At 38.2% G+C, this 54,446-nt stretch carries 46 protein-coding genes, 1 pseudogene, 2 riboswitches and 1 other annotated feature; of the genes and pseudogenes, 19 read left to right on the top strand and 28 right to left on the bottom strand.

All coding sequences use genetic code 11. The annotated features are described in order from the left end of the window. The coding region (locus C9J34_RS22310) for a hypothetical protein (protein ID WP_238600576.1) at positions 1-188 on the top strand (188 nt) is incomplete at its 5' end. 293 nt (positions 189-481) lie between these two features. Here the strand turns inward: C9J34_RS22310 and C9J34_RS05470 are convergent. From C9J34_RS05470 to C9J34_RS05505, 8 genes are all read right to left on the bottom strand, one after another. Further along, positions 482-913 carry an SRPBCC family protein gene (locus C9J34_RS05470; RefSeq protein WP_107838859.1) on the bottom strand — a complete coding sequence of 144 codons (432 nt, stop codon included), beginning with the start codon at positions 911-913 and terminating at the stop codon, positions 482-484. Positions 914-953: 40 nt separating this feature from the next. Continuing rightward, on the bottom strand, positions 954-3,110 hold the full coding sequence (locus tag C9J34_RS05475) for a bifunctional diguanylate cyclase/phosphodiesterase (RefSeq protein ID WP_107838860.1): 2,157 nt from the start codon (positions 3,108-3,110) through the stop codon (positions 954-956). Positions 3,111-3,296: 186 nt separating this feature from the next. Then, positions 3,297-5,459: a bifunctional diguanylate cyclase/phosphodiesterase gene (locus C9J34_RS05480; RefSeq protein WP_107838861.1), complete on the bottom strand. Its 2,163-nt coding sequence runs from the start codon at positions 5,457-5,459 to the stop codon at positions 3,297-3,299. Between the two features lie 180 nt (positions 5,460-5,639). Further along, positions 5,640-6,767 (bottom strand): carboxynorspermidine decarboxylase, encoded by a 1,128-nt coding sequence (gene nspC / locus C9J34_RS05485; RefSeq protein WP_107838862.1) that lies wholly within the window; start codon positions 6,765-6,767, stop codon positions 5,640-5,642. Continuing rightward, positions 6,767-7,966 carry a saccharopine dehydrogenase family protein gene (locus tag C9J34_RS05490; RefSeq protein WP_107838863.1) on the bottom strand — a complete coding sequence of 400 codons (1,200 nt, stop codon included), beginning with the start codon at positions 7,964-7,966 and terminating at the stop codon, positions 6,767-6,769. Before C9J34_RS05490 ends, nspC begins: the two co-directional genes overlap by 1 nt. A gap of 1 nt (position 7,967) precedes the next feature. Beyond that, positions 7,968-8,834 (bottom strand): polyamine aminopropyltransferase, encoded by an 867-nt coding sequence (speE, locus tag C9J34_RS05495; protein ID WP_107838864.1) that lies wholly within the window; start codon positions 8,832-8,834, stop codon positions 7,968-7,970. A gap of 1 nt (position 8,835) precedes the next feature. After that, a complete protein-coding gene (locus C9J34_RS05500) occupies positions 8,836-10,296 on the bottom strand; it encodes an aminotransferase class I/II-fold pyridoxal phosphate-dependent enzyme (RefSeq protein WP_107838865.1) in 1,461 nt (486 codons plus the stop codon). Positions 10,297-11,579: 1,283 nt separating this feature from the next. Next, positions 11,580-12,740: an MFS transporter gene (locus C9J34_RS05505; RefSeq protein ID WP_107838866.1), complete on the bottom strand. Its 1,161-nt coding sequence runs from the start codon at positions 12,738-12,740 to the stop codon at positions 11,580-11,582. Positions 12,741-12,854: 114 nt separating this feature from the next. Between C9J34_RS05505 and C9J34_RS05510 the strand changes: the two genes are divergently transcribed. Together C9J34_RS05510 and C9J34_RS05515 are read left to right on the top strand one after the other, a co-directional pair. Then, complete coding sequence (locus C9J34_RS05510; protein WP_107838867.1) at positions 12,855-13,244, top strand: winged helix-turn-helix transcriptional regulator; 390 nt, start codon at positions 12,855-12,857, stop codon at positions 13,242-13,244. Positions 13,245-13,496: 252 nt separating this feature from the next. Further along, a complete protein-coding gene (locus C9J34_RS05515; RefSeq protein WP_107838868.1) occupies positions 13,497-14,033 on the top strand; it encodes an NAD(P)H-dependent oxidoreductase in 537 nt (178 codons plus the stop codon). 281 nt (positions 14,034-14,314) lie between these two features. Here the strand turns inward: C9J34_RS05515 and C9J34_RS05520 are convergent, their stop codons facing one another. The 4 genes and pseudogenes from C9J34_RS05520 to C9J34_RS05535 all read right to left on the bottom strand — a co-directional run bounded on the left by C9J34_RS05520 (position 14,315) and on the right by C9J34_RS05535 (position 17,932). After that, a complete protein-coding gene (locus tag C9J34_RS05520; RefSeq protein WP_107838869.1) occupies positions 14,315-15,109 on the bottom strand; it encodes a phosphotransferase family protein in 795 nt (264 codons plus the stop codon). Positions 15,110-15,196: 87 nt separating this feature from the next. After that, positions 15,197-15,385 (bottom strand): hypothetical protein, encoded by a 189-nt coding sequence (locus C9J34_RS05525; RefSeq protein WP_107838870.1) that lies wholly within the window; start codon positions 15,383-15,385, stop codon positions 15,197-15,199. 13 nt (positions 15,386-15,398) lie between these two features. Next, a complete protein-coding gene (locus C9J34_RS05530) occupies positions 15,399-16,583 on the bottom strand; it encodes a class I SAM-dependent rRNA methyltransferase (RefSeq protein ID WP_107838871.1) in 1,185 nt (394 codons plus the stop codon). Positions 16,584-16,803: 220 nt separating this feature from the next. Then, positions 16,804-17,932: pseudogene (locus C9J34_RS05535) on the bottom strand (RNA-guided endonuclease TnpB family protein). Between the two features lie 880 nt (positions 17,933-18,812). Here C9J34_RS05535 and C9J34_RS05545 point away from each other — a divergent pair. Continuing rightward, the gene (locus tag C9J34_RS05545; protein ID WP_107838873.1) at positions 18,813-19,160 is read left to right on the top strand and encodes a hypothetical protein; all 348 of its coding nucleotides are present in this window, start codon (positions 18,813-18,815) and stop codon (positions 19,158-19,160) included. A 64-nt stretch (positions 19,161-19,224) separates the two neighbouring features. Here C9J34_RS05545 and leuS read toward each other — a convergent pair whose 3' ends face one another. Next, a complete protein-coding gene (gene leuS / locus C9J34_RS05550; protein WP_107838874.1) occupies positions 19,225-21,639 on the bottom strand; it encodes a leucine--tRNA ligase in 2,415 nt (804 codons plus the stop codon). 98 nt (positions 21,640-21,737) lie between these two features. Then, positions 21,738-21,946 (bottom strand) — a binding site (T-box leader). A 260-nt stretch (positions 21,947-22,206) separates the two neighbouring features. Here leuS and C9J34_RS05555 point away from each other — a divergent pair. After that, entirely contained in the window at positions 22,207-22,791 is a 585-nt protein-coding gene (locus C9J34_RS05555; protein ID WP_107838875.1) for a transposase, read from the top strand. 42 nt (positions 22,792-22,833) lie between these two features. On the opposite strand, the gene C9J34_RS05560 is transcribed toward C9J34_RS05555, so the two are convergent. Then, positions 22,834-24,006 (bottom strand): MDR family MFS transporter, encoded by a 1,173-nt coding sequence (locus tag C9J34_RS05560; protein WP_107838876.1) that lies wholly within the window; start codon positions 24,004-24,006, stop codon positions 22,834-22,836. A 443-nt stretch (positions 24,007-24,449) separates the two neighbouring features. Here C9J34_RS05560 and mnmL point away from each other — a divergent pair, with 443 nt between their 5' ends. Next, positions 24,450-25,394 carry a tRNA modification radical SAM protein MnmL/YtqA gene (mnmL, locus tag C9J34_RS05570; protein ID WP_107838878.1) on the top strand — a complete coding sequence of 315 codons (945 nt, stop codon included), beginning with the start codon at positions 24,450-24,452 and terminating at the stop codon, positions 25,392-25,394. Beyond that, positions 25,391-25,987, top strand: coding sequence for a tRNA 5-(aminomethyl)-2-thiouridylate-methyltransferase MnmM (gene mnmM, locus C9J34_RS05575; RefSeq protein ID WP_107838879.1), 597 nt, complete (start codon positions 25,391-25,393; stop codon positions 25,985-25,987). Before mnmL ends, mnmM begins: the two co-directional genes overlap by 4 nt. A 125-nt stretch (positions 25,988-26,112) precedes the next feature. On the opposite strand, the gene cydS is transcribed toward mnmM, so the two are convergent. The 3 genes from cydS to C9J34_RS05585 are packed head-to-tail and all read right to left on the bottom strand — an operon-like array spanning position 26,113 to position 28,592. Then, positions 26,113-26,217 (bottom strand): cytochrome bd oxidase small subunit CydS family protein, encoded by a 105-nt coding sequence (gene cydS, locus C9J34_RS22810; RefSeq protein ID WP_411830082.1) that lies wholly within the window; start codon positions 26,215-26,217, stop codon positions 26,113-26,115. 12 nt (positions 26,218-26,229) lie between these two features. After that, the gene (locus C9J34_RS05580) at positions 26,230-27,258 is read right to left on the bottom strand and encodes a cytochrome d ubiquinol oxidase subunit II (protein ID WP_107838880.1); all 1,029 of its coding nucleotides are present in this window, start codon (positions 27,256-27,258) and stop codon (positions 26,230-26,232) included. Next, positions 27,249-28,592 carry a cytochrome ubiquinol oxidase subunit I gene (locus C9J34_RS05585; protein WP_107838881.1) on the bottom strand — a complete coding sequence of 448 codons (1,344 nt, stop codon included), beginning with the start codon at positions 28,590-28,592 and terminating at the stop codon, positions 27,249-27,251. The genes C9J34_RS05580 and C9J34_RS05585 overlap by 10 nt, the downstream gene beginning before the upstream one ends. A 313-nt stretch (positions 28,593-28,905) precedes the next feature. Here C9J34_RS05585 and cydD point away from each other — a divergent pair, with 313 nt between their 5' ends. The 3 genes from cydD (at position 28,906) to C9J34_RS05600 (ending at position 33,498) form a co-directional block, all read left to right on the top strand. Then, positions 28,906-30,543 (top strand): thiol reductant ABC exporter subunit CydD, encoded by a 1,638-nt coding sequence (cydD, locus tag C9J34_RS05590; protein ID WP_107838882.1) that lies wholly within the window; start codon positions 28,906-28,908, stop codon positions 30,541-30,543. Further along, positions 30,531-32,165, top strand: a complete 1,635-nt coding sequence (gene cydC, locus C9J34_RS05595; RefSeq protein WP_107838883.1) for a thiol reductant ABC exporter subunit CydC — start codon at positions 30,531-30,533, stop codon at positions 32,163-32,165. Before cydD ends, cydC begins: the two co-directional genes overlap by 13 nt. Before the next feature lie 20 nt (positions 32,166-32,185). After that, positions 32,186-32,285, top strand: a riboswitch (purine riboswitch). Between the two features lie 40 nt (positions 32,286-32,325). Further along, positions 32,326-33,498, top strand: a complete 1,173-nt coding sequence (locus C9J34_RS05600) for an MFS transporter (protein ID WP_107838884.1) — start codon at positions 32,326-32,328, stop codon at positions 33,496-33,498. Positions 33,499-33,562: 64 nt separating this feature from the next. On the opposite strand, the gene C9J34_RS05605 is transcribed toward C9J34_RS05600, so the two are convergent. Beyond that, positions 33,563-35,101 carry an alanine/glycine:cation symporter family protein gene (locus C9J34_RS05605; RefSeq protein ID WP_107838885.1) on the bottom strand — a complete coding sequence of 513 codons (1,539 nt, stop codon included), beginning with the start codon at positions 35,099-35,101 and terminating at the stop codon, positions 33,563-33,565. A gap of 324 nt (positions 35,102-35,425) precedes the next feature. After that, complete coding sequence (locus tag C9J34_RS05610; protein ID WP_107838886.1) at positions 35,426-36,226, bottom strand: alpha/beta hydrolase; 801 nt, start codon at positions 36,224-36,226, stop codon at positions 35,426-35,428. Between the two features lie 157 nt (positions 36,227-36,383). Here C9J34_RS05610 and C9J34_RS05615 point away from each other — a divergent pair, with 157 nt between their 5' ends. After that, positions 36,384-36,902 carry a gamma carbonic anhydrase gene (locus C9J34_RS05615; RefSeq protein WP_107838887.1) on the top strand — a complete coding sequence of 173 codons (519 nt, stop codon included), beginning with the start codon at positions 36,384-36,386 and terminating at the stop codon, positions 36,900-36,902. A 127-nt stretch (positions 36,903-37,029) separates the two neighbouring features. On the opposite strand, the gene metK is transcribed toward C9J34_RS05615, so the two are convergent. Then, positions 37,030-38,235: a methionine adenosyltransferase gene (gene metK, locus C9J34_RS05620; protein ID WP_107838888.1), complete on the bottom strand. Its 1,206-nt coding sequence runs from the start codon at positions 38,233-38,235 to the stop codon at positions 37,030-37,032. Between the two features lie 194 nt (positions 38,236-38,429). Continuing rightward, positions 38,430-38,547, bottom strand: a riboswitch (SAM riboswitch). A 606-nt stretch (positions 38,548-39,153) separates the two neighbouring features. Here metK and pckA point away from each other — a divergent pair. The 5 genes from pckA (at position 39,154) to C9J34_RS05645 (ending at position 45,112) form a co-directional block, all read left to right on the top strand. Continuing rightward, positions 39,154-40,740 carry a phosphoenolpyruvate carboxykinase (ATP) gene (gene pckA / locus C9J34_RS05625; RefSeq protein WP_107838889.1) on the top strand — a complete coding sequence of 529 codons (1,587 nt, stop codon included), beginning with the start codon at positions 39,154-39,156 and terminating at the stop codon, positions 40,738-40,740. A gap of 123 nt (positions 40,741-40,863) precedes the next feature. Further along, on the top strand, positions 40,864-42,417 hold the full coding sequence (locus C9J34_RS05630) for a spore germination protein (RefSeq protein ID WP_238600577.1): 1,554 nt from the start codon (positions 40,864-40,866) through the stop codon (positions 42,415-42,417). Positions 42,418-42,565: 148 nt separating this feature from the next. Further along, entirely contained in the window at positions 42,566-43,762 is a 1,197-nt protein-coding gene (locus C9J34_RS05635; protein WP_107838891.1) for a Ger(x)C family spore germination protein, read from the top strand. Positions 43,763-43,768: 6 nt separating this feature from the next. After that, positions 43,769-44,005 (top strand): hypothetical protein, encoded by a 237-nt coding sequence (locus C9J34_RS05640; protein ID WP_107838892.1) that lies wholly within the window; start codon positions 43,769-43,771, stop codon positions 44,003-44,005. Positions 44,006-44,020: 15 nt separating this feature from the next. Beyond that, a complete protein-coding gene (locus C9J34_RS05645; protein ID WP_107838893.1) occupies positions 44,021-45,112 on the top strand; it encodes a GerAB/ArcD/ProY family transporter in 1,092 nt (363 codons plus the stop codon). Here the strand turns inward: C9J34_RS05645 and C9J34_RS05650 are convergent. The 3 genes from C9J34_RS05650 to C9J34_RS05660 form a co-directional block, all read right to left on the bottom strand. After that, entirely contained in the window at positions 45,104-45,889 is a 786-nt protein-coding gene (locus tag C9J34_RS05650; RefSeq protein WP_107838903.1) for an alpha/beta hydrolase family protein, read from the bottom strand. The genes C9J34_RS05645 and C9J34_RS05650 overlap by 9 nt on opposite strands. Continuing rightward, positions 45,867-46,340 carry an NUDIX domain-containing protein gene (locus tag C9J34_RS05655; protein ID WP_107838894.1) on the bottom strand — a complete coding sequence of 158 codons (474 nt, stop codon included), beginning with the start codon at positions 46,338-46,340 and terminating at the stop codon, positions 45,867-45,869. The genes C9J34_RS05650 and C9J34_RS05655 overlap by 23 nt, the downstream gene beginning before the upstream one ends. Before the next feature lie 100 nt (positions 46,341-46,440). Beyond that, the gene (locus C9J34_RS05660) at positions 46,441-46,755 is read right to left on the bottom strand and encodes a transposase (protein ID WP_107838895.1); all 315 of its coding nucleotides are present in this window, start codon (positions 46,753-46,755) and stop codon (positions 46,441-46,443) included. A gap of 109 nt (positions 46,756-46,864) precedes the next feature. Here C9J34_RS05660 and C9J34_RS21840 point away from each other — a divergent pair, with 109 nt between their 5' ends. From C9J34_RS21840 to C9J34_RS05670, 3 genes are all read left to right on the top strand, one after another. Beyond that, entirely contained in the window at positions 46,865-47,017 is a 153-nt protein-coding gene (locus C9J34_RS21840) for a hypothetical protein (RefSeq protein WP_193768899.1), read from the top strand. Beyond that, entirely contained in the window at positions 47,014-47,247 is a 234-nt protein-coding gene (gene yidD, locus C9J34_RS05665; protein WP_107838896.1) for a membrane protein insertion efficiency factor YidD, read from the top strand. The genes C9J34_RS21840 and yidD overlap by 4 nt, the downstream gene beginning before the upstream one ends. A gap of 91 nt (positions 47,248-47,338) precedes the next feature. Next, the gene (locus tag C9J34_RS05670; protein WP_107838897.1) at positions 47,339-48,310 is read left to right on the top strand and encodes a metal ABC transporter solute-binding protein, Zn/Mn family; all 972 of its coding nucleotides are present in this window, start codon (positions 47,339-47,341) and stop codon (positions 48,308-48,310) included. Between the two features lie 150 nt (positions 48,311-48,460). On the opposite strand, the gene C9J34_RS05675 is transcribed toward C9J34_RS05670, so the two are convergent. The 5 genes from C9J34_RS05675 to C9J34_RS05695 all read right to left on the bottom strand — a co-directional run bounded on the left by C9J34_RS05675 (position 48,461) and on the right by C9J34_RS05695 (position 54,284). Further along, positions 48,461-49,891 (bottom strand): o-succinylbenzoate--CoA ligase, encoded by a 1,431-nt coding sequence (locus C9J34_RS05675; protein WP_107838898.1) that lies wholly within the window; start codon positions 49,889-49,891, stop codon positions 48,461-48,463. Positions 49,892-49,959: 68 nt separating this feature from the next. Next, a complete protein-coding gene (locus C9J34_RS05680) occupies positions 49,960-50,346 on the bottom strand; it encodes a hypothetical protein (protein WP_107838899.1) in 387 nt (128 codons plus the stop codon). A gap of 56 nt (positions 50,347-50,402) precedes the next feature. Next, entirely contained in the window at positions 50,403-51,788 is a 1,386-nt protein-coding gene (locus C9J34_RS05685) for a sensor histidine kinase (RefSeq protein ID WP_107838900.1), read from the bottom strand. After that, the gene (locus C9J34_RS05690) at positions 51,785-52,450 is read right to left on the bottom strand and encodes a response regulator transcription factor (RefSeq protein ID WP_107838901.1); all 666 of its coding nucleotides are present in this window, start codon (positions 52,448-52,450) and stop codon (positions 51,785-51,787) included. The genes C9J34_RS05685 and C9J34_RS05690 overlap by 4 nt, the downstream gene beginning before the upstream one ends. 145 nt (positions 52,451-52,595) lie before the next feature. After that, positions 52,596-54,284, bottom strand: a complete 1,689-nt coding sequence (locus C9J34_RS05695) for a methyl-accepting chemotaxis protein (protein ID WP_107838902.1) — start codon at positions 54,282-54,284, stop codon at positions 52,596-52,598. Between the last annotated feature and the right edge of the window lie 162 nt (positions 54,285-54,446).

Consider the following 54,446-nt stretch of genomic DNA (forward strand, 5'->3'; position numbering starts at 1 on the left):
AGAGAATACCTAAGAATTCGTTGATTTCCGTTGCGGGTGGACGCTTTCCGCGGGAGTCGCCACCCTCCACTTCAATCAACGAGTGTGTGCCTAATAAAGTGAACCTTCAATCAGTAGGTTTTGCTCCATCCCCACTGATTGGTAGTAAAGGAACACAAGCGTTTTTACAGGCTGTTAATCCGGGATAAAAAGCGTTTCTCCCTAAAAACACGCCAATTAATAGACAATATTTACATAATCAACACGCCTGAAATTTCAATACAATGAGGTACTCTAATACACAAGTTATGTTGTTGCTACTGACGCTTACATTACATTTTGTTAAAGTGGAGAGGTATAAGGGTCTAGAAAGTCGAAAATGCCTCTGAACAAAGGGGTATTCGTTTTAAAAGGAAGATACTTTTCCGTCATTTCAACAAAACAGCAAAGAGTGCCTGAAAAGTGGCACGTTAGACCACTTTTCAGACACCCCCCTCGTAACTTATTTAATTTGTCGTGCAATCTTTTCTGTTAAGCGCGTTGTTACTTTTGGTAACACCATTTTAATAACTGGCGTTAATACAGCGCCTGACAAACCACCCGCATTTACTTCAATAATACCTGTCATTGTCGTTTTGCCTGCCGATTCTTCCGCTGTGAATTTGCCGCTACCTGTGAATTTATCCGTTAGCCCTTCTAGCTCAAACTTAATGTTAGAAGGCTCATTAAATTCTACTATGTTTAGCTCCATTTTCACTGTCTTTTTCAGGCCTTTAAAATTACCTTCGAATGTCCAAATTGATTTTTGCTCATCGATTTGCTCATGTTCCTTGTAAGCTGGAACCATTGTTGCCCAATGCTCAATTTTACTAACATAATTCCACACTGTGTCAACAGACACCGGAATCGTTACTGCATGTGATGCTACTGCCATTTATTTCACTACTTTCTTTTGTTTATTACTACCTATGCCATTATATAGTTTGTGGCTTTATTTTTGCTAGTAATTGTTGTGCCTTTTTTTCGATTTCCTCAAACTGCTCTTCTAGCATCGCTGGACGTAAAGGTTTACTAATTAAAAAGCCTTGAATTGAATCACATTGAGCTTGCTCTAAATAAGCTAGTTGGCGCTCTGTTTCAATTCCTTCTGCCACCACGCTTAGCTTCAAGTGCTTGGCCATTGATAAAATTAGTAAAACAATCGCATCCTCTTCCTCACTTTTATCAATATTCCACACAAAGCTTCGATCAATTTTCAAGCAATCAACAGGGAAATCCTTTAAATAGGAAAGGGACGAATAGCCCGTTCCAAAATCATCTACCGCAATTGTAATCCCTTGCTCCTGTAGCTTTTGAATAACCGCCATAATCGAGCCAGTATTGATTGTCATGCTTTCTGTAATTTCCAATTGTAAATAGCTCGTATCAAGCTCTGTTTCATCTAAAATTTCTTGGACACTTTCCACAAAATTATCTTGTAACAGTTGCCCCAACGATAAATTAACGGCAACTTTCAAAAAGCGATTCTGTGCTTGCCATTCCCTTGCTTGTCTACATGCTTCCTTTAATACCCATTGTCCGATTGGTACAATCAGCCCTGACTCCTCTGCCAAAGGGATAAATTCCGCTGGTGAGATAAAACCTCTTTTTCCATGCTGCCATCTGACTAACGCCTCGACAGAATATATGCTACCTGTTTGTAAATTAAATTGTGGCTGATACTCAATATACAGCTCATTTCTTTCAATCGCTTGACGCAAATCATGTTCTAGTAAAATGCGGTTTGAGCGAGATTCTGACATTTCTCCCTCATAAAATAAGACATTTCCACTGTCATTACGTGCCTCATACATAGCAAATTGTGCATATTTCAGCAATTCCTCCGCCTTTTCAGCATCTTTCGGGTATTGTGCAACTCCAACATTAAAATGACTATTTAATGAAAAATGCTGAATTTGAAATGGTTCATCCATGATATCTTGCAGATTTTGAATCATTCTACATACATGCCAATCATCAAGATCTTCAATAACTATAGCAAAAAGTTCCTCTCGCAATAAATAAACCGAATATTGTGAAGGTACTATTTGAACAATTTTTTGAGCTACTGTTTGCTTAAAAATATCAGCATAATTTGAACCAAGCGTTGAGCGAATCATTAATAACCTGTCTATTTCTAAAACGATTACCGTTTTCACACGCTTGTCTACTGTTAAAGAGCGATTTAATTGCTCCTTAAAATAGCGCTCATTTGGGAGTTCTGTTAGCTCATCATAATAAGCTAATTTATGAGCGATTCGCTCCGATTTTTCTAAAGAATCTTTCGCCTCCAAAATTTCTCGATAAGGCTTTTCTATACCCGAATAATAAATCGTTTGAACAATCAGATAATATCCAGCAAGTTGAAATGTATGCCCAACAAAATTATTAATACTGAATTTATCTGGAAACATTATAAATAAAACATCGCTAATTAATAAACAAATCGACGCAAAAATATAATATAAATTCTTCTTCTTTGTTCCCTTTTTCAATACAACGATCATAAAAACGACTTGTAGTATCATGGCTATCCCATGTAAAGAGAGCTTTAACGAAGTAGCTCCTTGCATATCCATTAACATTGGCAATGCCGATGTATAAACAAGGAAAATAAAGCATCCTAACATCGCTGTTGCCAGTATCGCTATACTCATCATATAGCGAGCATTAACACGCTTTAGCGGTATAAAAAAGAATAAACTTAAGCCAATCGGTAATATGAATCGTGTAAACATATAAAACCAAATTGTTCGAGACATATCACTTTCATAAAAGAAAAAGGGCATACCTGGATAAGAAATTGTATGTAAAATTTCAATAACTGCTATACAAGCAAAAATTGTAACTAAAAACACGAGGCGATTTGTTACACTATAACGCATAACTGTCATAACATGAATAACAATAGATATAGAAGCAGCAATCATCATCATCTCTAAAATAAGATGGACAATCACATAATTATCCATACCAAAAATACCATATAAATAATCATCAGCTAACAATGAAACTACTACGATTATAATAAAAATTGTGATTAGGCGAATAGGGTGTTTTATATATATAAATTTATCTACTTCTTTTCCCATAGTCTCATCCCTTTGCAGTCATTTCCTTTAAATGGCTATCTACAGGTTATTTTAACACAATTCTATTACTTTATTCCCTATCCAACAAAAAATAATCGTTATTTGTGACAAATAATGATTAACTAAAAAACTCAAAATTTAAACACTCTCAGCAGTATCTGAAAGTGTTTTAAATAGTTAAAATATTTATTTAGCTTCATCATATACTTTTTCTAATAATCGTTGCGCGTTATTTTCAATTTCATCGAATTTCCCTTCTAATACTTTAGCAGGGAGTGGTTTACTAATTAAAAAACCTTGAATTGTCTCACAAGCACCTTTTGCTAAATAAGATAGCTGTTTTTCTGTTTCAATGCCTTCCGCTACAACACTCAGCTTCAAGTGCTTAGCCATCGACAATATCATGAGCACTAATGCATCCTCTTCCGTACTGCGATCAATATTCCATATGAAACTACGGTCTATTTTTAAACAATTTAGTGGGAAATCCTTCAAATAGGATAGCGATGAATAACCTGTCCCAAAATCATCTACGGCTATTGTCACACCATGCTCTTGCAATTTTTGAATGACCGCTGTAACAGATTCGATATTCATCGTCATACTTTCCGTTATTTCTAATTGTAAGTAATATGCATCTAACTCCGTTTCATCTAATACACCCAATATATATTCTACTAAATTATCCTGCAATAACTGCCCTAATGATATATTCACAGCAACTTTTATAAAGCGCCCTTGAGAATGCCACTTTTTTGCTTGCATACAGGCTTCTTTCAACACCCATTGCCCTATCGGTATAATGAGTCCCGTTTCTTCAGCAATCGGTATGAATTCTGCCGGCGAAACAAGGCCTAGCTTACTATGTCGCCATCTTACTAATGCTTCAACAGACTGAATTTCCCTTGTTGGTAAGTGGAGCTGTGGCTGATATTCTAATAGTAATTCATTTCTATCAATTGCTTGACGTAAATCGTTTTCAAGTACTAGTTTTGTTGAACGCTTTTCTGACATAGAAGGCTCATAAAACAGCGCACTTTTGGCATGCTTCCTTGCTTCATACATCGCAAATTCAGCATATTTAAATAATGTCTTACTATCCTTAGCATCCTTTGGATATTGTGCAATTCCTACATTAAAATGGCTCATTAATGAAAAGTGCTGAATGGGAAAGGGCTTTTGCATTGTATTTTGTAAGCTATCGACAACTTTTAAAATAGCTTCATCTCCCAAATCATCCAACATCAAAATTGCAAAACGATCTTCTCGCAGTAAATAAATATTATATTTATTTGGTAGCGTATGGCGTATTCTATCTGCCACACTGCATTTTAAACTATCTGCATAATGTGAACCTAGTGTAGATTGAATCATCGACAAACGATCTACTTCTAAAATAACTACCGTTTTAATTTCTTCATTTTTATTAAATTTACCTAGCTGCTCCATAAAGAAGCGCTCGTTTGGTAGCTCTGTAAGCTCATCATAATAAGCCATTTTATGCATGGCTTGCTCCGATTCTTCTAACGATTTTTTTGCCTTTGAAATTTCTTTATACGGCTTTTCAATAGCAGAATAATAAATTCCCTGTACAAACATATAAAACGCTGTCAAATGGAAAATATGCCCTAAAAAATTACCAACATTATAAATGTCTACAAAGGAGATAAATAATATATCGCTCAAAATTAAACAAATTGATGCGAATAAATAATGCAAATTTTTGTCTCTTTTTTCACTTCGCACAATAATGACAATTAAAATAAGTTGTAAAAACGCTGCCGTTGCCTGCAAGCTATTTTTTAAGATAGTTGGTCCTTGCTCATCTACAAGTGGCGGCAAAATTTTTATCGGCGCATAAACAACATAAACAACAGCGGATAAAACAACCATAACAGCCGCTCCAAACAGCATTGCAAAACTTATTTTCACAGTTTTGAGTGATACTAAAAAAATAAACACAAGCCCTGCTGGCAACAATACTCTTATAAACATATATAACCAAACGGCTCGGTATGCATCGCTTTCATATACTAGAAAGGGCATCCCTTCATAAGATAATGTATGCAAAACTTCAATAACAGTAATTGAACCAAAGAGTGCAATTAAATAGACAGCTCTGTTTGTTAAATTATAACGAGTACTCGTTAGCACTTGCATGACAATTGAAACAGTTGCTGCAACAATAAACATTTCCACTATGAGATGAACCATAATATAATTATGTTCACCGAAGAGAGCATACAAAGGATTTTGTAATACGAGTGCCATAACTAATGCTGTCATAATAATGACAAAAAGTCTGATTGGGTGTTTAATATAAGAAAATTTATCATCCATTTTCCCCATAAATTACCCCCTTCTTTAATCTATGTAACTATTTTAACTCTTGCAGTTATCTTAACACATCTAACATGCATGCGTTACTTTTTATGAGGATTTAACGACGATTAATATCAAGGTAAATCTGTATTGCAAACGGCAAAACCCTGAAAATTTTATGTGAAAAATTTTCAGGGTTTTTTTAAATTAAGAAAGTCGTCCTTTGAAATCCTCATAGCTAAATTGCTTTTGAATTCGACATTCGCCGTTCGTATCTTGAAGAATAATCGCAGGCAATGCCATACCATTAAATGTATTGTTTTTGACCATCGAATAAATGGCCATATCTTCAAATACGAGGCGGTCACCTACTGCTAGTGGCTGTTCAAATGAATAATCACCAATCACATCCCCAGCTAAACAAGTCGGGCCACCTAAACGATACGCATAAGGTTTTTCACCAACAACGCCCGAATTTTGTAACGGTGGACGGTAGGGCATTTCAAGTACATCTGGCATATGACAAGATGCAGATGTATCTAAAATCGCTAATTCCATACCGTTTTCCAATGTTTCCAAAACAGTTGTCACTAAGAAGCCTGCTCTGTAGGCAATTGCTTCTCCTGGCTCTAAATACACTTCAAGCCCGTATTTCTCCTGTATACGTGTAATACAAGATTCAAGTAACTCGATATTATAACCGTCACGTGTGATATGGTGTCCACCACCGAAATTAATCCATTTCATTTGTGGCAGCCATTGACCGAATTTTTCTTCCACTGCTTCAAGTGTAACCGCTAATGCATCCGAATCTTGCTCACATAATGTGTGGAAGTGAATGCCATCAATTTTGTCTAAAAGCTCTGGCTTAAAATGCTTTAATGTCACACCAAAGCGACAGCCGCGCGCACAAGGGTCATAAATTTCCTGCCCCTCCTGCGTTGAGCACTCAGGATTAATGCGTAAACCAACACTTTTACCTGCTGCATGCACTTTTGCACTATATTTCTCTACCTGTGCAAAGGAGTTGAAGACGATATGATCACAAAGCTCAATAATTTCGTCAATTTCATCTTCGCGATACGCTGGTGAAAAGACATGGTTTTCCTTGTTCATTTCCTCACGTCCAAGCCTTGCCTCATACAAGCCACTTGCCGCCGTACCACTCAAATACTTGCCGATTAACGGATATAATGAAAACATCGAAAATGCTTTTTGTGCCAAAATAATTTTACAACCTGTTCGTTCCATAACACCGTGTAAAATTTTTAAATTCTTTTCAATCAACACTTCATCTACAACATAGCTTGGTGTTGGTACTTGTTCGAATTTCATTAGTCAACCAACTCCGGATTGAAGCTTTCTTTCCAAGGTAAGCCCCATTTATTTAATGCGTCCATGTATGGATCTGGGTTGAATTCTTCTACATTATAAACGCCTGGCTTGTTCCACTCACCATTGACAACTAACATTGCACCAATCATTGCAGGCACGCCTGTCGTGTAAGAAACCGCTTGTGAACCCACCTCTGCATAGCAAGCTTCATGGTCACAAATATTATATACATAGTACGTTTTATCTTGACCATCTTTTTTACCACGGAAAATACAGCCGATATTTGTTTTCCCTTTTGTACGTGGTCCTAATGATGCTGGGTCTGGTAATACCGCTTTTAAAAATTGTAGTGGAATAATTTCCTTGCCTTCAAACATGATTGGCTCGATTGAAGTCATACCTACATTTTCTAAGCATTGTAAATGTGTTAAATAGCTTTGACCAAATGTCATGAAGAAGCGAATTTGCTTTAAGCCTGGTACATTTTTCGCTAATGATTCAAGCTCTTCATGGTATAGCAAGTACATATCTTTTTCGCCAACTTCTTCAAAGTTGTATACGCGTTTGATTTCCATCGGCTTTGTTTCGATCCACTCGCCCTCTTTCCAGTAACGACCATTCGCTGATACTTCACGAATGTTAATTTCTGGGTTAAAGTTTGTTGCGAATGGGTAGCCATGATCGCCACCATTGCAGTCTAAAATGTCGATATACTCGATTTCATCGAAATGATGCTTTAATGCGTGTGCTGTGAATACACCTGTTACGCCTGGGTCAAAGCCTGAGCCTAAAAGTGCTGTAATGCCAGCTTCTTTAAAGCGCTCATGGTATTCCCATTGCCATTTGTATTCAAATTTCGCCGTATCTTCTGGCTCATAGTTTGCTGTATCCATGTAATGTGTTTTCGTTGCTAAACATGCGTCCATAATTGTTAAATCTTGGTATGGCAATGCAAGGTTCATCACGATATCAGGCTTCACTTCGTTAATTAAAGCGATTAGCTCTTCAACATTGTCAGCATCCACTTGTGCCGTTGTAATTTTTGTGCCTTGGCCGTCTAATTTTGCTTTTAAGTCATCACATTTTGATTTTGTACGGCTTGCGATGCAAATTTCTTCAAATACCTCGCTGTTTTGTACACATTTATGAACTGCTACAGACGCTACGCCGCCTGCTCCGATAATTAATGCTTTTGCCATTTTATTTGTCTCCTTTATGTTCAACTTCTGTTAATAATTTTTGTACGTAATTCGGTAAATAGAATGCACCTTTATGCAAATTCGAATTATAATACTTTGTTGGAATATTATTCGACTTCCAAACGCTTGCACTCATATCCTTTACTGGATGATATTTTTTGGATGCAAAGCCGAACAACCAATGCCCTGACGGATATGTCGGGATATGCGCTTGGTATACGCGGCTAATTGGGAAGCATTCGATAATGCGCTGATGTGCGCGCTGCATTGCTGCAACATCTTCATCATAGAATGGGCTTTCATGCTGATTGACCATAATGCCATCTTCTTTTAGTGCTTTATAGCAACTACCATAAAATTCCCTTGTGAATAATCCTTCACCAGGACCAAAGGGGTCTGTCGAATCAACGATAATAATATCGTATTCATTTTCACAAAAGCGCACATGTTTTAAGCCATCCTCGATATGGATATGCACACGTGGGTCATCTAGCTTGCTCGCCGTTTGTGGCAAGTATTTTTTCGCTGCCTCAATAACCATTTCATCAATTTCAACTAAATCGATATGCTCAACTGCTTGATATTGCACAAGTTCACGCACAACACCGCCATCGCCAGCTCCGATAATTAACACCTTTTTCGGATTTGGATGTACAGCCATCGGTACATGTGTAATCATTTCGTGATAAATAAATTCGTCCTTCTCTGTTAGCATCATAAAACCATCTAATGTGAGAAAACGTCCGAATTCCTCTGATTCAAATACATCAATTCGCTGAAATTCGCTTTGTGCGCTATACAGCTGCTTATCTACTTTAATTGACAGTCGTACATTGGGCGTATGCCCTTCGCTAAACCATAAATCCATCCTATCGCACCTCCGTTAACACGTTGAGTCGTGCAATTTCCACATCTTCAGGACCGATAATTGTACAGTCCTTTTCTTTCGCATATTCGATATATTCGACAATTTCCTGGGTAATTTTTTCCCCTGGTGCTAAAATCGGGATACCCGGCGGATAGCACATAACAAATTCGCTACAAACACGACCAATTGTTTCACGTAGTGGTAACAGCTCTTTCTCTGCATAAAACGCATATTGTGGCGTTGTTATCACTTGTGGATCGATATACTCCTGCGTAATTAACCCTGCCTTATCCGCTTTGTAACGGCGGCGAATTTCAGCTAATGCACTTACTAAACGCTCCACATCACGCTCGCGGTCACCAACGGAAACATATGCTAAAATATTGCCGATGTCACCAAACTCAATTTGAATATCGTATTCATCGCGCAAAATATCATATACTTCGATACCAGCTAAACCAATATCCAAGGTGTGCACCGATAGCTTTGTTGCATCAAAATCATAAATGCTATCGCCATTAATTAACTCATTTGAATAGGCATAATAATCACCAATTTTATTAATTTCATCGCGTGCATATTGTGATAGCTGCATGACATGCTTGAAAATCTCCTTGCCGTTTAACGCTAAATTACGACGTGATAAATCTAAACTAGATAATAATAAATAAGAGCCGCTTGTCGTTTGCGTTAAGTTAACAATTTGACGTGCATAACCAACATTAATTGCTGGTCCCATTAATAAAAACGAGCTTTGTGTTAAGCTACCGCCTGATTTATGCATGCTGACAGCTGCCATATCTGCCCCTGCCGCCATACCAGTAATTGGCATATTTTCACCAAAATAAAAATGAGTGCCATGTGCTTCATCAACCAAGACTAGCATCCCATGCTCATGCGCCAGATTAACGATGCCTTGTAAGTCAGAGCAAATACCATAGTATGTTGGGTTATTTACTAAAATGGCCTTTGCTTCTGGATTTTCTTTAATTGCTTTTTCCACTTGTGAAATTTTCATCCCTAGCGAAATACCTAGTCTATAATCCATATCTGGATTCACATAGACCGGCTCAGCCCCACATACAACTAAGGCATTAATTACACTACGATGCACATTGCGTGGCAAAATAATTTTATCGCCACGTTTACATGCAGTTAACACCATCGATTGTACAGCCGATGTTGTACCGTTTACCATAAAAAACGCATGTGCTGCACCAAAAGCCTCGGCTGCTAACTCCTCGGCATCTTTAATCACGGACACAGGATGACATAAATTATCAAGAGGCTTCATCGAATTCACATCGATTCCAACACATTTCTCACCTAAAAACGCTGTCAATTCAGGGTTCCCACGCCCTCGTTTATGCCCCGGTACATCAAATGGTACGATGCGCTTACTTTTAAAGTCTTGTAGCGCTTCATAAATCGGTGCATTATGTTGCGACAATCGCGTATTCATCCATCTCTCACCTCTTCACTCAATCAATTAGCCTCGACTAACTCTTGTCTAGATTTTTTCGAGTTAGCTCATAGTAGAAGTTAACCTAAAAGCGTCACGACATGCGCCAACGATTAACCGACCTGTACCGTTCAGGTTTCCTCTGTGACATGCACCAAAGGCTTTAGACCAACACGATGTTGGTCACTCAATCGTGACCTTCTTAGACTGAGCTCTACTTTCTCAATGTGTGTCCAAACACCCACTGAATTCTGATAAATAAGTGCTTATCCATTCATTGCCCAAGAAAAAAAAGCAAGTGAATAGTATACGCACCATCACTTGCTTTTGTATGTATTGTTATGAAAAGTTCCTTTGTAAAAAATCCCATTTCTAACGGGCACAAATAGACCCGTAGCACTGCTAAGAGGAAAGTCTTTTCAATATTCATACATAACCGAATAGGGTTTTTTAGAGTCTATATAGCAAATAATTACTTTTACTACTCTTATTGACCGTTTCACAAGTTGATGTGCATTTCTACACTGGTTGTAAAGTAACCAACTTATAAAATTTGAGCTTCTAACTCAATCAATAAAGCAACTTGACGTTGCCAGTCGGCAGTTGACCCGGCTGTCCGTATGGCCTTAACTTTCCTCAGCAAATGAAGCTTACCGAAAGTGGTCAAAAGTATTTGCTGGAAAGACTCTTTCTTGAATATTGGCTTTCCAATTTAACAACTCGTTCAGTTTAACAATGCATGTTTTATTTGTCAATTGTATGAAGCAGATTTTTTTGAAGAAAGCGAGAAAAATACGATATAATTATTATTATATCAAGCCTTCAAATAATTGTTACAATTTGATTGCGGAGACCATGAGGAGACAAATCATGAACAAAAATTACAACTTTCTTCAACAATTTGGTATTCAAACAGCTAGTATAAAAAACGGAAACGAAGGTTTAGAATCCATTATACTAAGTGGTTACCACAGATAAATAGAAAAAATATCGCAATTGAAATTCCTAAAGAAATTGTTTTTAACAATAATAATGACCAAAATGTTAGCACAGCCGCACTCTATGAACAGGAATGTCAACTATTGCGTTTATTAGAAATCCTATCTTTCCCTGTGCCAACAGTATATCATTTCGACATTATTAACCAACAACCTGTGATGATTATGAATTAATTGAAAATATCGAAATACCTACAAAAGAAGATTTTGTGGCTATTGGTCAGTTAACACGAGCGCTCCACTCCTATCAAGTGCCAGAGGTCAAACTTGTTGCTATGGAAGGGTTTACAGATTCTTAATGAAAAAATTACGAGCAACAAATAGCAGCAAACCAGCAAAAATTACGCCACAAGCCAAAAATTCGAGGCGATACCCGATCCAGAACAAATACGTACCTATCACTGGTCCAATTGTCATCCACACATAACGAAAAAAATTGTACACGCCTGTTGAAGTAGCTCGGTTGCGAGGCAATTCATTGGCTAGTAGTGTCGTTTGCAAAGGCAGCGAAATCCCCAAAAATAAGCCAAATAAAGAAAGCAGCGTTATTAACATGGTGAGAGACACTGAAGCGAGCAAGGCAAACAGAAAGACAACTATCATATGCAGACTTGCAACAATCACTAACAGAGATTTTACTTCAAATCGCTCTTGTATCCGTCCACCGATAATGCTACCAATAATGATAAATAGCGATATAGGCAGGAAGATCAAGCCAGTTTCACTTGAATTCAGATGATAAACGTCATCGACAATATTAGGCAGCAATACAAGCAGCATGTAAAAAATAGCATATTGCACAGACCCTAATACAATGATAGCCAAGCCTACGCGATGATTTAATACGATTGTCAGCTGCTTCAACTGAAAACGTTCGTTTACAGCCTCTGGTGTTCGGGTTTCTGGCAAGCTTAGCCATAAAATAAGCCAAAAAACGAGGCTAATGCCAAGCAAAATCCAGAACAGTCCATTAATATTGTAGTGCTGTCCAACAAACCCGCCAAAGATAGGGCCTAGACCGGGACCGAGCGCCACCAGCATTTGATAGGTTCCCATCGAACGACCTCGCATAGTGCCTTCATATAGATCACCAATTATCGTGATTGCTGCAACTGAGCCGACAGCAACTCCAATCGCTTGCAGTGCGCGAAAAATAATTAAGGATGCTATCGTGTAAGAAAGCGCTGCTCCTAACGTTGCCAACAAATACACCATAAATCCAAGCAAGAGAATTGGACGCCGTCCGTATTTATCAATGAGTGGCCCATAAATTAACTGCATAAATGCAAAGAAAATCGGATAGATCGATACAGTTAAATTGACGGCATCTAATGAAGCTTGAAAATGTTCAGCAATGCTTGGTAACATTGGGACATAGATCGTTTGCGTAAATGGACCAAAAAAAGCGGCAATAGAAACTAAATAGACTAATATTTTCTTATACATGACATGCTCCTTCAACTGAATCAATTTGTTTACACAGAAAATTGTACATAGTATACTAACACAATGTAAGTAGGCACTTTTTCGTTCAATACTTACTAAGGGGGAAGTATAGAAATGAAAGAAGCAACCGGAATTTACGAATTTAACGGCAAGCGTTATCAATGTCCAATTGAGCTGTCAATAGCTCTGCTAGCTGGTAAATGGAAAACAACAATCATCTGCAAACTGATGGATGGCACAAAAAGATATGGAGAACTTAAAAAACTAATTTCTGGTGTTAATCATAAAATGCTCGCTGAACAACTAAGAGAACTTGAAGAAGTAGGCATTGTAAAGAGAACGGTCTATCCGGAAGTGCCCCCAAAGGTTGAATATGAATTGACACCATTAGGTGAAACATTAAAACCAGCAATTCAGTATTTGCAAACTTGGGGAGCTCAATTTAAAGTGACAGAAGATCATCAGGCTGCCGATTCACATCTTATTCAGGCAGAAACCCCATAATTAACAATGCGGTAGCACATAAAAAATCGGCAGTTCAAGACATGATTCTCGTATCTTGAACTGCCGATTTTTCACAATAACTATCGCAATCAAGCATGCTCACACTTCCCATTCGGTAAGAATCGAACGAATAAGTGCGTACTTACTTTTCGTTAGTTACTTATGTATAATCCGAACTAGATAAGCGCTTATCTAGTTAATAAATGACTGGCTTCTAGTTGGAAGCTGGATGAGAAATGAGGAGTGTATAGAATGAAATCGTTAGTTATTGTGGCTCACCCCGACTTATCATCATCGAGAATTAATGCGGCATGGGTCAATGCCTTGCAACATCAATCAAATATTACAGTCCATCAACTGTACGATTTTTATGCGGACGAAAATATTAATATTCAATATGAACAGACATTGCTTGAAGCCCATGAGCGCATTATTTTTCAATATCCGCTCTATTGGTACAGTTCGCCGCCATTGTTGAAAAAATGGTTTGATTCCGTTCTCCAACCCGGCTGGGCTTACGGACCAGATGGAGACAAAATGAAAGGAAAAGAAATCGGCATTGCTATTTCCACTTACGGTGCAGCAAGCTCCTATCAGCCTGATGGATTTAACCGTTTTACGATTCATGAGCTGCTAAGACCTGTTGAAGCGTTAACGCATTACATTAGCGCTACCTACTTGCCACCTTTTGTACTTAATGATATTAGCAATATCTCTGACACGCAGCTGGAGCAAAACACTAAAGAATACATCAACTATATAAGCTCAGCAATTCCTGCCGCTTCCTAAGCTAAGCTGCTAGTCCTCTGATCGAGCTAGCTGCTTTTCACAATAAACACAAATACGAGTGCAACGATTGCACTCGTATTTTGTATTTTGTATAGCTGTCAAAAGAATTATCGCTAAACTGACCATAAAATGAATTTTCCATTAGTGGTGCTTTCCTTCTCCTCACTTTCACTTAATAGTTTGAAGTGACCTTTTAATATGGAATCAAAGGTGAAGAGGCTGTTTGAAAGTAATATTCTTCAATAGCCGCCTTCTTTATCTTCGAAACCCTAATCATTTCACTAAAAAAATTCATATAATCCGTTGGCAAAATAATTGTATAAATCGTTATCGATTATCTTTTCTCCATATCCTTCAAAGAAAATTTGCTTGTCTATATCATTTTCAAAAATATTTGGTTTCGGGCGAATAGCTAACGATAAATCATACCTTGGGTCCCCAAAAATTCCTCCGCTCCAGTCAATCACACCTGTAATGACACCATTTTCAACTAAAACATTATCAACAGTGAAATCACCATGAATAAGCGTTTGTTTAATACTAGAGGGTTTATTTACTTGAATTTTCTCTAACAGCTCCTTTGTTCCATCCACCTCGTAATTTTCCAAATTGTATTGCGCTTGCTCTAACATTTTAGGAAGCCATGGCTGTTGCGCCATCAATTCATTAGGACAAGGCGTTGCATGAATTTGATGCAATATTTGTCCAAAATTAAATAGGATTTCTTGTCGTTTTTCCATGTTTTTCTCGTTGGATAAAGCACTTCTAATCGTTTCTCCAGGTAAAAATTCAATAAGAGCCCATGCTTCATTTTTAGACTTTTGCTCAATCGAAAACGCCACTTTGGGAATAGGTAATTTAGTTTCACTCGTTAAACGATTGATGACTGCTACCTCTTTATTTAACCACGAGGAAAATAATTCACCCTTTGCTCTTTTTAATACATACGACCTGTGATCATTTTCAATGATGGCTACATTGGAAGTATAGCCTTGTTTCGGGAATCTCATAGCATGTATATTTTTCAAATAATCTTGTATTTCATTAGGGATTTCTTCTTCCTTTATTGGCTGCAACCATTAACACTTCCTTTCAAATTATTTTGATTTTATATAATTGCTTAATATAAAAAATAGCTGACTTTAACTAGCCAGCCACTTTCCTTATCTCATTTTCTCTAAATCCTGATAATCCTGCATAAAACGCCCGCCATCAGCTACAACAGAATGGTAAAGCGCTTTAACAGCCGCTGATTTATCTAGCCCCATATCCTTTTTGATGGTCTTCAACTCATCATGCAATTCACGATGCTCATTAATTAATTTTAGCATCGTATTTTTATTATATTTCATCACTTTTCTCTCCTTACAGTACTTGAATAAAGACAACTTTTAAGTAATTAAATTCTGGGTAATTGTGTGGCACTTGAAAATCTTCAGGCAGTTGGTGCTGCTCTAAAATTTTATAGCGCTTTTTCGCATCTTTAAATGCTTTATCAATAAAGGTTTTGAATTTTTTCATATTGAAGCTCGCATTATTTGTTGAAGCGATAATCACGCCATTTTCAGCTGTAATCGCCAGTGCATCCTTCAGTAACTTCGGGTAATCTTTCGCTGTGCTAAAGGTCGTTTTTTTCGTGCGTGCAAAGCTTGGCGGGTCCAGTACAACAACATCGAATGTTAATTGATGACGAGCCGCGTAACTAAAATAATCAAAAACATTCATCACTTTAATATCCTGCGCCTCATAATCAATTGCGTTGACGCTAAATTGCTCAATCGTTTTTGGCAAGCTGCGCTTTGCTAAATCAACACTCGTTGTTTTCATTGCGCCACCAAGTGCTGCCGCGACCGAAAATGCACCTGTATAAGAAAATGTATTGAGTACCGTTTTCCCCTCACAATATGAATCGCGCAAGGCCTTCCGCACATTGCGTTGGTCAAGGAAAATCCCTGTCATCGCCCCATCATTCAAATCGACCGCGTAGTTCATCCCATTTTCTTGAATAATAATCGGAAATTCGCCCTTTTCGCCTGACACATAATCATCCTGCTCTACATACTGTCCGTTCACATTAAAACGCTTTTTCTCATAAACCCCGCGCGCATTCACTACTTCAGCAAGCGCTGTATAAACAGCTTCACGGAAAGCATAAATCCCCTCGCTATACCAGTTCACCATATAAAAGCCGTTGAAGAAGTCAATCGTTAAGCCACCGATGCCATCGCCTTCTCCGTTGAAAACGCGGAAAGCTGTCGTATCATCTGCCTCATAAAAGCTCGCCCGACTTGTCACAGCTTCACGAATTTTCTTGGCAAAAAATACCGTATCAATTTGTTCATTTTCTTTGCGTGTTAACACCCAGCCAATGCCTTTATTTTGCACGCCATAATAGCCTGTTGCAATGTATTGCCCTTGCTTGTCCACTAGCTGTACAAGTGTCCCTTCTTCGATTGCAACATCTTCATTTTCCAGCGCCGTTTTTAAAATTAATGGATAGCCATTTTTTAATTCTTTTACATAGTTGTCTTTTATCAATAGTGTTGTCATGTCGTCATCCTTTATCTTTGGCATTTCTTCTATTATACACTTATTCGTTAGTTACCTAATAAAATATCATTAAAATTCTTTAATTGAAATGAAGTGAACTACTCCCACCACTTACCACCCTTGTGGGTCGCTTGAAGTGGGGGCTTCTCGACTTATCGTTGCTTTTACTAGCCAACGAAAACTGACCGAGCTAACCCTCTTGTTCCAAGAGTTTTTATTTCTATACTAACGCTAATAGGTGTATACCTTCATTTTTGATATTGATTGCTGAATTATAGTCACGATCTGCCGCATAGCCGCAGGAACAGCGGTAGGTGCGTTCAGATAGTTTCATCAGTTTTTCTGCACCACAACATGAACACTTTTTAGTGGAAGGGAACCACTTATCAATTTTCACAAGTTGTTTCCCTTGTTCCTTTAGCTTATACGCTAGGAAAGTAGTGAACATCCCCCAACCGTTGTCATGAACGCTTTTTCCAAAGCGAAGGGCTTGAGACATTCCTTTCATGTTCAAGTCCTCCATCACAACAGCATCAAAATTAGAAGCTAACTCTTTTGACTTATGGTGAAGGAAATTCATACGTTGGTTTGCTACTTTTTCATGTAACTTAGCCACGACTAGCCGTTGCTTGTGCCAACGTGCAGAACCTTTCTTGCGTTTCGATAGAATACGTTGTGCTTTGGCTAATTTTTCTGACATGACACGATAATAGCGAGGATAATTGGCTTTCTCATTCTCACTACTCACGTAAAATTCAGCCATAGCAAAATCTAGCCCAACGACATTTTCTATTTTTTTCGGTCGTATGTCTTTTTTGTATTCTGTTAGTACAGAAATATAATATTTTCCTGAGTTTGTTCTTGAGATTGTACATGATTTTAGTTTGTAATTCTTAGGAATTTCTCTATGCTGTTTGATTTTCACAAGTTTCAGTTTTGGTAACTTGATCTGACCATCTTTCAATTCGATGTTTCCATTGACGAAGTTAGTTGTATAGGATTGTTTTGTTTTACGGTTTTTGAACTTTGGAAATTCAGCATTTCCTTCAAAAAAGTTCTTATAAGCCGACTGTAAGTTCATTTGTGCGTTCGCTAAAGCCAGTGAATCCACTTCTTTTAGGAATGGAAATTCACCTTTATACTTTGCAGGAGTCGGAAACTTTTGTTTTTTTAAGTGCTTCTTTATCATTCTTGAACTTTTCATACGTTTCTTTGCGTTCAGCTAACATCTTATTGTAGACAAAGCGAACACAACCAAATGTCTTAGCTAATACTACGGATTGTTCTTTGTTTGGCAACAAACGAAATTTGAAAGCTTTGTTTTGATTTTCTACATTTTGGCGGAATATTGGCGGTTAACGACAAAAAATGGCGGAATATTAGTGGTGAGAAAATAAAGCATACATGTTATTCTATAAATAACCTAGGAATTATACAACATTTACTTAAAAGGTATATTTATAAAAATTAGTTTTTATGTAATGAAACCAACTGATGTGTGTTTTGCAGTGTACAAATAATGAAATACAAGCTTATAAAATAGTAGTAATGAGCGTAAAATCTGTACCCCATTTCCAAAACGATGCAAAGTTTGAAATTTCAGCAATCGTGAATGATGGTGGCGCAACAACAAGTGTATTCAATCGAGCTATAAGTCATCCTAACGGTAGTTTTTCTCAATCATAAATTCCAGGTTGATTTTGTAAACATCAGCTCTTAGTAAATGGATTTTGTAGGAGTTTTTTGATTTCAAATTATTTAGGAGTATAAAATGAACAGCAAATATCTTAAAGATTCTTATTTCATTTTGATAAGCCCAATAATATGGATATGTATCGCCATATTAGGATTGGTTAGTTTATTGGTTAGTCTATTTAATTTAAGAAAAGCTTTAACCATTAAAACTATATCTCCCAAAATGCTTTCTCAAGTTGAAATAGAATCTCTACTTTTAAAACAACACCACCAGTAAATACAGTGAAAGAGAGGTATGATTCTATCTATCTCTCTTTCATTATTTTCATTTGTATTTTTGCCCCTATTATGATTTATCCCATATTGAATCTGCAAATATTGATATATTATTTAATTCCCTGCATTTTAATGGAAAATTTAGCGTGTAAAAAATACATATATGTTACACTAAAAACAAACTATGGATTTTTACAACCCTATTTTATTCTGATGTAATAACCTATTATCATTTCATTTAGAAAAGAGGTGAAGTTTATGAGAAACAAAATTATATTTTTTGTCATATCATTACTTTTTATTTTTACCTTACTAGCTGGCTGTAATAAAAAAGCAGGGCTATCGAACCCAATATTTAATTGGGAAGGGGCTAATTATGTTGTAACAAATGAACCTTTACCTGCATTTGATGTTGAGGAAAAAGTAGGCGAAACGACTACTAAAGTAACAGAATTGCCATCTAGTCATGGAGAAGGGTTTGCACTTCCTATCGGTACTGAGCTATACAAAATAAAAGATATCGAAATTACACACAGTTTTGATGGGATGATGGCTGTTAAAGTCGATGAAAAATTCAAAGTAGCAAGAAGGCTAATTGAACCTTAATTTTATACCATCTTTTATCCATAAAAAATCAGCCGCCCCATTTTGGAGACGGCTGATTTTTTTATTACTTCACAACGATATTAACTAATTTACCTGGGATGACAATTACTTTGACAACGTCTTTGCCTGTGATAAATTCTTGTACTTTTTCATCTGCTAATGCAGCAGCTTCTAGGTCTTCCTTCGAAATATCTTTCGCTACTTTCACTTTTGCGCGGACTTTTCCTAGTACTTGCACAACAACCTCTACTTCATCTTCTTCAAGCTTTGATGGGTCGAATGTTGGCCATGCTGAGTACGTAATTGTTTCTGTATGACCGAATTTTTGCCATAGCTCCTCTGCTACGTGACGAGCAACTGGTGAAATCATTTGAATAAAGCCTTCTGCATACTCTTTTGGTATAGCGTCCACTTTATAGCATTCGTTAATGAAGACCATCATTTGTGAAATCGCTGTATTGTAGCGCATTGCTTCAAAGTCTTCCGTCACTTTTTTCACCGTTTGGTGGTAAACAAGTTCTAATTTTCCATCGTTTGTGTCAACAATTTTGCTGCTGACTGTGCCGTTATCGTCAATGAATAGACGCCAAATGCGATCTAGGAAGCGACGTGAGCCATCTAAGCCATTTGTTGACCATGCTTTCGATGCTTCAAGTGGTCCCATGAACATTTCATAAAGACGTAGCGTATCTGCACCATGTGATGCTACGATATCATCTGGATTAATAACATTGCCTTTAGATTTAGACATTTTTTCGTTATTTTCACCTAAAATCATGCCTTGGTTAAATAGCTTTTGGAATGGCTCTTTCGTATGCACAACCCCAACATCATACAGTACTTTATGCCAGAAGCGAGCGTATAGTAGATGCAGTACCGCATGCTCTGCACCACCAACATAAATATCAACAGGTAACCAGCGTTTTGCCAGCTCTGGATCGATAATCATCTCATCATTATTTGGATCGATATAACGTAGATAGTACCAGCAGCTACCAGCCCATTGTGGCATCGTATTTGTTTCACGACGACCTTTTTTACCTGTTACTGAGTCAACTACGTTTACCCACTCTTCGATATTAGCAAGTGGTGATTCACCTGTACCGCTTGGGCGAATATCATTTGTTTTTGGTAGCATTAATGGTAGCTCTTCTTCTGGAACGGTTGTCATCGTGCCATCTTCCCAATGAATGACAGGAATTGGTTCGCCCCAATAGCGTTGACGCGAGAATAACCAATCGCGTAAACGATATGAAATTTTCTTCTCGCCGACACCATTTTCCTCTAACCAAGCAATCGCTTTCGCAATGCCCTCTTCTTTATTTAAACCGTTTAAGAAATCAGAGTTAATATGCTCGCCATCACCAGTGAATGCTTCGTTTGCAATATTACCACCAGCAAGTACTTCTTTAATTTCTAAGCCAAATTGCTTGGCAAATTCATAATCGCGCTCATCATGAGCAGGTACTGCCATAATCGCACCTGTACCATACGTTGCTAATACATAATCAGCAATCCATATAGGCATTTTCGCACCGTTAATTGGATTCACCGCATATGCACCTGTAAAGACACCTGTTTTTTCTTTCGCTAAATCTGTACGCTCAAGATCTGATTTTGTTTTTACTTTGTCAAGATACGCATCTACTTGCTCGCGTTGCTCTGCTGTTGTAATTTCAGCAACTAGCTTATGCTCTGGAGCTAATACGGCATACGTTGCACCAAATAACGTATCTGGGCGTGTTGTAAATACATCAAATGAATGGTCTGTGCCGTCAATTTTAAACGTCACTTCTGCACCTTCTGAGCGACCAATCCAGTTGCGCTGCATTTCTTTTAAGCTTTCTGGCCAATCCAGTTCATCTAAATCATCTAGTAAACGGTCTGCATATTCCGTAATGCGTAAAATCCACTGACGCATTGGGCGACGCTCTACAGGATGTCCACCGCGCTCCGATAAGCCGTCGATTACTTCTTCGTTGGCAAGCACTGTACCTAATGCTGGACACCAGTTTACAGGTACTTCATCTACATAAGCTAGACCACGATTAAATAATTGAATAAAAATCCATTGCGTCCATTTATAATATTTTGGGTCTGTCGTATTCACTTCACGATCCCAATCATAAGAAAAGCCTAAATCGTCCATTTGACGTTTGAATGTTGCAATATTTTTCGCTGTAAACTCTGCTGGGTCATTTCCTGTATCTAGGGCATATTGCTCTGCTGGTAAACCGAATGCATCCCAGCCCATAGGATGTAGTACATTATAGCCTTGCATACGTTTAAACGAGCTTAAAATATCTGTCGCAATATAGCCTAGTGGATGCCCTACGTGTAAACCTGCCCCCGATGGATACGGGAACATATCTAATGCGAAAAACTTTGGCTTGCTGTTGTCGTTCACCGTTTTAAATGTTTTATTGTCGGCCCAATACTTTTGCCACTTCTTATCAATTTCCTGATGATTGAAACTCATATTACTCCTCCTCAAAATCATAGTATCGACTTGTTTTCTAGCGTGCAAACCGAAGTGACAGAATTTTTAGAAAAATAAAAAACTCGCCCCCTTCCGTAGAAAGGGACGAGAGTAAATTTGACTCCCGCGGTACCACCCAAATTAGTGACACTGCACTCAGCTCCAGCTTCTTAACGCGAAAACACGGCTTTTAGAACACTAAAAGCAAACTCAAAGGCGAGTTCAATTTGTTCACTTGTTAGCTCACACCAACCGCTAACTCTCTAAAAAAGTGTCGAAATTTACTACTCCTTGTCATAGTCGTTGTATATAATGCCTTCATTCTAATGGAATTGGCTTGAAAGCACAAGTCTTTTTTACAAGTGCCAGGCACACACACAATTTCCACACAATTCACAAAAAAAATTTTTTAGCGCACTTTACTGTTCAAATTATAAATTTCATTCACTTTTCATAGTCAAATTTCTAATTTCGAACACTTTGCACAACAAGCGCTTTATTGAGCAGTTTGACAAGATTCACCATTGTTTTTACACTATATTCAATTAACACATAAGGAGGGCTGCTATGCCTAGAAAACATCGCCTTTGGTCACCATACCATTATTTCCATATCGTCATGCGTGGGAATAATCGACAAACAATCTTTTTACATCACTCTGATTATCAAGCTTTTTTGCGAATTTTAGAGTACACATATCAAAAATATCAATTTTCCATCATTGCTTTTTGTATTATGCCAAATCACTACCATTTGTTACTTCGTTCTCCCTATGCTCCTCATAGCAAAATCATGGCGATGATCAATCGGCGTTATAGTGATTATTTCAAGAAGAAATATAACTACACTGGTCATCTATATGAAAAAAGATTTTTTTCCGATATTGTACCTTCCCCCTTTGATATCATTGCTGTTAGTCGCTATATTCACCGTAACCCTATTAATACAACCGTCCCTTTAGTAGAAACACTAGCCCTTTACCTGTATAGCTCTTACTATTATTACTATAATAAAGTGCCAGCACCATTCTGCTTTTTACATCAAGATACTCTTCTTTCTTATTTAATTCATTCAAAATATCCTACCCTAGATCTCTATTTAACATATTGTGAAGATGATTATGATTTACAATTGAACCATAACAAAAGCTAGTGCTTACTTAGTTGTAACACTAGCTTTTTACTTGAATTGTATTTAGTTTTCTGAATTTTCTTTATTGTTTGTGTGCCAGGCACATGCAGGGATAATCGCTATAAGAAGCAACACAACTAAACTCCACATTAACGTCTGCATATCGAACAAATCAACCATCACTCCACCGAATAATGGACCAATCATACGCCCAATTGTTGTTGCACTATTGACAATACCTTGATAAAAGCCCTGTCGACCTTTTGGTGCAAGCTGATTCGCAATCGTCGGAATAACAGGTGTGAAAAATACTTCTCCTAATGTTAAAATCACCATCGCCACTGCAAATATTTTAAATTCCTCCGCCACTGCAACGATGCCGAAAGAAAACGACATTAACACAAGCCCTAATACAAGCTGATGCTTTAATTTCTTTTCCCAACGTCGAACGAGCGGACGAATAATTGGTTGGAAACCTACAACCAGTAAACCGTTAATCGTCCAAATAATGCTATATTGTGATAGTGACATACCTAAACCTTGTGTATAGGAGGAAATGGTTGCACTCCACTGTGAATAAGACATCCAACATAAAACTAAGGCGATACATAAAGTTAATAAAGCATACATACCCGCTTTGGACTCTTTATTACCTCTTTCTGCAAGTACATTTTTAGGTGCCATATTTTTCGTATCAAAGCGTTTATATGTCAAAACGACGAGTAAGAAAAAGATTAGATACATAAAAAAATTCGCTTTAAAAACATATTCAAAATTAAAATCTGCGATAAAGCCTGCTAATGCCGGACCAACAGCTACACCAACATTATTCGATAAAAATAATGTGTTGAACGCTTTGCGCCCACCTTCTGGCCATGCAGCACCAATTAAGGCATACATCGCAGGAAAAACAACACCACCGCTAAAGCCGATAATCGTTAATAAAATGACATAAGGCCACCAATCATGCCAAAACATCAATAAGCTGAGTGCACCTATATTTAATGTGACACCAATCACAATTGTTTTAAAGCCACCAATTTTATCAAATAAATAACCACCCAATAAATTACCGATGACCGCTGCTAATGAATTCAACATTAAAACAAAGCCAGCAATCGTCAACGTTTTTCCAAGATGATGGTGTATATATATAGCATTTAAAGGCCATAAAAAGGAGCTACCTACCGTGTTCAAAAACATCCCGATGACTAAATACCATACCTGTCTTGGCATACCCTCTCTCCTTCCAAATTCATCCGATATTCAAAATATCAGTCTATGCCTCTTTTGCAAAATATACAAGAAAAAGTTTTTCATATTAGTGCCATGCCCTATTAAAAAATAAGCCTCCTCCTCTTGGAGTTTGACTGATTTCTCACATTAATCTATGATCTTTTTTTCCAACGCAGATGATAATATAGGGTTTCTCCTACTATCACCGCTAGTAAATAGAAGATGATGCCCGTTTTCCACTGGAGTGAGGGGAATGTAAAAAAAGCGCAAATTAAACCAAGCAATGCGCCACCAATACATAATAGATAAATAGGAACTCGATGTACTAAATAGGATTTCAATGAAATAAGCCTCCTTAAATTATTTCATATTAGAGAAAATCATACATCATTTAAGTATGGTAAACTACTACTTGCAGATTGTTCTTTAAAGGAGTGACAACAATGACAAAATTCCCCTTCCCCTCAGATGGGAAACGTTACTATACATGGAATCGCTATTTGCGTAATGAATTTGGACAAAAGGTGTATAAAGTTGCTTTAGATGCAGGCTTCGATTGTCCAAACCGCGACGGGACGGTTGCTTTTGGTGGCTGTACATTTTGCTCAGCAGCAGGCAGCGGTGATTTTGCTGGCAATAAAGTGGACCCCATTCCCGTACAATTCGAAAAAATTAAAGCGAAAATGCAGCATAAATGGAAAGATGGCTTAACGATGGCTTATTTTCAAGCTTATACGAATACACATGCCCCACTAGAAGTACTAAAGGAAAAGTTTGAAGCTGCGCTTGCTTGTGAGGGTGTGATGGGTATCAGCATCGCCACACGTCCTGATTGCTTACCAGACGATGTTGTTGAATATTTAGCTGAATTAAATGAGCGTACGTATTTATGGGTGGAGCTCGGCTTACAAACGGTGCATGAAAAGACGGCGAATTTAATTAACCGCGCACACGATTATGCAACTTATATAGAAGGTGTAGAAAAGCTACGCCGCCATAATATTCGCATCGTCACACATATTATTAACGGCTTACCTTTGGAAACGTATGATATGATGCTAGAAACAGCACTTGAAGTAGCCAAGCTTGATGTACAAGGTATTAAAATTCATTTACTACATTTATTAAAAGGCACGCCATTAGTGAAACAGTACGAAAAGGGCATGCTGCAATTTATGAATCAAGATGATTACATAAAGCTCGTTGTTGATCAGCTCGAAGTACTTCCGCCCCATATGATTGTACATCGCATTACAGGCGACGGACCGATTGATTTAATGATAGGGCCGATGTGGAGCGTTAATAAATGGAGTGTGTTAAATGGGATTGATGCGGAATTAGACCGTCGAGATACATGGCAAAGTAAATTTTACGAGGTGAAGAAATGAAACTACAACGTGTTTTACAATATGCGCAAAGCCTTTTAGCAGAGGCGATTCAAGAAGGTGATATCGCTGTAGATGCAACTGCAGGTAACGGACATGATACATTATTTTTAGCCAATTTAGTTGGCGACGACGGCTATGTCTATGCCTTTGATGTGCAAAAAGAGGCTGTCGATGCAACACTTCATCGCCTTCTCGATAATGCGCTAGAGCATCGTGCCCTCGTTTTAAAAGATGGACATGAAAATATCGCGAAATATGTCACAAAACCTGTAGCGGGTGCTATTTTCAATTTAGGCTATTTACCTGGCAGTGATCATTCCATTATTACGAAGCCAAATACGACGATTACTGCACTGGAAACCCTTCTGCAATTATTAAAAGTAGGCGGTATTATCGTGCTTGTTATTTATCATGGGCATGAAGGCGGCGCAGAGGAACGCGATGAAGTGCTACGCTTTGTTAGCAGCTTACCACAAAAGTATGTGCATGTTTTGCGATATGAGTTTTTAAATCAACAAAACACCCCGCCGTTTGTTGTTGCCCTTGAAAAAGTGAAGGAAATGGATGATAACTACTCGCCAGTTCAAAAGTAATGTTCGGTTTATTGAATAAGTGAATTCGTTCGATAAATAGCCATATTCGCTCATAAGATTCTCAAACTCGTCCAACCAAAAGAGGCTGTTCGAAAAGATGTTACTCTTTTCAAACAGCCCTGTTTCTATTCCTCATCCACCCAACTAGCACGTGTCGCAACGAAAAAAGCGGCTGCAACAGATACAATCACAACAAGAAAAGGTGCAACAAATATTAAAAAGTTACTCACTGTTTTGCCCTCCTATACATGATGATCAGATTTCCCTGATACATATTCTTTATTAAAGACAAACAAGCGGAACACTAAGTAGAGTGACGGTATTAATAAAGCTAGCCCTGCAATAAATACGACAACCAAGGCAATCGCCATCGCCTCATTCGTAAAGCTATCGTGAATTGTTAAATACGGATAGAGCAAATACGGATAATGTGAAACGCCATATGCAAAAAATGCTAACGCGAATTGGACAATGAGTAAGATGAGCGCCCAATTATAACGAATGCGTTTATAAATGAAATACACCGTTCCAGCAAATAACAAGCCCGATAGCGCAAAGAGCCACCACACATCAAACATATTTTCATAATGCCAATTGTTTAATTGACGCATTTCGATAATAATACCGAAAGCACTCACAATTAAAGGCCCTGCCCAAATCAAGGCATATTTTCGCATCACTTCTGTTGCCTCACGCTCTCCAGCTTTATGCGCATACCATGTTAAAAATACAGCGGAAATATACAGCACTGCCACAATCGACAGCACAACGATCGACCAAGATAATGGGCTAGCAAATAATGCACCATAATCAAGCTTCGGATGCCCGCTATCCATATTGACAAAGCCACCTTCTGAAATCGTTAAAACGACAGATAAAGCAGCGGGAATAAACAGCCCTGAAATTCCATAAGCAAGCGCATAGCCTTTATGTCCGCTCACACCGCTATACGCTTCGAATGCGTAGTAGCTACCGCGAATCGCTAATAAAATTAAAGCAATGGAGGCAGGGACAATCAGTACCGTTCCATAATAGTAAGCCGTTTGTGGGAAAAAACCCACCACCCCGACAAAGAAAAATACTAAAAAAACATTGGTAATTTCCCAAACAGGTGATAAATAGCGCTTAATAATTTTCGTTAATGTTTGATGATTTCCTCGCAACAAGCTATAAGCATTGAAAAAACCTGCACCAAAATCAATGGAAGCAACAATCACATAGCCAAACAAGAACAGCCATAACACAGATATACCTAATATTTCTAATGCCATGAGCCTTCACCATCCTGTCTTGAATTTAGTTCCTTGTCAATCGGATTATTTTTAAACATGCGATGTAAAATGACAACACTGCCGACACCTAAAATAAAGTACACGACTGCAAAGGCAATAAATAAATATTCAACACCAGTTGCCGTTGTAGCCCCTTCAGCTGTGCGCATAATGCCATATAAAATCCATGGTTGACGCCCCATTTCTGCCAACCACCAGCCTGCTTCTATTGCAATAACTGATAGCGGTCCACCTAGTACAATGAGCCATCTAAACCATCTTGCCTCAACGAAAGACCAGCTTCGCCATTTGCCGAGCACAAATATAGCGGATAATAAAATCATAAAGACACCGATTGAAACCATAATATCAAAGAAATAATGAATAATAAGAGGTGGATGCTCATCTTCTGGGAATTGGTCAAGCCCGATAACTTCGGCATTAAAATCTGTATGTGATAAAAAGCTTAGCATTTTCGGTAAACGAAGTTCATATTTGATTTCGCCGTCATCTAGCACACCGAATAAAATTAAATCAGCTCCTTCTTCCGTTTCGAAATGCCATTCTGCCGCCGCTAGCTTTTCAGGCTGATATTCCGCTAAATACTTCGCTGAAAAGTCGCCAACGACCGCTGAAGCAAGTGCAAAAATCAACCCTAGCTTCATCGTTAAAACGAGCGCTTTTTTATGATAAACATGATTTTCCCCACGCAATAATTTGTATGCAGCAATTGCTGCAAGGATAAATGCTACCGTCATAAAGGCCGTTGTTAAAACATGTCCAACTTTTGTCGGCATTGCTGGTGTAAACATCGCCATAAATGGCTGAATATCAATTAATGCATCCCCCTTTACCGTAAAGCCTTGCGGTGCATTCATAAAACTATTGACAATCGTAATAAAAAGAGCGGACATGGCAGCACCAATACTCACAGGAATTAACAGTAACATATGATATTTCGGGTTTTTAAAGCGATCCCACGTGTATAAATAAATACCGAGGAAAATCGCCTCAAAGAAGAACGCGAACGTTTCCATAAATAATGGTATCGCAATCACTTGCCCAGCTACTTCCATAAACTGTGGCCATAATAATGATAGCTGCAAACCAATAATCGTCCCTGTCACAACACCAACAGCAACGGTAATTGTATAGCCACGTGCCCAGCGTCTGGCCATCATCGTATAATGCATATCATTTTTCTTATAACCTACATATTGTGCAATTAAAATCATTAACGGCACGCCGACGCCAATCGTTGCAAAAATAATATGGAACGATAACGTAAGCTCCGTTAATGCTCTACTCCAAAAAACAGAATCCACTTCCCTCACTCCTTTATTTTGATTCAGCAGATATCACAGATTTTCTAACATGCACTCGAAAAATCTGCACGCAATGACTGATTGATTAACTAATTTGCTTTCATCGTAGCACTAATTATAACGGTAATCTATTTTAGTCGCTTTGCTTTCACATGTATTCACATATTCGACATACAGAAATTTGTCACAAAACGCATAAAACCACTACGAACACAAGTGTATTCCTTTCCAAAAGTCACAAACTTAGTATACCTTTAAATAGTAGTTAATTGTCAGAATTGTTTGTGTGCCTGGCACTCACACAAATTAAGGAGGGTACAACATGACATGGTTAAAACAACTGGCATTTTCAGAAAAAAAATATATCGCATGCTTTATATTTTTTAGCTTATTGATTGCAGGGGCAATTATTGGACAAGCATATAGTATTGTCAAAATCGTTGATAGCGTCTTTATCGACAAATCATCCTTTGAGGCAATACTGCCGTATGCTGCGCTTTTAGCAGGAGCGATTTGTGTGAGACTTGCGGCACAAGCTTCTATGCAGCTGACAGCTAACCGCTATGCAGGAAATGTGAAAACGAAGGTGCGTCAGCAATTAATGGCACATTGGTCTACACCAACTTCCAAACCTGCTGGTGAAAAAATTGCGATTTTACAGCATACTGTTCAGGAGTTGCATGCTTATTATGCGCAGTATATTCCGCAATTTATTAAAACATTGACGTTACCAGCGGTCATCGTCATCACGCTATTTTTTGTACATCCAACAAGTGCCATTATTATGCTAATTACGGCACCTTTTATTCCTTTAACTTATATTTTAATCGGTATTCAAACAAAGGCAAAGTCGGAGCAGCAGCTGACGAAAATGAATCGCTTTTCAAGCACATTTTTAGAAATGCTCTACGGCTTGCAAACATTAAAATTATTTGGCAAAGCACATGAGCAGGAGCACAAATTAAATGAGCATAATAGACAATTTTCAATCGCAACATTAAGCGTTTTGAAAATCGCCTTTGCTTCTACTTTATTTATTGAGCTTATTACAACACTTGGTATTGGTCTAGTCGCACTAGAAATCGGCTTTCGCATGATTGTCTTCCAAACGCTTGCCTTTGCGCCTGCCTTTTTCGTTTTAACAGTAGCACCTGAATATTATCAATCATTAAAGGAGCTTGGTGCCGCCTTTCATACAGGGCGCGGGAGCTTAGCAGCAGCCGAAATTTTACAGGAAGCATTATACGAACCAAAACGTGAGCCAATTTGGGGAACAGAGGCTTTTTCTGAAGCACCTTCCCTTACATTAAAAGATGCTTCTATTCAATACGAGCAACAAACAATTGGACCTATCACCTTGACGGTTCCATCAAAACAAACCATCGCCATTATCGGACCATCTGGACATGGGAAAACAACGATTTTGCATATGCTTGCAGGATTAATCAAGCCTGATACGGGGCAGCTACTAATTGATAGTAAAGCGCAATCTAGAATAGAAGAACAAAAGTGGCGCCAAGAGATGATGCTCGTCGCGCAAAGACCATATTTATTTGCCGCAACATTGCGAGAAAATTTGCAAATGGGCAAAGATTACTCAGAGGAGCACTTGCTCGAAGCCTTACAGCAAGTGCAACTTATAGCATGGTTTAAGCAACTTGCAAATGGCTTGGACACAAAAATTGGCGAAGGTGGGCTCGGCTTATCAGGTGGCGAGCAGCAACGCATTGCGTTAGCAAGAGCTTGGTTAAAAAAACCTTCTGTTTTATTGTTAGACGAACCGACTGCCGCGCTTGATGTCAAAACAGCGGAAGCCGTTCATCAACTAATTCAGCAATTTCATCATCATAGTACCGTCGTTATTGTCGCACATCGCTACGAAAGCATCGCACATGCAGATATCATTTACGAAGTCCGAAATGGACAACTGAAAAGAGGTGAAACATCATGTGGCAAATGATTGTAAGTGAAAAAAAAGATTTTTTATTCGCCTTGTTAGCTGGAACGATTAGCGGCTTAACAGCGGTCGCACTATTTGCCCAAAGCGGCTTTTTAATTTCCAAAGCTGCCTTATTGCCACCGTTTTATATTATTTTAATTTTAACCGCCTTTTTAAAGCTGTTCGGTGTTGCTAAATCTGCTAGTAAATATGCGGAACGCTATATATCACATCGCGTCACATTTTCCCTGCTGGAAAAAGTTCGTATCCGCTTTTTTCAAAGCTTGCAGCCACATGCACATGCTTTACTTTCAAGTTACCGAGGCGGCGATTTATTAACACGTATGACGAAGGATGTTGATACATTACAGCAATATTTTTTACGTGTTGCTTATCCACCGCTCGTTGCATTGCTCGTCTTTTTCGGCACGATGCTATTTACGGTTTGGTTTTCTGTTTGGATTACTTTACTGTTACTAATAAGCGTCCTACTGTGCACCGTTATTTTGCCTGTCCTTTGGCAAAAAAAGAAAGAAGCGACGAGTCAGCAGCTCTATACCGAAAGCTTAACCGAATATTTTTATGGCTTAACCGATTTAACGGTAGCTGGGCAACGTCCTGCTTCGGAGCAAGCACTTCAACAATTGAGCGTCGACTTTGAGCAAGATTTGCAAAACGAGGAAAAGCAAGCGCTTCAAGCACAACTTGTCAATCAAGCGATCGCCTTATTAACCGCCTTTGCTGTCGTTATGCTTGGTGCTTATTTCGTAACAACAGGCGCTTTAGATGGGCTTTATTTAGCGATGCTGTTGTTAATTGCCTTAACCGTTTTTGAGGTGGCGATTCCACTCGGCACGGTCCCTTTGCATAAAGCAAAGACAAAAGAAGCGTTTAATCGTTTGACGGCATTTAATAGCACAACAATACCAACACAAGCTTTACAGCAAGACAAATTGCACTCGTTGCAAGCAGATAAACTAAGCTATCGCTATCCAAATAGCGAATTTCAAGCATTACGCGACGTCTCATTTACGATAACAAAAGGTGAAAAAATTGCCATCATAGGACCAAGTGGTGCTGGAAAATCGACACTTTTCCAATTGCTGATTCAAAATTTACAGCCAAGTGTAGGTAATATTTTATGGAATGGACAAAAAACCGCACAAATTCAACATGAAGAGCTATGGGCTCAAATGGGCATTATGTTGCAGCACAACCACTTCTTTAGCGGCACTGTACGGGAAAATTTATTAAGTGACCAAGAAGATGCACATATGGAGGAGCTGTTAACTAAATTGCAGCTACCCTTTTCACTTGAACAAGAGGTTTTAGAAAATGCGCGCAATTTATCTGGAGGAGAACAGCAACGTTTAGCGCTTGCTCGTGTACTATTACGCGACGTACCTATCTATTTATTAGATGAGCCATTTGCTCATTTAGATAGCAATTTAACAGCGCATTGTACCGATTTGTTATTAGCATCACCCCAAACCATTGTTTGCGTTACACATAAGCTCGATGCACTTGCACATTTTGATCGTATTTTTGTCATTCATGAACACCAACTGGTAGAAATCGGTCACTACGATGATTTAATCGAAAAACAAGGCATTTTTTATTACATGCAAAAACTATCAACATAAAAGCAGTTGTCAGACGACTGCTTTTATGTTAGGATAGCAAATGTATAACCTCAATAATATGGTTTGAGGGTCTCTACCAGAAACCGTAAACTTCTGATTACAAAAATTTTTATTTTTGTAATCAGGAGTTTTTTTATTTTTATAGGAAAGGATTGATTAAATGAATTGGAGAGTCTATATTCTTGCAATTACTGCATTTGCAGTCGGTTTAGTTGAATTAATTGTAGGAGGTATTTTGCCTAGTATTGCAGAGGATTTAAACGTGTCAATTGCCACAGCAGGACAGTTGATTAGCGTTTTTGCCTTTATCTATGCATTATCTGCCCCACTACTGTTATCATTAACAGCGAAAATAGAAAGAAAGCAGCTATTTATTATTTCATTAGTCATCTTCGCTTTAAGTAACTTAATGATGTATGTAAGTCCAACATTTACAATTGTGATGATTGCTCGTATTATTTCTGCGATGAGCACAGCACTCGTTATTGTTTTATCACTGACAGTTGCAGCGAAAATCGTTGAGCCGCGCTATCGTGCAAAAGCACTTAGCTATGTTTTTATCGGCGTTAGCTCGGCGCTTGTCATCGGTGTCCCGTTAGGAATCTTCATTACAGAATCATTTGGCTGGCGCTCCGTCTTTTTAGGAATTGCGGTATTATCCGTTTTATCGATTATTTTAAATATTGTTTTCCTAGAAAGAATGCCTGTTGCTGAAATTATTCCGTTAAAGGAACAAATAAAATCATTAGCGAATGTGAAAATTTTAAGCGCACAATTTACAACATTGTTTATGCTAGCAGGACATTATATGCTGTATGCTTATTTAACAGCATTTTTAGTAGAGGCCTTTGATTTAAGCGCCTCTTGGATTAGCGCTTGTTATTTATTATTCGGTGTTTCCTCAGTTAGCGGTAATGCGCTGGGAGGCTGGCTAAATGATAAGCTTGGTACGAAAAAAACGATTCTATTTGTTGTTGCATCATTTGCTATTGTGCTACTTCTTATTCCATTTACAATCGTTTCACTACCATTATTTTTAATCGTCACAGTATTTTGGGGTGCTTTGAGCTGGGCATTAACACCGCCTTTACAAGCGTATTTAATTCAAATTGCACCGAAAACATCCGATGTTCAACAAAGCCTTAATACCGCTGCATTGCAAATTGGGATTGCAATCGGCTCAGCAGTTGGTGGCATCGTATTCACTTTCACTGCATCAGCTATTTACTTATCGACATTCGGCGCTATTTTTGCTATAGCCGCTTTAGTCTGTGCAGCAATTTCATTAAAAGGCTTGTCGACATCACAATCGCAAGAACAGCATATTAGTTAACTCTTGCAAAAAAACTACCAAAAGCAGCCTACAGCTACTTTTGGTAGTTTTCTCTTATGATGATTTATTTTCCTTGTCTTTCTTTATTGCGTTCAACCCAGAAATCTGCATTTTTAATTCCTAGTTTAGTAGGATCAAATTGCGGGTCTTTGCCTTCCTTTTTTTGTTTTTCATAATCTTTTAATGCCAAAATTGCTGGCTTCATGACAATTAAAATAGCAATAACGTTTACCCATACCATTAAACCTAAACCAACGTCCCCCATTGCCCAAGCTAAATCTGAAGTACGTACTGTTCCTAAAAATGCAGCAACTAAAATCGCTATTTTCGCAATCCAAATACCGATTTTCTCAGCGGTTCCTGTAAATAAATAAGCAACATTTGTTTCAGCAATATAGTAATAAGCCATAATTGTTGTGAAAGCGAAGAAGAATAATGCAATTGCTACGAATGGTGCGCCAAACCCTGGAATTGCACTTTCTACAGCATGCTGTGTATAAGTAGCACCTTCTTTAATTGTTTGTGCATAAGAAATTTGCGTATCACCTGTATAGTCTTTTTGACCAAATTCGCCTGTGAAAATCGTTGGATAAATTTCCTCTTGTTTCGATTCATGTTGCACAATAATTTTGTCTGATTTTTCATCATGCACATTGTACATACCTGTAAACAAAATCATAAATGCTGTTGCTGAACAAATTAATAATGTATCAATGTATACAGATGCTGCTTGTACAATCCCTTGTTTTGCAGGATGAGATACTTCCGCAGCTGCTGCTGGGTGAGCACCAGTACCTTGACCAGCCTCATTTGAGTAAATGCCACGTTTAACACCCCAAGCAATAGCAGAGCCCACTATTCCACCAAAAAGTTCTTGAGCACCAAATGCACTTGAGAAAATTAAGCCGATAACTGCTGGAATTTCTGAAATGTTCATCGCAATAATAATAAGTGCCATAATAATATAAGCTGCAGCCATGAATGGTACGATAACCTGCGCTGCATTTGCAATTGATTTAACCCCACCAATAATGATTGCACCTAATAATACTGCAATAATAAGACCCGTAATCCACGGAGCTAAACCAAAAGCATTTTCCACTGCTCCTGAAATCGCATTAGATTGCACACCAGGCATTAAAATTAACATTGCAATCACTGCTACAACTGCAAATAGTATACCGAACCATTTTTGACCAGTACCTTTTTCAATATAGAAGGCTGGACCACCGCGATATTCAGTTTCCTTCTCTTCTTTGTAAATTTGAGCCAATGTCGACTCTACATAAGCTGTCGCAGCTCCAATGAAAGCAATTGCCCACATCCAAAATACAGCACCAGGTCCCCCCATACCGATTGCAGTTGCTGTACCTGCGATATTACCTGTACCTACACGCCCCGATAAAGCAATCGACATCGCTTGGAATGAGGAAATACCTTTTTCTGATTTTTCCCCTTTAAACATTAACACAAACATGTCTTTAATATGGCGTACTTGCATAAAACGAGTAATAATTGAGAAAAATAGTCCTACTAGTAAAATAGCGTAAATAAACCATGGTCCCCATAAAATATCATTTAAAAACCCTACCAAAGCATCCATTAAAATCCCCCTTTGAAAACATTGTACTATTTTGAAATTTACTATATTACATATGCATTTTTTATGCAATACATTTTTAAAATATTCTAAATATTTCGGTTTTCAAAATTTTTAAAAATAGAGGTTTTATCAGCTTTAGAACAAAATAAAGCATGTTAGAAATATTTTTAACATGCCTATTTCCCTATTCACTCACTAATTGGTTAAAGTGTTTCGAGTGCCTATATTATTTATTTCACAAAGAATTTTTTCCAAGTGGTTTCACGCCATACTGCCATTAAAATTTATTATATAAAAAACATTTTTTGTTTATTTTTTAGGTAATTACATAATATAGCCTAATGAGCGTAACACATTATTCATAAAATCTTTTGTGTATAAATATACTTCTTCTCTTTCCATTTCAAAGTATAAACTATGTTGACAATCTGACCATTCTTTATATTGAAAATGCGATAGTGGTTGTTGTATTAACCAATTTTTAGCTGCCTGTATATCCGTAATTTGATCCCTTTCACCTGTCATCATCAAAACAGGTAAATTAAGGAATTTTACCTCTGGATTTTTTAAGCGCTTTAAAAGCTGTTGCAAATCTTTATACCATTTCACTGTAACAGTTGTATTATGAGGAACATCATCTTTTAGCTCATCATATACTTCATAATTTCGAGACATTAGTTGAACAGTAATTTCATGATTTAATTTTACACTAGAAGTTAGCGCGCTAATGCTCGTTAGTGCATTTGACATTTTTCCTGGTTGAAGCTTTAACTGCATCCATGGAGAAACAAATATCGCACCAGCACATTCCAATTTCTTTTTTTGTAAAACATTCATTAACACTGTTGCACCTAAACCATTACCTATAACAAATACAGGCAAGTTTTCGGATAAGCCTATTTCGATTAACTGCTTCACATAGTCTTCATATTTGAAAAAATCTTCATCATGGTAACTTATATTTTGAGCTTGTGCTCCATGTCCTGGCAAATCACCCATTACAACGTGAAATCCTGCGCTTCGCAGCTTTTCAATTAGCCAAGCATACCAGCGATGATGCTCATATGCACTATGGACAATTGCGACAACTGCTTTTGGCTGTCCCTCAGCCTCCCATTTCCACATTGCAATCCCTCCTATTAGTATTAACATGCTTATATTCTGAATAGATTTCTCTATTATAATCGGTATTTATACAATTGTTTAAATTTTATTTTATATTTTTCTCGACTTTTGATACGATGGTTGCAGAGTTTGTATAAAGAAAGGAAGCGTTTTTAACATGATTTACCCATATAAAGGGATAACGCCCAAAATTGATCCAACTGCATTTATTGCCGATTTCGCTACGGTAACAGGTGATGTCACAATTGGAGAAGAATCTACCGTCTGGTTTAATACGGTTATTCGCGGTGATGTAGCACCAACTGTAATCGGTAAGCGTGTTAGCATACAAGACTTAAGCTGTATCCATCAAAGTCCAAATAACCCTGTTATTATTGAAGATGAAGTAACAGTCGGCCATCAAGTGACATTGCACGGCTGTACGATTCGTAAACGTGCATTAATCGGTATGGGCTCCATTATTCTTGATGGCGCTGAAATTGGAGAAGGTGCATTTATCGGTGCTGGCAGCCTTGTCCCTCCAGGTAAAAAGATACCACCAAACTCGCTTGCACTGGGTCGCCCTGTAAAGGTAGTACGCGAAGTCAATGCAGAGGATCGTGAAGATATGGATCGCATTATTCGCGAATATGTAGAAAAAGGGCAATATTATAAATCTTTGCAAGAGAACGTCTAAAAATTGATTTTGAGCTATTTCCTTGCGAGCCCCGTTTTTTTAGAAAATATTTAGTATAAAACAACAAATGGCTGTCGGAGGAACGGAGGCGTTAACCTCCATTCCCTGACAGCCTTTCATCATGCGATTATTTCGCTAATAATGCCGCTTTTTCTTTTAATACTTCCGCTTTATCCGTTTGCTCCCAAGGTACATTTAAATCTGTGCGACCGAAATGTCCGTACGCTGCTGTTTGTTTGTAAATTGGGCGGCGTAAATCTAACATTTTAATAATTCCAGCTGGACGTAAATCGAATAGCTCACGAACCCATTCAACGATTTGTGAAGATGCTACTGTTCCTGTACCAAATGTATCAACTGCGATAGATACAGGCTGTGCTACACCAATTGCATAAGCAAGTTGTACTTCAGCACGATCCGCTAAACCAGCAGCCACGATGTTTTTTGCTACATAACGTGCTGCATAAGCTGCTGAACGGTCAACCTTTGTTGCATCCTTCCCTGAGAATGCCCCACCGCCATGACGTGCATAGCCACCGTACGTATCTACAATAATTTTGCGACCAGTTAAGCCCGCATCGCCTTTTGGTCCACCGATAACAAAGCGACCTGTTGGATTAATAAAGTATTTTGTCGCATCATCTAATAACTCTGCTGGTACAACAGATGCAATTACAAGGCGTTTTAAATCTGCTTGAATTTGCTCTAATGTCACATCTTCATCATGCTGTGTAGAAATAACAATTGTATCCACACGCACTGGTACATTATTTTCATCGTACTCTACTGTTACTTGCGTTTTGCCATCAGGACGTAAATATGTTAATTCGCCCGTTTTACGCACTTCTGTTAAACGGCGTGCTAGCTTGTGAGCTAAGCTAATTGGCAGCGGCATAAGCTCTGGCGTTTCGTTACAAGCATAACCAAACATTAAACCTTGGTCACCAGCACCAATCGCTTCAATTGCTTCATCTGACATTGAGCCTTCACGAGCTTCAAGCGCTTGATCTACTCCTTGTGCGATATCAGGAGATTGCTCGCCGATTGCTACAAGCACTGCTAGGTTTTCTGCATCAAAGCCGTATTTCCCACGCGTATAGCCGATTTCTGCCACAGTATCACGTACAATGCCTTTAATATCGACATAAGTAGAAGTTGAAATTTCCCCTGCAACTAGTACAAGACCTGTCGTTACAGTTGTTTCACATGCTACACGTGCATTTGGGTCTTCCTTTAAAATAGCATCTAAAATAGCATCTGAGATTTGGTCACAAATTTTATCAGGATGTCCTTCTGTTACACTTTCTGATGTAAATAGTCTACGATTTGTCATGTTGTTTCCTCCTATAATTCCTGCGAATATGATACGGTACTCGTTACCCATGTCAAGCTTATTTAAGCCATTACCGCTTCTTAACACGAGGATTTTGAAAGGTATAATCAAAGAAAAGAGGTTTCTTTTTTGCAATAAAAAAACCTTCCACTCATAAAGTATGAGAGAAAGGATTGTGTTTTCGTTCCCTTTCACTCTTATCGTTCAAGGAGCATTCTCCTTGCATCAGGTTGGCACCAACGCATGATGTGAAAAGTCATGCAGGTTGCCGGGCTTCACAGGGCCTGACCCTCCACCAGCTCGGGATAAGAGTATCCGTTCAATTACATATGATACATAAATCTTTTTACGCTGTCAAATACTATATATGCTTATTTTATCTAGATTCAACAATGTTTTTTGTACCGAAAGCGTAGCATCAGGTGCGGGTACAGAAAATTCCCTCTTAGATGAATGCCTCATTTGCTTTAATTCAATGGGTGTACAAACACCTGCCGAGAAAGCATAACTCAGTCTAAGAACACTGCGACATATATACCACGACTGAGTAAGCTACATCCCGTTGCCTCAAAGCCTCCAAAAGAGGTTACAGATTTTGAAAAGAGGTCTGCTCGTTCTTAATCTCATGCACACCTCGCAAAGTGAACATTTGTTCAGCACTCAAAAGGTCAATTGGGATAATCACATAACTTTCATTTGAAACATCTCATACATGCAATCGCTTTCTGCATCAATTGTAACTACTATGATGAAAATCAACTATACAGGAGGTTTGTAATCGTTTCGCCACAAAATTTCATAAATTTATAACGAATTAGTATAGACTATTTCATTTAATGTGTTATACTTTTTGTAGTTGAAGGAAAGAAACGCCCATCAGATTTGGGAATATTATAAACAAAAGGATGGTTTTAAACGATGAATTCAGTAGAAATTGCGAACGAACTGAAAGATTTATTAAATGGCACAAATATTCATGTTCAACTTTCTGTTCCACAGTTAGTAGAAAAAGCAACATCTCGTGGAGAAGCAATTCTAACTGTTGACGGTGCATTGCGTGCTGAAACAGGCAAATATACTGGTCGTTCTCCTAAAGATAAATATACTGTAGAAGAAGAAAGCACAAAAGATAAAATTGACTGGGGTAAAGTAAACCGTCCGATTTCTTCTGAAGTGTTTGAAAAACTATATGTCAAAGTAGTTAACTATTTAAAAGAGCGCGACGAACTTTTCGTATTTAACGGTTTTGCTGGTGCAGATAAAGATTCACAAATCGGAATTAAAGTAATCAATGAATATGCATGGCACAATTTATTCTGTCATCAATTATTTATCCGCCCTACTGCGGAAGAACTGGCTACACATAAAACAGACTTCACAATCGTTTCGGCTCCTAACTTTAAAGCAGATCCAGCCGTTGACGGTACAGGTTCAGAAACGTTCATTATTGTTTCACTTGAAAAGAAAGTCATTTTAATTGGCGGTACAGAATATGCTGGTGAAATGAAAAAATCTATTTTCGGTATTATGAACTACTTATTACCGGAGCAAGGTATTTTATCAATGCATTGTTCAGCCAATGTTGGCGAAACAGGCGATGTTGCACTGTTCTTCGGTTTATCTGGTACAGGTAAAACAACTTTATCAGCAGATAGCGATCGCAAATTAATCGGTGATGACGAGCACGGTTGGTCAGACAATGGTGTATTCAATATCGAAGGTGGTTGCTATGCAAAAACAATCAACCTTTCAGCAGAAAAAGAGCCTGAAATTTATAATGCCATTCGTTTCGGTGCTGTATTAGAAAACGTTGTAGTGGATGAAAATACACGTATTTGCAACTATGATGACGGCTCATTAACAGAAAATACACGTGTTGCCTATCCGATTGATTATATCGAAAATATTGCGAAGCCTTCTGTAGCAGGACACCCACAAACAATCGTGTTCTTAACTGCAGACGCATTTGGCGTATTGCCTCCAATTTCTAAATTAACAAAAGAGCAAGCGATGTACCACTTCTTAAGCGGTTTCACATCAAAACTAGCAGGTACAGAACGTGGCGTAACAGAGCCAGAACCAGTATTCTCAACATGCTTCGGTTCCCCATTCTTACCACTTCCTGCAACAGTTTATGCAGAAATGCTTGGTAAAAAAATTGACGAACATGGCGCTCAAGTATTTTTAGTCAACACTGGTTGGACTGGTGGTGAATACGGTGTAGGTAGCCGTATGAAACTTTCTTACACACGTGCAATGGTGCGCGCTGCAATTGAAGGTAAACTAGGTAATGTTGAAACAACACAAGATGCAGTATTTGGCTTACACATCCCAACAGTAATCGAAGGTGTTCCATCAGAAGTATTGAACCCTCGTGATGCTTGGGCTGACAAAGATGCATATGATGCAAAAGCGAAGCATTTAGCAAGCCTTTTCAACGATAACTTCAAAAAATTCGCTAACGTTTCGGACGATATTTCGAAAAAAGGCGGACCACTAGTTTAATATGATTGAAAAATGTCCGAAGATGATTTTAATTCATTTTTGGGCATTTTTTGTTAAAAGTGCTTGTTTAATTTCTTATAAATTTGCCTATCCTCTATTTATATGTATTGGAGGAGATGTAAAATGAAACACTCAGACACACAGCAATCCCCTCTCTCTCAACTTTCACCCGATGCACATCAGCAACCTTTACCTACTTCACTACAAAATACGCTTGATATAATCAAACGTACAACGGGCTTTAGTGATGATATGATCGTACGACAGCTTTTCATTGGAGAAGCTGCTAAACAGTCTGTAGCGATTGTTTATATAGAGGGCTTAGTCAATAAAGCAGATATTACAAATACATTGTTAGAGCCTATTATGGGATTATTAACAGATCAGGTTGAAGAAAACATCGAAAAAACAACGGATTATTTAAAGCAATATTGCTTAACAATTGGCAATGTAGAAGAAATCAAAAAATTTGCAACGCTCTACAGTGCCCTTTTCAATGGCAGTGCAATTATCCTAGTAGATGGTTTAGCAATCGCACTCGCTACGAACATAAAAGATGCTAAAGATAGACCTGTTATGGAGCCTGCTACAGAGTCTGTTATACGCGGACCACGTGAATCTTTTACGGAAACATTGCGCACAAATACAGCCTTACTTCGACGCAAAATCAAAAATCCTAATCTTTGGATTCAAACAAAGATTATTGGTTCTGTCACACAAACTGATGTGGCCGTCATTCACATTAATGGCATTGCTAATGAAAAAATTGTGCAAGAGGTACTAGATCGGCTAAATCAAATTGATATCGACGGTATTTTAGAAGGCGGTTATATTGAGTCATTGATTCAGGATACCCAGTTCTCATTGTTCCCAACAATGTATACTTCAGAGCGTCCAGATGTAATTGCAGGAGAATTACTCGAAGGAAAGGTCGCAATTATGGTTGATGGTACGCCTTTTGTACTTATTGTTCCCTCTCTCATTACATCGTTTTTACAATCGTCTGAAGATTATTATTCAAATGCAATCGTCACCTCTCTTATTCGCTTATTAAGGATTGCTGCCATCCTTATTTCATTAGTTGCCCCTGCCTTTTATGTAGCGGTGACGACATTTCATCAGGAAATGCTGCCTACACCTTTACTTATTAGTATTGCATCACAGCGTGAAGGTATTCCATTTCCAGCCGTCATCGAAGCGTTATTAATGGAGCTCGCCTTTGAAGTTTTGCGTGAAGCTGGGCTGCGTATGCCTCGCACAATCGGACCAGCTGTCTCAATTGTTGGTACATTAGTAATTGGCGAAGCAGCTGTGACAGCCGGTATTGTGTCCGCAGTAACCGTTATTATTGTTGCTTTAACTGCTATATGTAGTTTTATTTTCCCATCATATGGTCTATCGAATTCAGTCCGAGTTTTACGTTTTCCTTTCATTTTACTGGCTGGAGGATTTGGTCTATACGGTGTAATGATTGGCATATTAGCACTTGTCTTGCATTTATGTAGCTTACGTTCATTTGGCATTCCATATATGAGTCCATTTGCACCATTGATACTGGAAGATCAAAAGGATGCGGTCTTATTATTCCCTAGAAAATTTTTAACGAAACGACCTCGTTTAGTGAATCAAACAAATACAACACGTGCATCACAATATAAAAAAACGTATAAAAGATAATTAGGGATTATTTTATCTTGATTCAGCAACTTATGCTTTTACGAAAGCATAGTGACAAATCCAAAAGACTCCTAATAGCGTAATTACATCTGGAGTTAAATATGGAGACAGCAATTGAATTGATTTTACTTGTAAAAGAGGTGTCTTAATGCGCAAAATAACTTCTGTTCTACTGCTTATTTTACTATGTATGCTACTAAGCGGCTGTTGGAGCAAAAGAGAACTGAATGAAATAGCAATTGTTGTTGCATTGGGCATCGATCAAAAAGGCGATGAATTTGAAGTAACTGTCCAAATCGTCAACCCTGGGGAAATTTCTTCTAAACAACCAACGAGTGGACGATCTCCAGTTTCTACGTATTCAGCGACTGGCTCTACAGTGTTTGAAGCAATTCGCAAAGTAACATTATTAGCGCCTAGAAAATCGTATTTTTCACATTTACAAATCGTTGTACTTGGCAGTGAACTGACAGAGAGCGGGATTAAGCCTGTGTTAGATTTACTCACACGCGACCACGAGTTTCGCAATGATTTTACTATTATCGCTGCAAATGAAACAACTGCTAAAAATATTATTAGTGTGCTGACACCTGTTGAAAAAATACCTGCAAGTAAAATAGCAAACTCTCTCAAAATTTCTGAAAAAGCATGGGGCTCTACAGTAACTGTAACAATGAGTGATATCATTACTTTACTACATGGAGAAGAAAATAGTCTTGTACTCTCCACGCTTGAGCTTATTGGAGACAAGCAAGCAGGAATGAGCCAAGAAAACGTCGATCAAATCGTTGCACCTGCCACCTTAAAGTATAGCGGATTAGCTGTCATCAAACAGGGGAAAAAGGTTGGGCTACTCACCGATGAGGAAAGTACAGGTTATAATTTTTTAACTGATAATATTACCAGTTCAATTATGCAAATAGCTTGTCCTAGCGGGGGCAACTTAGCAGCAGAAATTACCCATACAAAAACAACAGTTAAAGGAAATTTTGATAAGGATCTACCTAAAATCCATGTATCAGTGAGTGTTCAACAAAATATAGGTGAGGTTAATTGCATCATTGATTTATCAACAGAACAAGCAATCATGCACATTAATGAAGAAACGTCCACCGTCATCAAACAAAAAATGGAGAAAACATTATACGCATTACAAAAGAAGTACAAGGCTGATGCTGTCCAATTTAATAAAATACTGCACCAGCAAGAGGCTAAAAAATGGAAAAATATAAAAGATCAGTGGAGTACCATTTTTCCAGATGTTGAAGTTATGCTAGATGTAGTAGTACAAACCAGAAGCACTGGTACTACTCAAAACTCAACATTTTTTCCTATAGAGGAGTGATAATGCATGGTTATGTCAATTGTTATTGTTATTATTGTTATTCTTATTATTTGCTCACAATGGGCTAAATTACGTGACAACAAGGAACCAGTGACTACGTGGCTATTTTTCATTTTGTTAACATTAGGTACAGCTCTAGCCATCACCATTAGCTTTCGTATTGATGTACCGAGTCCCTTAGATGTCGTCACATTTATTTTTCAACCAATTAGCAACGCTATTCAAGCATTGCTACAAACCTAAGGAGCAGAGGATAGAATGAATAGTAAACAAATCATTAGCACACGCCAATTTACCATTATCACTTTTTTATATTCTATAGGTACATCCATTTTAATTATTCCGGCTTATTTAGCTAACCTAGCGAAACAGGATGCTTGGCTTGCTGCGACGATTGGCGTGCTACTAAGTTTGTTATTGGTGATGCTATTTATCACACTTGCCAATACTTTTCCTCAACATTCCTTGATTGAAATCATTGTGAAAGTATTAGGTAAATGGCTTGGTACGTTCATTGCTACTCTATTTATAGTATTCTCATTTCTCAATTCAGCTGGAGTTTTATATTATATTGGAATTTTTATGCAAATTGTGATTATGCCTGAAACACCTATTATTGCCTTTGTGCTATTATTTGCACTTATTATTATTATGGCTAGTTATTTAGGCTTAGAAACTTTTGCTCGTTCAGCTGAAATATTTTTTCCTATGTTTCTGTTGCTGTTTTTCTTCTTTATTATTTTCATTACACCCGATATCCAATTTGAAAATGTACGACCAGTGCTAGATACTGCACCTCGCCCATTTATTGCAAGCATACTTTATTTTATGAGTATTTTCTCGTTTCCAGCTATCATGCTCTTGATGATTTTCCCTTACACTGTCAATAAAAACAAATCCGCACAAAAAGGCTTTTATCTAGGCTTATTATTAGCAGGGGCTGTATTAATTTTAATTATTGCTTTGTGTATATTAGTACTCGGTACCATTAATACTACTTCACAAAATTATCCAACCTACACATTAGCACAGCGAATTTCTATAGGAGATTTTTTCCAAAGAATTGAAGTCATCATAACATTTATGTGGATTATTACAATTTATATTCGCACATTTATTTATTTTTATACGGCACTTATCGGATTACAACAAGTTTTTCATATCAAGGATGAAAAGCCTCTTATTCTTCCACTTAGTTTATTACTAATTGGAATTTCTCAAATCATTCATCCCAATGGAACACATTCATATATTTATGACAAAGGTGTATGGTTACCTTATTCGGCTACATTTGCAATACTATTGCCCATTCTTTTGTTGCTTATTGCTAAAATCAGACGTTTAAAATAGCTGTTGCTTCATCCAAATACAGAGCTGTTGTACTGTTTGGCGATTGAGCAGAGGTGGATAATGATGCTTTAGCCCATTTGCATACCAAGTTTCTACGCTTTGATTGTTATTGCGTAAATGGCGCTCTAACTTATATGCGTGTTCAGGTTGCACATGCTGATCTTCTGTGCCATGAATAATTAAAACAGGTGTCTGTAATTTTGTTAGTTGATATAAAGGTGTACGTTCATTATAACGCTCTGGTACTTTATTTGGTGTGCCACCAATAATACGTTTTAAACCACGACGCATGTCCACTCTTTGCCAATATGTATCAGTAGCATCAGATACTCCTGCCCATGTCACAAGCGAAGCAATATCATCGCGCAATATTGCTGTCCATAATGCCATTAAACCTCCACGTGAGAAGCCAAAGATATGTACTTTTTGCACCTCGCTAAAATGCTTTAATACATCAACAGCATATACTGCATCATAGCGATCATCCCCGGCAAATTCATCCCTGCCCTCTCCACCGCGATTGCCACGATAATAGGGAGCGAAAACGACAAATCCTTGTGCAGCAAATTGTGCGATTCGTGCAGGGCGCACCATACCGATAAATTGCAGGCCTCCACGCAAATAGAGTAACGCTTCATATCGCCCTTCCTTCTTAGGCCTTGCCAACAAGCCTTTTACACGCAAGCCATTCGACCAATAAATTATTTCATCTAATCGCACTTCTGCATTTGGTGAAGGATAGCGCCTTATTTGCTCAATCGTTCCGTTTTTCTTCACCATGGCTCACTTCCTCTAACATCTTTTTCATGCCCTCATCGCGCATATAAAAGCTTAAATTTGGATGATGAAGTAGCTCATCTATTGTTAACCATAATCGGCCTGTCGTTTCATACTCACCTACGAACGATTCAATGTCCTCTACTTTTGCTGTAAATACAGCCTTGCAAAACGGTGTTTCTGTATGTACTACATAATAAGCAAACCACTCTATATCTTTTACATGCACTTGTGTTTCCTCATAAACCTCGCGAACAGCTGCTTGTAACAATGTCTCGCCTTCTTCCTGCTTGCCCCCAGGGAATTCTACTCCTCGCTCCTTATGTACGGCACATAGCCATTTTCCTTTATGCTGAACAAGTGCTAAAACATGTCGAGGTTCTACCTCAAAAGGCCCTTGATCAAAGCGCAAAACAACTTTATAACCATTTTCATCTATAAACGTAAACATATATGCCAACTCCTTCTCTTTATCCCATATTAATAGGCTAGAGCCCCCACTGACTGAAGGTTCACTTTATCAGTGTACCGAAGGAGTTGGCATCGTTCAATTAGATCGCTTTAAAATAAGGCAATTGTTCAACGAATTTCTTTGTTTGCTCATCACCAAACTCGTGCAATAATACATAAATTTTTTGTAGGCGCGTATCAATATCATGGTTCAGTTCATCATAATGATACGGGATATAAGGAAGATGAGCGCGCCATAAATTATGTCCTTCCAGCCCGTTTATTTGGTGAAAAAGCTTAAAAAAAATCCGAGCAATCGCAGGTTCTAGCTCCACTTTAAATTCATTAGACGATAAATTGGGAATATGGCTACATGTCAAATCTGATATCGATACATACATTTTGCATTTTTGCATGCAAATGCTCCCTTCAATTTTTTCTTATCATTACCCGATACGGCAATTCATATTCACATCTATAGCTAATTAAATGGAATTTGCTTATAATAAATGCGAGGTGAATAATATGAATCTTGCACTAGTATTTATCGTAGTCATTGCCATTATGACAATGTTTGCAATTGCCATCGTTTGGGTTGCACGCCTAAATAATTTTTCTACAAAGCAGACGATTGATCCAATGCCAACTAAACAAGAAAATGAGAGACAAGAAAAATGAAATATCCATTTATTTGGTTAATCAAATTTTACCGTCAGTACATCTCACCTATGACACCACCTACTTGCCGCTTTCATCCAACTTGCTCAAGCTATGGTCTTGAAGCATTTCAAAAACATGGAGCAATAAAAGGTATTATTCTAACAACAATGCGCATATTAAAATGCCAGCCTCTTCATCCAGGTGGTTTTGATCCAGTGCCAGAGAAATGGCCTTCGAAAAAAAAATAAATTTCGAAGGTTTTTTTGTTGTTTTTTTTTCTTAATTACGTTATGATAGAAAACGTCAAATCGTAATAATTACTATTTAGGAGAGTTAATGATGAAAAAATATGTTTATTTCTTTTTATTAGCAGTCGTTGCATTGCTAACAGCATGTAGTAGTGAAGATCAGAAAACATCTGGTGATACACTTTCTGTTTATACAACCGTTTACCCACTGCAATATTTTACTGAGCGTATCGGTGAAGAGTTTGTCAATGTAAAATCGATTTACCCTGCTGGTGCAAACGAACATTCATTTGAACCAACACAAAAGGATATGATGGCATTGGCAGATGCAGATGTATTCTTTTATATTGGACAAGGCTTAGAAGGCTTTGTTGAAAATGCTAAAAAAACATTAGCAAATGAACATGTCAAACTAGTAGCAACAGGAGATGCTATTACAGAGGAACAATTCCATATTTCTACGGGGCATGTGCATGCGGAAGATGAGGATGACCATGACCATGACGAAGAGCATGGCGAACATGAGGAATACGGTCATCATGAACATGATACACACGTATGGCTTTCTCCTATTCTTTCAAAAGAGCTAGCCTTATCTATTAAAAACGAGTTAGTTGAAATGCTACCAGCACAAGAAGAGCTTTTCACACAAAATTATGAGGAGCTAGTGACAGAGCTCGATGCTTTACACGCTGATTTTGAAGCAATGGCTGCCAAAACAACAAAGAAAACATTTTTCGTATCGCATGCAGCATTCGGCTATATCGCTGGACACTATGGCTTTAACCAAATCCCTGTTGCAGGCTTAAACTCACAAAGCGAGCCTTCACAAAAGCAATTAGCAAAAATTGTTGATTTAGCAAAGCAAGAAAATATTCAATATATTTTCTTTGAGCAAAACGTTTCTTCTAATTTAACGTCTGTTATTCAAAAAGAAGTAGGTGCAGAGGCATTAACATTGCATAATTTAAGCGTCTTAACGAAGGATGATGTTAAAAATAACGAAACATACTTCACATTAATGCAGCATAATATTGAGCAATTGGCGAAGGCTTTGCACTAAATCTTAGGTATAATGACCTAATTCGCACGTATGCAAGCAAGTTTAGCACACAAGGAGCCTAAATTCGCACACAACAGCATACTTTTCGCACGTTAAAAGCCCGAATTCGCACGCAAAGCGCATGAAATCACAAATTTCATGCGCTTTATTTTATAATAACTCAATTAATTTCCTCCGCAATAGCTTATTCGAGCCATTGCGTGGCAAGCTTGCGACGCAATAAAAATGCTTTGGTAGCTTGTAGCTTGCGAGCTTTTGCTGGCAAAATGCGCGGAGCTCATCCTCTGTTATCGCCTGCTTGCAAACGATAAAGGCAAGCGGTACTTGTCCCCATTTTTCATCGGTCACACCACAAACCCCGGCTTCTAATACATATGGATGCGCAAGTAAGACATTTTCAATTTCTGCAGGATAGACATTTTCACCGCCAGAAATAATTAAATCGGCACGCCGATCGACGACATATAAATAGCCTTCATCATCTACATAGCCAATATCGCCTGTTAGCAGCCAGCCATTTTCTGTGCTCACTCGCTCGGCAAAACGACCGATATAGCCAGGTGTGACATGTGGACCACGAATGCAAATTTCTCCTTCGGCAAATGGCTGATTTGTGCCAGCGATGCGAATTTCATTAAAAAATAGCGGTTTGCCAGCCGAACCAATTTTGCGCAACGCATCCGCACTCGTAAGTGTTGCCGTTTGCGAGGATGTTTCAGTCATCCCATATGTTTGTACAACAGGTAGCTGCACTTTTGCTGCACGCTGTAAATAATCTACTGGAATTGAGCCACCACCTGCGAGCGCGGCTTTAAAACGAGGATGTGCCTGCACTTGCAAACGTTCCATCTCACTTAAAACACGCTCCAACATAACCGATACGAGTGATATATTTGTCACATCCCCTTCGGCAATTTCACGCACGCAAGCTTGTGCATCAAATTTTTCATATAAGCAAACCGTTGCACCATAAAGCAATGAGCGCATTAAAATCGAAAATCCACTAATATGAAAAATCGGCACGGTACAAAGCCATACATCCTGCTCCGTCACCCCCAAATTTAATGCGGAGCTAATCGCACTCATACTATGATTTTGCACGGTTTGACGTACACCTTTCGGGAAGCCCGTTGTGCCAGACGTGTACATAATCGAAATCGTCTGCTCTTCATGCCATTCCCCTGCTATCTCTACTTGAGCCTCATCTAACTCTGCTAGCTGCTCAAATGTCACAACCTTTATATTTTGCGGCAATTTATGCATCTCACTCGCTGCCACTAACACGACAGCCACTTGTGCATCCTCTATTTGATAAGCTAGCTCCGCTGCGGATAAACGCCCGTTTAAAAGCACCATTTCAGCTTGCAAATACATACAGCCATAAATCACCTTAACCAACGCTGGCGTAGAAGGTGCAAATATTGCGACTCTCTCTCCACGCTTAACAAGCGTTGCCAATTGTTTCGCTTTATGTAATGCTTCTTCATGTAATTGCTGAAAAGTCCAGCTCTCTCCTCCGAAGCGAAGTCCGATACGATTTGGTGTTAAATAGGCGCGCTGTTTTATCCAATTAGGCTGCATTTTCATCCGCCTCCTTTATTGCCTTCATTGTATCATGGTGTCAGGCACTCACACAATTTCCACACAATTCAATCCTCCAACAAAAATGTAATGGCAATAAACAAAGCAAAACTTACTAATAATGCAGTGCCGCCTGCAATAAATGTAATCAATGTGAATACTTCATTGAACTGAAACGGATTCACATTATAAAATAGCATACCAATTGTTAACCCGACTGAACCAATAATGGTCATCCAGCCATGTAATGATACTAACTTTTTCACACGAACACGGTACATTTTATAAAATAAGCCCCAGGCAAAAACGGATAACCAGCCAACTACGAGCATATGTGCATGAATCGCTCTAAATTGATAGTTACCTGACCCTGCCATATCGGAGCCTAATACCGCCCCTATTAAACCAAAAATTGCTGCCAAACGAATAAGGCGTATACTCCATATTTTTTCCACAAAAAATACCTCCATACTTTTGTTGTATGGAAGTATTTTAACGTCGCTATCTGAACTCAAGATGAACTCGGTAATGAAATCGTAATTGTTGTACCTTGATTTAATTCACTACTCACGGCAATTTGACCATCGTAAAAATGAACAATCTCCTGCACAATCGCTAAGCCTAAGCCTGTTCCTTTCGTTTGTCGCGCTTTATCCACCCGATAAAAACGACTAAAAATATGTGGTAAGTGCTCTTGTCCAATGCCGATGCCTGTATCCGAAATTTCAACTAGCATGGCAGACGGCCCATTTTGCAATGTAAGGTGAATTTCTCCGCCCTGTCGATTATATTTAATCGCATTTGAAATAAGATTTTCCCAAAGATTTTCTAACATTGTTTCATCACCATCAAATATAGCTTCATCTAATTGTAGCCATATCGAAAGCTCTTTTTCTGCAATCATCCATTGACTTTTCATGACAGCTCGTTCGATTTGCTCCGTTATATTAACAGACGTTTGTCGCCTTTTATGAGCGAGTTGATCCAATGAGTTTAGCAATAATAGCTGCTTCGTTAAACTTGAGAGACGACTCGTTTCTGCTTCAATTATATCTGCATAATGCAAACGATTTTCGTCTGTTAGCTCCCTGCTTTTTAATAAATTAGCGTAACCATTAATATTTTGTAGCGGTGTTTGCAAATCGTGCGACACATTACGAATAAAGCTTTTGCGTGTCTCGTCCTGTTGCTTCAAATCCTGCGCCATTTTGTTAAAACTTTTCGCTAGTAGCCCAAGTTCATCTGTGCGGGTAATGTCTATTGCCACATCATAATTTTCCTTCGCAACTTGCTTGGTTGCCTTTGTTAAAGCACGTATCGGCTTGACTAAATACCAAGCAGCAAGCAAAATTGCCATTAAGCTTGCAATCAACGAAATCAACATCATATTGCCGAGTACACTATGCATTTCATTAAACAGCAAACGAATATCGGGACGAGCAAACAGTGCATAGTTTTTTCCTTTATATTGAAAAGGTACACCAACCGAATTCGTTAAATCGTTCGCAAAAAATCCAGTAATAAAAAGCTGACGTGGATAATCGCGCATGCCATGATAAATTTCACCTTCCACCACAGCCTGCTTAACACTTTCATCTAGTGCCGTTAGACGAAATTCACTACCATAAAACACCTCTTGCCCTTGTCCATCCACAATATATAATTGATAGCCAACATTCGCTATTGTTTGCAAATAATTTTCTAAATTCGCTGGCTCATTTTGCGAAATATAGTGTACGATTTCTTGCATGATTGCTACATTTTTTGCATCGTTTTGCTCTTTTATGACGCGATGGTAATACGTATTTGTTGCAAGTAATGCCAGCACCCCACTAAAAAACATAATGGCTAATGTGACGACAATATATTTGAAATACAAAGTGGAATAAAATTTCATTGCATAACCTCAAGTTTGTAGCCAACACCGCGAATCGTTGTAATTTGTACAGTGCTTGCAAGCCGCGCAAGCTTCTCTCTTAATCGTTTAATATGTGTATTTAACGTATCGTCACTCTCGTAATCAAGCCCCCACACTTGCTCCATTAAATACTCACGCTGAAAAATTTGGGCTCTACCGGCAAGAATCGCTAATAATTCAAACTCCTTTAGTGGTAGAACGAGCTTTGTTTGTCCTTTTATCACTTGCAATGTCCGCCGATCAATAAGCAAATCTCCCACTTCAATTGCCGCTTCTGTTGGCTTATCATAGCGTCTTAAAATAGCTTGAATACGGAATAATAATTCATCTGGCTCAAATGGTTTAACAACATAATCATCCGCCCCAACCGTAAAGCCTTCTCGCTTATCTTCTATTTGTCCTTTAGCCGTTAACAATAAAACGGGTATTTCCCATTCCTCTTTTAATTTTTTAGTTAATTGTAAACCATCCATTTGTGGCATCATGACATCGACAACTGCCATATCAATATTTTCTGTCATTTGCTGCAATGCATCGACTCCGTTTGTAGCACATACGATATCATAATGCCAAGATTGTAAATGGAGCTTTACTAACTGTAAAATATTTGGATCATCATCTACAACTAAAATTTTTCTCATCGTTCTTATCACCCTCCCCTGCATTATGCCATAATTACAAGCGATTGAAAAATCTTTCCTCGTCTATATGGGACAAATGATAGCCGCCCAAAAAGTAACTTAACGCACTACTTTTCAGACGGCCCCCATTCGAGTTTTCGATTATTTACAATTTAAATTGTCGGATATGATGATTGAGCTCCTCTGCCATTTTTGCTAGCTGATTTGAGCTGTTCGATACTTCCTCCATCGTAGAAGTTGTTTGTTCCATTGTAGCAGATGTTTCTTCTACGCCCGCTGCCGATTGCTCTGCTACCGCTGCAATTTCATCAACTGCTTTATTAATACTTGCAGAACTATCCACAATTTGCTCTAAGTTTTGTGAAACAGTTAAAATATTATTCGCCATCGCTGTAATCGCATTTTCAATATTCGTAAATGTTTTACTTGTTTCAGTAATTTTTGTTGTACCGCTTTGCACTTCTGTGTAACTTAATTTTAGCGAACCTGTCACATCGTCTGTTTCTCCCACAATTTCGTTGACTATTTGTGAAATATCCACAACTGAAACAGAAACTTGTTCCGCCAATTTTCGTACCTCATCTGCAACAACAGCGAAGCCCTTCCCTTGTTCACCAGCGCGTGCTGCCTCAATTGCGGCATTTAACGCCAATAAATTCGTTTGATTCGCGATATCATTAATTACAAGTACAAGCTGTGAAATGGCTTGTGTTTTATTATTCAGCCCTTCTACTTTAATAACCGCCTCATGTACAATGTGATCAATTTTTGACATTTGCTCTGTCGAAGCTTCCATTAATTGACGCCCTGCTGTCGTTAATGATAACACCTCGTCAGAATGTGCTTTGACATCATCACCATTGCGGTCAGCTACACGTGCGTTATTAACGAAATCCTCCATATGACTGGCTAAATCGCTGGCGTTACTCGCTTGTGCTTCTGTTCCTTCTGCAATTTCATTCATTGTCAGTGCCACTTGTGTCGTTCCCTCTTTCACTTCTGTTGCGGACTGAAGCAGCTCCTCACTATGTGAAGCAACCTCATTCGAAACTGTTTGAATTTGGCTTAACATACTATGTAATTTTTCATTCAACGTATTCGCCGCTAGTGTTAATTGACCTATTTCATCTTGTGATTGTACTTGTAAAGCATCCTCTGTTAAATCGCCATCTGCAATGCGTTGCATACGCTCTGAAATACGTTTTACTGGACGAGAAATACTCCCCGCACTATATAATGCAACTCCAATGACCGCAGTGATAATAAAGATTGTTGTAATGAGACTTGTTACAATACTTCTCTGAATGCTCTTTTCTAATTCCGCCCCTGCTTGACGAACAGACACTTCGCGTTTAGCGGCTAACTCTTCAAATCCCGCTTGAATTTCTCTTGCCTCTTTCACAGAAGCAGGTGACATTAAATTTACCATCGCTCGCTCTTTATTGCCACTGTCATAAACGGCGAAGACTTCTTTTTCAATATATTCACGCCATGCCACTGCCCTTGTATTAACTTCTGTCAATTGTTCAGAAATTAAAATTTCCTGTGCGGCTTGTTCACTGTCAATTGATAATTTTGTGTAGTTGTTAAAACGATCCTTATACTGTGTATCCCCTGAAAGCACATATCCTCGCACTGCTGCGATGCGCGAAGACATCGAATTGGCTAGGTGTTGGTCATAAATAGATAATTCCAACTCTGTTTGGATAACATATTGAATATCATTACTCCTTTGCACATTCGTATTAATTGTATAAACACTTTGTATAACAATTAGCAAAATAACAACCATAAAACTGACTAAAATTTTTGTGCGTAATGTTTTAAATCGCATACATATTCCTCCTCCTTGTATTAAAGATCGAATTTTCTGAATTATAAAGTCGCTACTGAGCTTAAAGATGCCTTTATTTATATGCGATACTCTGTCTTATTCACTTCCTTTCACTAGTGTCGCATTAAAATAATTAATTGCACTATTGTAAAATGAATTTTC

Source organism: Metasolibacillus meyeri, assembly GCF_003049505.1.
Taxonomy (GTDB): domain Bacteria; phylum Bacillota; class Bacilli; order Bacillales_A; family Planococcaceae; genus Metasolibacillus; species Metasolibacillus meyeri.

Excerpts from the sequence above, each read along its gene's own strand:
- speE (WP_107838864.1), bottom strand. The coding sequence starts at position 8,834 with ATGGATTTATGGTTTAGCGAAGGGCATACGCCCAATGTACGACTGTCA.
- C9J34_RS05690 (WP_107838901.1), bottom strand. The coding sequence starts at position 52,450 with ATGAGAAAAATTTTAGTTGTAGATGATGATCCAAATATTTTACAGTTA.
- C9J34_RS05515 (WP_107838868.1), top strand. The coding sequence starts at position 13,497 with ATGAAATCGTTAGTTATTGTGGCTCACCCCGACTTATCATCATCGAGA.
- C9J34_RS05630 (WP_238600577.1), top strand. The coding sequence starts at position 40,864 with ATGAAACACTCAGACACACAGCAATCCCCTCTCTCTCAACTTTCACCC.
- C9J34_RS05525 (WP_107838870.1), bottom strand. The coding sequence starts at position 15,385 with ATGAAATATAATAAAAATACGATGCTAAAATTAATTAATGAGCATCGT.
- C9J34_RS05635 (WP_107838891.1), top strand. The coding sequence starts at position 42,566 with ATGCGCAAAATAACTTCTGTTCTACTGCTTATTTTACTATGTATGCTA.
- C9J34_RS05580 (WP_107838880.1), bottom strand. The coding sequence starts at position 27,258 with ATGGCATTAGAAATATTAGGTATATCTGTGTTATGGCTGTTCTTGTTT.
- C9J34_RS05545 (WP_107838873.1), top strand. The coding sequence starts at position 18,813 with ATGAGAAACAAAATTATATTTTTTGTCATATCATTACTTTTTATTTTT.
- pckA (WP_107838889.1), top strand. The coding sequence starts at position 39,154 with ATGAATTCAGTAGAAATTGCGAACGAACTGAAAGATTTATTAAATGGC.
- cydC (WP_107838883.1), top strand. The coding sequence starts at position 30,531 with ATGTGGCAAATGATTGTAAGTGAAAAAAAAGATTTTTTATTCGCCTTG.
- C9J34_RS05695 (WP_107838902.1), bottom strand. The coding sequence starts at position 54,284 with ATGCGATTTAAAACATTACGCACAAAAATTTTAGTCAGTTTTATGGTT.
- C9J34_RS05640 (WP_107838892.1), top strand. The coding sequence starts at position 43,769 with ATGGTTATGTCAATTGTTATTGTTATTATTGTTATTCTTATTATTTGC.
- C9J34_RS05505 (WP_107838866.1), bottom strand. The coding sequence starts at position 12,740 with ATGTATAAGAAAATATTAGTCTATTTAGTTTCTATTGCCGCTTTTTTT.
- metK (WP_107838888.1), bottom strand. The coding sequence starts at position 38,235 with ATGACAAATCGTAGACTATTTACATCAGAAAGTGTAACAGAAGGACAT.
- C9J34_RS05605 (WP_107838885.1), bottom strand. The coding sequence starts at position 35,101 with ATGGATGCTTTGGTAGGGTTTTTAAATGATATTTTATGGGGACCATGG.
- C9J34_RS05480 (WP_107838861.1), bottom strand. The coding sequence starts at position 5,459 with ATGGGGAAAATGGATGATAAATTTTCTTATATTAAACACCCAATCAGA.
- C9J34_RS05685 (WP_107838900.1), bottom strand. The coding sequence starts at position 51,788 with ATGAAATTTTATTCCACTTTGTATTTCAAATATATTGTCGTCACATTA.
- yidD (WP_107838896.1), top strand. The coding sequence starts at position 47,014 with ATGAAATATCCATTTATTTGGTTAATCAAATTTTACCGTCAGTACATC.
- C9J34_RS05470 (WP_107838859.1), bottom strand. The coding sequence starts at position 913 with ATGGCAGTAGCATCACATGCAGTAACGATTCCGGTGTCTGTTGACACA.
- mnmL (WP_107838878.1), top strand. The coding sequence starts at position 24,450 with ATGACAAAATTCCCCTTCCCCTCAGATGGGAAACGTTACTATACATGG.
- nspC (WP_107838862.1), bottom strand. The coding sequence starts at position 6,767 with ATGAAATTCGAACAAGTACCAACACCAAGCTATGTTGTAGATGAAGTG.
- C9J34_RS05490 (WP_107838863.1), bottom strand. The coding sequence starts at position 7,966 with ATGGCAAAAGCATTAATTATCGGAGCAGGCGGCGTAGCGTCTGTAGCA.
- C9J34_RS05655 (WP_107838894.1), bottom strand. The coding sequence starts at position 46,340 with ATGTTTACGTTTATAGATGAAAATGGTTATAAAGTTGTTTTGCGCTTT.
- C9J34_RS05660 (WP_107838895.1), bottom strand. The coding sequence starts at position 46,755 with ATGCAAAAATGCAAAATGTATGTATCGATATCAGATTTGACATGTAGC.
- cydD (WP_107838882.1), top strand. The coding sequence starts at position 28,906 with ATGACATGGTTAAAACAACTGGCATTTTCAGAAAAAAAATATATCGCA.
- C9J34_RS05555 (WP_107838875.1), top strand. The coding sequence starts at position 22,207 with ATGCCTAGAAAACATCGCCTTTGGTCACCATACCATTATTTCCATATC.
- C9J34_RS05615 (WP_107838887.1), top strand. The coding sequence starts at position 36,384 with ATGATTTACCCATATAAAGGGATAACGCCCAAAATTGATCCAACTGCA.
- mnmM (WP_107838879.1), top strand. The coding sequence starts at position 25,391 with ATGAAACTACAACGTGTTTTACAATATGCGCAAAGCCTTTTAGCAGAG.
- C9J34_RS05510 (WP_107838867.1), top strand. The coding sequence starts at position 12,855 with ATGAAAGAAGCAACCGGAATTTACGAATTTAACGGCAAGCGTTATCAA.
- C9J34_RS05530 (WP_107838871.1), bottom strand. The coding sequence starts at position 16,583 with ATGACAACACTATTGATAAAAGACAACTATGTAAAAGAATTAAAAAAT.
- C9J34_RS05675 (WP_107838898.1), bottom strand. The coding sequence starts at position 49,891 with ATGCAGCCTAATTGGATAAAACAGCGCGCCTATTTAACACCAAATCGT.
- C9J34_RS05645 (WP_107838893.1), top strand. The coding sequence starts at position 44,021 with ATGAATAGTAAACAAATCATTAGCACACGCCAATTTACCATTATCACT.
- C9J34_RS05600 (WP_107838884.1), top strand. The coding sequence starts at position 32,326 with ATGAATTGGAGAGTCTATATTCTTGCAATTACTGCATTTGCAGTCGGT.
- C9J34_RS05475 (WP_107838860.1), bottom strand. The coding sequence starts at position 3,110 with ATGGGAAAAGAAGTAGATAAATTTATATATATAAAACACCCTATTCGC.
- C9J34_RS05500 (WP_107838865.1), bottom strand. The coding sequence starts at position 10,296 with ATGAATACGCGATTGTCGCAACATAATGCACCGATTTATGAAGCGCTA.
- C9J34_RS05560 (WP_107838876.1), bottom strand. The coding sequence starts at position 24,006 with ATGCCAAGACAGGTATGGTATTTAGTCATCGGGATGTTTTTGAACACG.
- C9J34_RS05670 (WP_107838897.1), top strand. The coding sequence starts at position 47,339 with ATGAAAAAATATGTTTATTTCTTTTTATTAGCAGTCGTTGCATTGCTA.
- C9J34_RS05610 (WP_107838886.1), bottom strand. The coding sequence starts at position 36,226 with ATGTGGAAATGGGAGGCTGAGGGACAGCCAAAAGCAGTTGTCGCAATT.
- leuS (WP_107838874.1), bottom strand. The coding sequence starts at position 21,639 with ATGAGTTTCAATCATCAGGAAATTGATAAGAAGTGGCAAAAGTATTGG.
- C9J34_RS21840 (WP_193768899.1), top strand. The coding sequence starts at position 46,865 with ATGAATCTTGCACTAGTATTTATCGTAGTCATTGCCATTATGACAATG.